Source organism: Hydrogenophaga sp., from assembly GCF_035481345.1.
Lineage (GTDB): Bacteria > Pseudomonadota > Gammaproteobacteria > Burkholderiales > Burkholderiaceae_C > Hydrogenophaga.
The window spans coordinates 1-56,419 of record NZ_DATIGV010000083.1; the positions used below are offsets into that span (position 1 = coordinate 1).

Below are 56,419 nucleotides of genomic sequence, written 5' to 3' on the forward strand. Positions count from 1 at the left end.
AGCACGAACAGCGAGTGCGCCAGCATGCGGATGGGCGCCTGCAGCACGGCCAGCACGGTCTCGGCCACGGCGCTGAGCATCAGCGTGCCGGTGCCACCGAACTGGCGCTGCTCGCGCTTGAGGAAGACGGCGATCAGACCCAGGATGCGCGGCATGAAGAGCAGACACAGCGTCCAGACCCACAGGCCGCGCAGCTCGGCAGGCAGGGCGTGCCAGCTCGGCAGCAGGGTGCTGTCGGCCACCCACAGGGCGGTGCCGATGGTGAGGAAGCCCAGCCACAGCGGCGCCGACAGGTAGGACATGGCGCCGATGGCGAACATGCTGCGGTGCACGCGGTGGATGCCGGGCTCGGCCATCAGGCGCGCGTTCTGCAGGTTGCCCTGGCACCAGCGGCGGTCGCGCTGCAGCTCGCTCAGCAGGTCGGGCGGTTGCTGCTCGTAGCTGCCCTGCAGGTCGGACACCAGCCACACGTGGTAGCCGGCGCGGCGCATCAGCGCGGCCTCGACGAAGTCGTGCGACAGGATGCCGCCGGACATGCCGCCCGTGCCCTTGATGGGCGCCAGCGCGCAGTGCTTCATGAAGGGCTCGAGCCGGATGATGGCGTTGTGGCCCCAGTAGTGCGATTCGCCAAGCTGCCAGAACTGCATGCCCAGCGTGAACAAGCGGCCGGTGACGCGCGAGGCGAACTGCTGCGAGCGCGCATGCAGCGTGGCGTGGCCCACGGCCTGGGTGGCGGTCTGGATGATGCCGGCGCGCGGGTGCGCTTCCATCAGCTTGACCATGTCGGCCAGGCAGCGGCCGCTCATGACGCTGTCGGCGTCGAGCACGACCATGTAGCGGTAGTCCTTGCCCCAGCGGCGGCAGAAGTCCGCCACGTTGCCGGCCTTGCGGTGGGTGCGGCGCGTGCGCAGGCGGTAGTACACCTCGATGGCGGGCAGGCCGCTGGTGGCGAGTTCGCTGCGCAGGTTCTCCCACGCGGCGCGCTCGGCGCGCTGGATCTGCGGGTCGTAGCTGTCGGACAGCACGAAGACGTCGAAGACCTTCGATTCGCCGGTGGCGGCGAGCGACTCGCAGGTGGCGCGCAGGCCGGCGAAGACGGTGGCGACGTCTTCGTTGCAGATGGGCATGATGATGGCGGTGCGCGCCTCGGGGTTCATCACGTGGTCGCGCACCTCGGCGGCGCGCAGCGTGTGCCGGTCGCCAAAGAGCGAGACCCAGAAGCCCATGAGCGCGGTGACGAAGCCGGTGAGCACCCAGGCCGAGAGCACCACGAACAGCGTGAGCTGCGCGACGCGCAGCAGGCCGTTGCCGCCTTCGGGTTGCAGTTGCCAGAACATCAGGCCGGCCATCAGCGTCCAGGCCAAGGTGAGCCCGACGAAGATCGCGCGGCGCCAGTTGGCCGCGTTCTGCCAGGGCTCCAGCGGCTCGCCCGCCGGCGCGGTGCGCTGGCCCTGGTTCTGGCCGTACGGGGGCAGCAGGCCGCTGGCTGTGCTGAGCAGGGCGGTGCCGATGCTGTTCCAGAAGCCGCGCCAGGGGCGCGGCGTCATGGAGCCACGGTTGATGGGGGGCGCAGTCACCGCGTTCGGGTGACGCTCTTCCCGCAGGAGGCTGCGGGGCTTCATTCGGGCAGCAGAAGTTGCGTCCATGTTTCGCTCACGGTGTGTTGCTGGTGTTGGAGGAAGGCGCGCAGTTCGACCGGTTGGGTGGGGTCGATGCGCTCGACGCGAAGGCTCAGGCGCCAGGTGCGCGTGGCCGGGTTGGGGTAGGCAACGGCTTCGAGCACGCGGCCGTTGGCGTTGGTGCTGATCTTGGGCTCGACGGTGGCGCCGGCGGGCAGGGCGTCCAGCGCGGGGCCGGCGAAGTCGAGCACGAACTTGGGCTGGGCGGCCTGTTCGGCGGCGTTGAGCTTGGTGTAGCCGTAGCCGCGGCGGCTCTGCGTCACCCAGCTCGAGGGCGGGCGCTGCTGCTCGTCACCCTGCCAGGCCAGGTCGTAGCGCAGTTCCATCGGCTGGCCGGGCACCAGCGGCTGCGCCGGCACCCAGTAGGCGACGATGTTGTCGTGCGTCTCGTCGGGCGTGGGCAACTGCACCAGTTCCACACGGCCGGCGCCCCAGTTGCCCACCGGTTGCACCCAGGCGCTGGGGCGGCGCTCGTAGCGGGCCTCGACGTCTTCGTAGCTGGCGAAGCGCCGGTCGCGCTGCATGAGGCCGAAGCCGCGCGGGTTGGTGGTGCTGAAGGAGCTCACGGCGATGGCCTTGGGCCGCTGCAGCGGGCGCCACATCCATTCGCCTTCGCCGGTGACGAGCATCAGGCCATCGGAGTCGTGCACTTCGGGGCGGAAGTCGCCGGGCAGGGGCTGGTTCTCACCCGACAGGAACATGCTGGTGAGCGGTGCGATGCCCAGCGTGGCCACCGGCCCGGTGCCATCGCGCGCGAACAGGCGCAGGCGCACGCTCATGGTGGTGGTGAAGCCGGGGCGGATGACGAACTCGTAAGCGCCCGTGACGCGCTGCGATTCGAGCAGGGCCATGACCGTGAGCTCGCGCGCGTCGGCGGCGGGGCGGCGCAGCCAGAACTCGCTGAAGCGGGGGAATTCCTCGCCCTTGCCGCCCACCGTGTCGATGGACAGGCCGCGCGCCGACAGCCCGTAGCCCTGTTGCGCGCCCAGGGCGCGGAAGTAGCTGGCGCCGAGGAAGACGGCGAGTTCGTCCTTGTAGGCGATGTTGTTGAGCGGGTAGTGCAGGCGAAAGCCCGCGTGGCCGAGGTCGCCCCAGCCGCTGGTGTCGAAGGTGTTCTTGCCGAAGTGGAAGTCCTCGGCGCGGTAGGGCAGGGTGCGCACCTGGCCATCGGGCGCGACCTCGTGGATGCGCACGGGCTGTGTCTGGTACAGGCCCAGGTGGAAGTACTGCGCCTCGAACGGCAGGTTCAGGTTGCGCCAGGTGGAGCGCTCGGTGCGAAAGCGGATGTCGCGCAGCTGGTCGTAGGTGATGTTGGCCAGGGCGGGTGGCAGCTTGTCGCCGCTTTCGCGCCAGGGTTCGGCGGCACGGGTCTGGGCGAGGTGGGCGAGCTGCTCCCAGCTCAGGGCCCGGGCCGGCGAGGACACCAGCGCCAGCGCGGCCAGCAGGCCGCTCACGCGCCAGGCCGTCGCACGCAGGGGGAGGGGAAAAACCAAGGGCATGCCCCCTCAAGGGCAAGCCCCGTGCCAAATTGGAAAAGTGCTTTCAGATCAACGGCTTGGCGCCGCCGAGATCGGCATTTTGGCCAGACAGGCCCTTGAAATGCGGGTAAACCCTCGAATTTGTCGTCGATCGGCGACGGATGGTGGGGTGGTCGGAAAAAATCCCAACAAAATCAATGATCTTCGGCTGTCAGGTATCGGCGACAGCCTCATCCCCGCCGCTGTCGGGGGCGCCGGCCCCGTCGCTCTTGAACAGCCCCGGGGTGAGCGCGTGCTTCTGCAGCAGGCGATAGAACTCCGTGCGGTTGCGCTGGGCCAGGCGCGCGGCGTCGGCCACGTTGCCGTCGGTCATCTTGAGCAAGTCCACCAGGTAGTCGCGTTCGAAGCGCTGGCGCGCCTCGGTGAAGCTGAGCACCTCCACCGAGGGCGTGCGCAGCGCCCGCTGCACCAGGGCCAGGGGCACCAGCGGCGTGGTGGACAGGGCGCAGACCTGCTCGACCACGTTGTAGAGCTGGCGCACGTTGCCGGGCCAGGTGGCCATGGTCAGGGCCTTGAGCGCCTCGGGCGCGAAGCCCGAGCTGCGCTTGCCGTACTTGGCGGCCAGCTTGGCGAGGAAGTGGTTGGCCAGCAGGGGGATGTCCTCGCGCCGCTCGGCCAGGGTGGGCAGGGTGAGCGTGACGACGTTGAGGCGGTAGTACAGGTCCTCGCGGAACTGGCCTTCGGCCATGGCGGCCTCCAGGTCGCGGTGCGTGGCGGAGATGATGCGCACGTCCACCGGCACCGACTGGCTGGAGCCCAGCGGGCGCACCGCGCGCTCCTGCAGCACGCGCAGCAGCTTGACCTGCAGCGCGGGCGGCATGTCGCCGATCTCGTCGAGCAGCAGCGTGCCGCCGTCGGCGGCCTGGAACAGGCCCTTGTGGTTGCTCACGGCGTCGGTGAAGGCGCCTTTCATGTGGCCGAACAACTCGGATTCGAGCAGGGCCTCGGGGATGGCGCCGCAGTTGACGGCCACGAAGGGCTTGCCGGCGCGTGCGCTGGCCTTGTGGATGGCGTGCGCCAGCATCTCCTTGCCGGTGCCCGAGTCACCTCGCAGCAGCACGCTGGCGTCGCTCTGCGCGACCATGCGCGCCTCGGCCAGCAGGTCGTCCATGCGGTTGGAGCGGCTCACGATGTCGCGGCGCCAGGCCTCGTCGGCGCGCCGCGAGGGCCCGGCCGGCGTGCTCAGCGCCAGGGCCTGGGCGATCTTGTCGAGCAGTTCCTTGGCTTCGTAGGGCTTGGTGAGGTAGCCGAACACGCCGCGCGCGGTGGCGTCCACCGCGTCGGGGATGGTGCCGTGCGCGGTGAGCAGGATCACCGGCAGCGAGGGGTGGCGCGCGCGCACGTCGGCGAACAGGGCCAGGCCATCGCGCCCGGGCAGGCGCACGTCCGACAGCACGAGCTGAGGGCGCTCGATCTCGAGCTGGGCCAGCGCCGCCTCGGCTGAGCCCACGGCCGTGACCTGGTAGCCGGCCGAGCCCAGGCGCATGGACAGCAGGCGCAGCATGTCCGGATCGTCGTCGACGACGAGGATGCGGGCGCGGTGGTGCGGGTGTTCGCTCATGCCGGGCCCCGGGTCAGGGTGCGCGCGGCGCTGGCGCTGCGGGCGCCGGCGCGCGGTTGTTGATGCTGCGCTCGATGGCGCGCATGGCCTCCAGGCGCTCGTTGAGCTGGTCGATGCGGCGCTGGTGGTCGCGCAGTTGCGCGGCCTGCTTGTCCATCGCCTCCTCCAGCTTGCGCTGTTCCATGAAGCGCTGGACCAGCAGGCGGGCCAGGGGCTTGAGCGGCGCGGCTTCGGGCGCGGGGTTGTTGGCCACGCGCTGGGCCAGGCCGAGCGCGCGGGCGGTCTCCACGGGCTGGTTCAGGTGCATCAGCGCGAGCGAGAGCTGCAGTTGCCGCTCGGGCGCGCTGCCTGGGTCGCCCAGGGCGGCGATCTCCAGGCCCAGTTCGGCGGGCGTGAGGCTGCGGACACGGTCGGCGTAGCGCAGCAGTCGCGCGGCGGCCTCGCCCTCCGGCGCGCTGGCCGGCGCGGCTTGCACCAGGGAGGACGCCGCCACGGCGGTGGTGGGGGGCGCAGTCACGGGCGCCGGGGCGTGTGCCTGGGTCGGCTGGGGCGCGGCAGTGCTCACAGGGGGCTGGGGCGCGCTCACGGGTGTGGCGGGCGGCAGGGGCGTGGTGGCGCAGGCGCTCAGGGCGCAGGTGGCCAGCCAGAGCCCGACCCGTGCGCGGGTGTGGCCGAAGGGGGCGGGCGCTGGGGTGCGCGCGGGGTCATGTGGCATGGGGCAACTCGATGCGAAAGTGGGCGCCCGGGGTGCCGGCGAGCAACTCGACGCGGCCGCCGTGGGCGACGATGTATTCATGGACGATGGACAGGCCGATGCCGGTGCCGCGCACCGCGCCCTCGGGCTGGCGTTCGCCCCGGTAGAAGGGTTCGAAGATGCGGTCGCGGTCGGCCGGGGCCACGCCGGGCCCCTGGTCGACGATGTCGATGCTGACGCGACCGGGCAGGCTCAGCAGCACCAGGCGGATGGTGCCACCTTGCGGTGAAAAACGGATGGCGTTGAGCAGCAGATTGCCGATCGCCGAGGCCATTTTTTCGCGGTCGATCTGCAGCCAGACCGGCTCGCCTTCCACGCGCACCTGCAAGCCGTGCGCCAGCCAGTGCAGGCGTTGCGCCTCCACCAGGTCGTCGAGCAGGCCGCGCAGGTCGGTGCGCTCGCGCTTGAGCTGGCGTGCCTCGAAAGCCACGGCGTTGAAGCGCAGCAACGCCTCGATCTGCGTCTGCAGCGCCTGGGTGTTGTGCTGCAGGATGTTGACCACCTCGGCCTGGTCGGGGTTGAGCGGGCCGGCGATGCCGTCGCCCAAGACCGAGACACCCTCGCGCAGCGAGGCCAGGGGTGTCTTCAACTCGTGCGAGATGTGGCGCAGGAAGCGTGCCTTGTCGGCGTCGAGCTCCATCAGGCGCAGGCGCAGCCAGTCGAGCTGCTGGCCCACGCGGCGCACGTCGCGCGGGCCGACGATGTCGATCGGCTGGTCGAGCTGGTTCTCGCCCAGCGAGACGATGGCGCGCTCCAGCCGCTTGAACGGCTTGGCCAGCCAGACGCCGAAGCCCAAGGCCATGCCGGCGGCCAGCAGGATGGCCCCGGTCACCGTGCGGGTGAGCTGGTCCTGGTTGCGCTGGAAGCGCGCCTGCAGCGCGGCGTTGCGCCCGGCGATGATGGACTGCACCTTCTGCGCGATGGAGGCGCTGTGGCCGTCCAGTTCACGAAAGGCCCTTGCCACGTCGCGCTCGCGGTCCAGCGCGGTCTCGGGCGGTCCGTCGAGCAGGTCGGCCACCACCTGCATCCGCTCGCGCCAGTTCTGCGCGAACTCGGGCGGCAGTTCGTTGTCCTGCAGGCGCTGCAGGATGTTGCGCGCGTCGCTCGCGGCTTCGGTGAAGCGCTGGCGCAACTGGGTGTCGCGCAGCACCAGTGACTGGCGCGCCGCGCGCTCCATGGTGAGGCTGCGCTCGGACAGCGATTGGGCGGCGGTGGACAGGGCGATCGCCTGCTCCGCGCCTTCGCGGCTTTGTTGCAGGAGGGTCTCCAGCGAGAGCAGCGAGCGCACCGCCGCGCCACCGAGCAGCGCCCCGATGAGCAGGAAGGCGACCAGCAGCAGTTGCTGGAAGGACAGCGATGAGGGTCGCACGCGCTCCCTTGCCTCAGGCGGTTTCGCTCACCAGCACCTCACCGCGCAGGGAATGCGGCAACGCCTGTGTGATGCGCACGTCGAGCATCCGGCCGATCAGGCGCGCACCCTGCGGACCGCCGTCGAAGTTGACGATGCGGTTGCACTCGGTGCGGCCCATGAGTTCGGCGGCGCCGTTGGGCCCTGGCCGGCGCGCGGCGCCTTCCACCAGGATGCGTTGCACCGTGCCTTCGCGGCTGGCGCTGATGCGGCGCACATTGGCCTCGATGGTGGCCTGCAGGTGCTGCAAGCGCTTGAGCTTGACCTCGTGCGGTGTGTCGTCGGCCAGGTTGGCCGCGGGCGTGCCGGGGCGGGGGCTGAAGATGAAGGAGAAGCTGCTGTCGAAGCCCACGTCCTCGATGAGCTTCATCATCTTGTTGAAATCGTCCTCGGTTTCCCCGGGGAAGCCGACGATGAAGTCGCTGCTCATGGAAATGTCGGGCCGGATCGCGCGCAGCTTGCGGATCGTGCTCTTGTATTCCATGGCGGTGTAGCCGCGCTTCATGGCCATGAGGATGCGGTCGCTGCCATGCTGCACGGGCAGGTGCAGGTGGTTCACCAGCTTGGGCACGTTCGCGTAGGCCTCGATCAGGCGCGGCGTGAACTCGTTGGGGTGGCTGGTGGTGTAGCGGATGCGCTCGATGCCCGGGATGTCGGCGACGTACTCGATGAGCAGGGCGAAGTCGGCGATCTCGGCCGTGTCGCCCATGGCGCCGCGGTAGGCGTTGACGTTCTGGCCCAGCAGCGTCACCTCCTTCACGCCCTGGTCGGCCAGGCCGGCGATCTCCACCAGCACGTCGTCGAAGGGGCGGCTCACCTCTTCGCCGCGCGTGTAGGGCACCACGCAGTAGCTGCAGTACTTGGAGCAGCCCTCCATGATGGAGACGAAGGCGGAGGCGCCATCCACCTTGGCCGGCGGCAGGTGGTCGAACTTCTCGATTTCGGGGAAGCTGATGTCCACCTGAGGCTTCGCCTGGCGCTCGCGCTGCGCGAGCAGCTCGGGCAGGCGGTGCAGGGTCTGCGGGCCGAAGACCACGTCCACGAAGGGCGCGCGCTGGATGATGGCCTCGCCCTCCTGGCTGGCCACGCAGCCGCCCACGCCGATGAGCACGCCCTTCTGCTTGAGGTGCTTCACGCGGCCGAGGTCGGAGAACACCTTCTCCTGCGCCTTCTCGCGCACCGAGCAGGTGTTGAAGAGGATCAGGTCGGCCTGCTCGGGGTCGTCGGTGGGCTCATAGCCCTGGGCCGCGCCCAGCACGTCGGCCATCTTGTCCGAGTCGTACTCGTTCATCTGGCAACCGAAGGTCTTGATGAACACTTTCTTGTGTGGGCTCTGTTCGCTCATGGCATGGCTCCTGCGGGCGCGGTGCGCCCGATGCACCCCGGGGCGGGGCGCGCATTCACGGGGGGATCAGTTGGCTTTGGCGGGCAGGGTCGTCGGGGTGGCCGCGCCCTGCTGCGATTCGAACGTGAAGTTGCGCTCCACGCCCAGCGTGGGGCGGCGCTCCTTCTTCTCGGCCTCGGTGAGGACCCAGACCTGGGTGACCTGGCCCTGGCGGTCCATGAGGTAGTTGACCGTGAGCTCGCGGTTCACGAACGCGGCCGACTGCCGGATGCGGTTGTCTTCGTCGAGGATGCGCGCGCCCGGCGTGAAGCGGGTGACGCGGTCGTCCATCTCGAGGTAGGGCGGCTGCTTGACGGTCATGGTGCCGCGCAAGGCCTGCTTGGGAAACTGGCGAACGCCCGGCTGGGCGCTGGTGGCGGCCGGCAGCACCGTGGTGGTGGTCGAGGTGGACATCTGCGGTTGCGCCTGCGCGGCGCCCCCCAGGGCCAGTGCGATCACGAGGGGGATGAGACAGCGGTTCATGGTGTAGATCCAGAGGCTGAACGAAGGCGCGATTGTCTCACGCGCTCACTTCACCGCCAGCGGATCGGCTCCAGGCTCACGCTGCCGCGCTCGCCGCTCAGCGTGAGCACGCCTTCGAGCACCGTGGCCTGCAGTTGCATGCTGCGCTCGGCCAGCGCCGCCAGCGCGGGCGCGGCCTCGGCGGGCAGGCGCCAGACCTGCAGCTTGTCCAGCCGGGTGAGCTTGCCTTCGATGCCGCGCCACCAGACCTCGGCCGCGGGGCCGAAGGCGTAGACGCGCACCGCGTCGGCCTGGCCGCAGGCCTTGGCCATGGGCTTGTCCTCGGGCTGGCCCACCTCCACCCACAGGCGCTTGCGGCCGGTGAAGTCGGTGAGGTGCAGGTCGGGGTCGTCCGGGTCGGACAGGCCCGCGCCGAAGGCCAGGGTGCCGTCGCCCTTGCAGGTGTCGACCAGCTCGTGCGCGTTCAATGCCAGCGCCGCCAGGCGGACCATCATGCGCTCGTCGGTCTCGCTGGGGTGGCGGGCCAGGGTGAGGGCGTGGTCGGCGTAGTAGCCGTGGTCGATGTCGGCGACCTGCAGGTTCGCCTTGAAGACGGTGGACTTGAGGGCCATGGCGGATCGGGCGGCGGGAATGAAAAAGGCGGGTTCCGTTGCCGGAACCCGCCTCGCTGTCTGGTGGCGATAGGTGGACTTGAACCACCGACATCAGCATTATGAATGCTGCGCTCTAACCAACTGAGCTATATCGCCGAAGCCGCGCATTATAGCCCATGGGAAGCGCCGGTTTGAACCGGCCTCAGGCGTTCTTGAAGTCTGCCGGGCGCTTGGCCACGAAGGCCGCCATGCCTTCCTTCTGGTCCTGCGTGGCGAACAGGGCGTGGAACATGCGGCGCTCGAACATCACGCCATCGGACAGGCCGCTTTCGAAGGCGCGGTTGACCGATTCCTTGGCCGCCATCACGGCGAGCTGGGAGAAGCCGCAGATGATGAGCGCGGCGCCCAGGGCCTCGTCCATGAGCTTGTCCAGCGGCACCACGCGGCTCACCAGGCCGGCGCGCTCGGCCTCGACGGCGTCCATCATGCGGGCGGTGAGCGCCAGGTCCATGGCCTTGGACTTGCCCACGGCGCGCGGCAGGCGCTGCGTGCCACCGGCGCCGGGGATGATGCCCAGCTTGATCTCCGGCTGGCCGAACTTCGCGTTGTCGGCGGCGATGATGAAGTCGCACATCATGGCCAGCTCGCAGCCGCCGCCCAACGCGAAGCCGCTGACGGCCGCGATCACCGGCTTGCGCACCGAGCGGATGGTTTCCCAGTTGCGGGTGATGTAGTCGCCCTTGTAGACGTCGGCGAAGGTGTAGGTCGCCATGGCGCCGATGTCGGCGCCCGCGGCAAAGGCCTTCTCGCTGCCGGTGACGATCATGCAGCCGATGTGCTCGTCGGCGTCGAAGGCCTTGAGGGCGGCGCCCAGCTCGTCCATGAGCTGGTTGTTCAGCGCGTTGAGTTGCTTGGGGCGGTTGAGCGTGACGATGCCGACGCGGCCTTCGGTGCGCACGGTGATGCATTCGGGGGCGGTGCTCATGGATCTCCTCGGGGGTGGTGGTTTTGTCCAGCCGGCCACTATAGCCTCAGGGAAAATATTAGCCGACCGATCGGTTGGTTAATGGTAAATTGCCGCCCAGCCACCCAACGAGGAGACACGATGAGCGACACCACCGTGGTGTACGAGGAACGCGGGGCCGTGGCCCTGCTGACCCTGAACCGCCCCGAGGCGCTGAACAGCTTCACGCGCGCCATGCACCGCGACCTGTGGGCCGCGCTGGACCGCGCCGAGGCCAATGCCGCGATCCGTGCGCTGGTCATCACGGGCGCGGGCCGCGGCTTCTGCGCGGGCGCCGACCTGGCCGAGTTCGACTTCGAGCCCGGCCCGGACCTGGTGACGCGCGCCGACCCCGGCCCCGTGATCGAGCAGGCCTTCAACCCCACCGCGCGCCGGCTCATGGCGCTGCGCATGCCGACGATCGCGGCCGTCAACGGCGTGGCGGCGGGCGCGGGCGCCTCCATCGCCATGTGTTGCGACATCGCCATCGCCGCGCCGGGCGCCAGCTTCATCCAGGCCTTCAGCAAGATCGGCCTGATCCCCGACGCCGGCGGCAGTTGGCTGCTGGTGGAGCGCCTGGGCCTGGCGCGCGCCATGGCCCTGGCCATGACGGGCGACAAGCTGCCCGCCCAGCAGGCCAAGGACTGGGGCATGGTCTGGGACGTGTCCGAGGATTGCGTGGCCAGCGCACTGGCCCTGGCCGACAAGCTCGCTGCGATGCCCACGAAGGCCCTGGTGGCCACGCGCGGCCTGCTGCGCGAGGCCTCCACGCGCAGCTTCAGCCAGCAGCTCGACGCCGAGCGCGACACGCAGTCCGCCCTGGGCAAGACGCACGACTACATCGAGGGCGTGATGGCCTTTCGCGAGAAGCGCCCCGCGCGCTTCAAGGGGGGGTGATGACGCCCGAGCAACGCGCCGAGAAGGTGGGCACCACCATGTTCGCCGTCGACACCGCCAGCAAGGACACCATGGGCATGGAGCTGCTGGCCTGCGGCCCCGGCCGCGCCACCATGCGCATGGCGGTCAAGCCGCTGCACCTCAACGGCCACCAGATCTGCCACGGCGGCTTCATCTTCACGCTGGCCGACTCCACCTTCGCCTTCGCGTGCAACAGCCACAACCGCAACGCGGTGGCGGCCGGCTGCAGCATCGAGTTCCTGCGCCCCGCGCACGCGGGCGACGTGCTCACCTGCGAAGGCGTCGAGCAGACGCTGTCGGGCCGCCACGGCATCTACGACATGAAGGTCAGCAACCAGCGCGGCGAGGTGGTGGCGATGTTTCGCGGCAAGAGCGCGCAGATCCCCGGCCACGTGTTTCCCGAAGAGGCCCACGAATGAACGCCTTCCCCCTTGAGCCGATCGAAAAGGCCAGCGTCGACGAGTTGCGCGCGCTGCAACTCAAGCGCCTGCGCGCCACGCTGGCCCACGCCTACGCCAACTCGCCGGTCTACCGCGCCAAGTTCGACGCCGCGGGCGTGCACCCCGACGACTGCCGCTCGCTGGCGGACCTGGCGAAGTTTCCCTTCACCACCAAGGCCGACCTGCGCGACAACTACCCCTTCGGCATGTTCGCCGTGCCGCGCGAGCGCTGCGCGCGCATCCACGCCAGCAGCGGCACCACGGGCAAGCCCACGGTGGTGGGCTACACGCAGCGCGACATCGACACCTGGGCGCAAGTGGTGGCGCGCAGCATCCGCGCCAGCGGCGCGCGCCCCGGCGACCTGGTGCACGTGAGCTACGGCTATGGCCTCTTTACTGGCGGGCTGGGCGCGCACTACGGTGCCGAGAAGCTGGGCCTGACGGTGGTGCCCTTCGGGGGCGGCCAGACGGAGCGGCAGGTGCAACTCATGCAGGACTTCCGGCCCGACATCATCATGGTCACGCCGAGCTACATGCTGGCCATCGCCGACGAGTTCGAGCGCCAGGGCCTGGACCCGCGCGACAGCAGCCTGCGCATCGGCATCTTCGGCGCCGAGCCCTGGACCAACGACATGCGTCTGGCCATCGAGCGGCGCATGGGCATCGACGCGGTGGACATCTACGGCCTGAGCGAGGTCATGGGCCCCGGCGTGGCCAACGAGTGCGTGGAGACCAAGGACGGCCCGACCATCTGGGAAGACCATTTCTACCCCGAGATCATCGACCCCGAGACGGGCGAGGTGCTGCCCGATGGCGAGCTGGGTGAGTTGGTGTTCACCAGCCTGACGAAAGAGGCCTTGCCCATCATTCGCTACCGCACGCGCGACCTCACGCGGCTGCTGCCGGGCACGGCGCGCACCATGCGGCGCATGGAGAAGATCACCGGCCGCAGCGACGACATGATGATCGTGCGCGGCGTCAACGTGTTTCCCACGCAGATCGAGGAGCTGATCCTCAAGCGCGCCGCCCTGACCGCGCACTACCAGTGCGTGCTCACGCGCGAAGGCCCCATGGACTGCCTGACCGTGCGCGTGGAGACGCGCCCGGGCCTGTCGCCCGAGACCGAGGAGGCGCGCGGCGCCGCGCGTGAACTGCAGCACGACGTGAAGACCTTCGTGGGCACCAGCATCGAGGTGGTGCTGATCGCCGAGGGCGGCGTGGAGCGCAGCCAGGGCAAGGCCAAGCGGGTGATCGACCAGCGGCCGCGATGAACCGCACGGGCGGGGGCGGGTTTGTGGCGAATTGAGGTCAAACCCGCTGGTCACCCCCTGGGGGTATCGTTACATTCCCGGCGAAAGCCTGGGATGTGATGGACAAACAGCTCATCTTCTTCAAGACGGAGCAGGGCCGCGAGGCCCTGACCAGCCGCCCCGCCGGCCTGGGCCCGCGCCTGCGTTCCCTGTTGATCATGGTGGACGGCAAGCGCAGCGTGGCCGAGTTCGACAAGCTGCTGGGGACCGACGCGGCCCCCCTGCTGGAGCAACTGGCCGCGCAAGGCTGGGTGGAGGGCGAGGCGGCCGCCGCGGGCGCGGCCGTGCTCAACGGAGCCGTTGGCGCCCCCGTGGGGGTGCCGGTGCTCACCGATGCCGTGCCCGCAGTGCCGGCACTGCCCTTTGCCGACGCGCGCCGCCTGATGGTCCGCTTCGTCAACGACCAGCTGGGCCCCATGGGCGAGCCGCTGGCCATGCGCATCGAGGCGTGCAAGACGCCGGCCGATCTCCAGGCCATCCTGCCGCGCGTGCGCGACGGCCTGCTGAACTTCAAGAACGCCGCGACGGTCGCGCAGTTCGATCAGGACGTGGCCTCGCGCCTGCCCTGAGGCGGCACCGAGCCACACCGGCGCTCAGGCGCTCAGCCAGCTTCCCAGGCGCTGGGCGTCGTCCACGCCCAGGCGCAGGGCCTGCTGCTCGGCGGGCCAGCTCAGCGCCAGCCGCAGCAACTGCCGATCGCGCGAGACCAAGGCCGTGAGCTTCACGCGCGAGCCGCGCAGGGCATCGACCTCGTCCAGGCGGTGCACGCGCCAGGCCTCCGCCGGCGCGCCGCGCCGCGCGGGCGCGAACTCCACGCCCAGCCACTCGTCACCCGCTGCGAAGCCGGCGGCTTCGGCGGCGCCGCCCCGCAGCACGGTCTTGATGGTGAGCGCGCCGCCCGCTTCGCTCACGCGCAGGCCCAGGCGCTGGGCGAGCGGCGCGGCGTCGTGCTGCGGTTTGGCGCCCAGGGCCTTGAGCAGGCGCTCGGCGGGCAGGTCATCCGTGCCGTGCACCCAGGCGGCGAGTTCGCCGTCGTAGCTGCGGCCGCCCACGCGGCGCAGCGCGGCGCGCACGTCGCTCTCTCGCATGGGGCCGCCTTCGCAGCGGCGCCAGAGCTCGCGCATGAGTTCGTCCAGCGAGCCGCGGCCTTCGTCGCGCAGCGTGAGGTCCAGGCACAGCGCCACCAGCGCGCCCTTGGTGTAGTAGCTCACCGTGGCGTTGGGCGTGTTCTCGCCGATGCGGTAGTACTTCACCCAGGCGTCGAAGCTGGCCTGGGCCACGCTTTGCAGCAGGCGCCCCGGCGTCTGGTTCACCTGGTTGATGTTCTTGGCCACGAGCTGCAGGTAGGTGGCGTCGTCGATCAGGCCGGCGCGGCGCAGGAACAGGTCGTCGTAGTAGCTGGTGAAGCCTTCGAAGAACCACAGCAGCTCGGTGTAGTTCTCGCCGTCGTAGCCATAGCGCGCGAACTCCCTGGGCCGCAGGCGCTTGACGTTCCAGGTGTGGAAGTACTCGTGGCTGATGAGCCCCAGCAGCGTGGTGTAGCCATCGCTGGCCTTGAGCGCGCGGTCCTGGGCGCCGGTGCGCGGCAGGTCGTTGCGCTGGCAGATGAGGGCGGTGCTGTTGCGGTGCTCGAGGCCGCCGTAACCATCGCCACTGGCGTGCAGCATGAAGACGTAGCGCTCGAAGGGCGGGGCGCCATCGCCGTGCCAGAAGGCGATCTGGGCGTCGCAGATGCGGCGCGTGTCCTCGATCAGGCGCTCGGTGTCGACCCAGCCGCCCGCGCCCGTGAGCACGAAGCGGTGTGGCACGCCGCCGGCCACGAACTCGGCGCTGAAGAAGCGCCCGAGCGTGAAGGGGCAGTCGGCGAGTTCGTCGTAGTCGGCGGCGAGGTAGTCACCGAAGCCCGCGTCGTCCGCGCGCAGGGCACCCAGGCCGCTGGCGGCTTGCCAATCGTCGGGCGCCGCACCGCGTTCGAGCGTGAGCGCATGGGCCTGGTCTTCGAAGCCGATGGCGCGCAAGCAGGTGCTGGTGGCGTTGAAGAAGCCGCGCGTGGCGTCCAGGAAAGCGGTGCGCACCGAGGCGTCGAAGGCGTAGACCTGATAGCGCAGTTCCAGCGGCTGGTTCGCCGCGCTGTCGGCCTGCCAGCGGTGCTTGTCGAGTTGCCTGAGCGCCACCGCTTGGCCGCCCTGGCGCGCACTCAGGCCTTGCAGGTGCTGGGAAAACTCGCGCACCAGGTAGCTGCCGGGAATCCACACCGGCAGCGCGAAGCGCTGCCCCTCGGCGGGCCGGTCGACGGTGAGCGTGACCGCCAGCAGGTGGCTGTGCGGGTTCTCCACCGCGATGCGGTAGTGAACGGCGGCCTCTGTGCGCGGGGAACGGCGCCGTGTGGTCACAGGACAACCTTCGCGCAGCGCGCTGCGGTGCGAGCCCTTTCGGGCGGCCGTGCGGTGCTCATTTGGCCTTGGCGCTCTTGAGCAGGGTCTCGAGGCGCTCGGCGTCGATGGCGCCCGGGACGCGCGTGCCATCGACGAAGAAGATGGTGGGCGTGCCGTTGATGCGCAGATCGCGGCCGAGAGCCACGTTGCGCTCCACGGCGGCGGTGTCGCAGCTGGCGCTGGGGATGGCGGTGCCTCGCAGCATCCAGTCGAGGTAGGTCTTGCCCTTGTCCTTGGCGCACCAGAGCGACTGGGCCTTCTTCACGGAATCGGGGCCGAGGATGGGGTACATGAACACGTGGATGGTCACGTCCTCCACGTCGGCCAGGGTCTTCTCCAGCCGCTTGCAGTAGCCGCAGTTGGGGTCGCTGAAGACGGCGATCTGGCGCGTGCCCTTGCCGTGCACCACCTTGAACGAGTCTTTCAGCGGCAGGCTGGAGAAATCGACCGCGCTGAGTTTTTGCGTGCGCTGCTCGGTCAGATCGACGCGGTTGCGGGTGTCGAAGATCGAACCCTGCATCAGGTAGTTGCCCTCGCTGTCCGAGTAGAGGATCTCGGAGCGGTTGATGCGGATCTCCCAGACGCCGGGAAAGGGCGTCTTGCTCACCTCTTCGATGGGCGGCAGGTTGGGCAGGCGCTCGCTCAGGTTCTTGCGGATGGTGGCTTCGTTGGCCGAGGCGGCGAAGGCCAGGCACGCGAGCAGCGGCAGCCAGAGGGTCTTGAGCGGCAGATTCATGAAAGCCTCGTGGGAAACGGGTAGGGGGCGGGTCAGAGCGACAGGCCCATGGCCTGGCGCGCGAACCAGCGCTTGAGCGGGCCGCTGCGGTGAAAGCCGGCGAGTCCGCGGTTGCGCAGCAACTGCACGCGCGGGTCGCTCAGGCCGAACAGCGAGAACAGTCCGTCGGTGACGGCGGACATGGCCTGGACGTCGGCCGCGCGGGCGCGTTCGTAACGTCTGAGCAGTTTGGCGTCGCCGAGTTCGCGCCAGTATTCGCGGGCGTGCAACACGCGGGCCAGCTCGGCGGCATCGGCCAGGCCCAGGTTGAGGCCCTGGCCGGCCAGCGGGTGCACGGCGTGGGCGGCGTCGCCGGCCAGGGCCACCGCGCCCTGCGGCGTGTGGGTGAACCAGCGCTGCGCGCGCGACAGTTGCAGCGGCCAGGCCTGTGCAGGGGCCAGCGGCGTGAGGGCGCCCAGGGCCTGGGCGCAACGCGCCTGCACGGCCTCGGCGAAGACCGCGGGCTCGGCTTTGAGCCATTCGTCGGCTTGCTGCGCGGGCAGCGACCAGACCAGGGCGAGTTCGTGGCCGTCGGCACCGCCCATGGGCAGCAGGGCCAGCACCTCGCCGTGGGCGAACCACTGGCGCGCCACCCCGCCGTGCGGCTGTTCGGCGCGCAGCCGCGCGGCCAGGGCCTTGTGGGGATAGGCGTGGGTGTCGTAGTCGATGCCCAGGGCTTCCCGGGTGGCGCTGTGGCGGCCCTCGCACACCACGGTCAGGCGGGCGGGCGGGGCCTCGGTGACCCGTTCGACGCCGGCGGCGAAACCCACCGCGTCGGCCAGGCGCTGCTCCAGCGCGGGCACGTCCACGATCCAGGCCAGGGCCTCGGCGCCCAGCTCGCCCGCATCGAAGCCCAGTTGCCCGCCGTCGTCGCCCCAGACCTGCATGGCGCGCACGGGCGTCACGGCGCCGGGCACGGCGTCGGGCCAGGCGCGCAGGGACAGGAGCAGTTCGCGCGAGGCCTTGTTCAGGGCGTAGGCGCGCACGTCGTGGGCGCGCGGGGGAGAGTCGGGGGCCACCAGGGCCACGCGCAGGCGGTCTTGCGCGAGCAGCAGGGCCAGCGCCTGGCCCACCACGCCGGCGCCGCGGATGGCCACGTCGGCGCGTCGGGGGGAGGATGAACTGGACATGGGCGGGATTCTAGGAGCGCGGCACAATCCGGCGTTTCGCCGATACCCATACCCCGCATTCACCTCCGCATCCACCATGAGCGACACCGACGACGTGCAGGCCACCATCGAACAACTGTGGATCTACCCCGTCAAGTCCTGCGCGGGGGTGCGCCTGGAGGAGGCCGAGCTGACCGACACCGGCCTGCTCTACGACCGGGCCTGGATGGTGGTCGACGAACAAGGCGAATTCGTGACGCAGCGCGAGTTGCCGCGCATGGCGCTGATCCAGCCCAGCTTCAAGCTGGGGCAACTGGTGCTGCGCGCGCCGGGCATGCTGTCGCTGCACCTGGCGCTGGACGCGGCCGAGGACCCGGCCACCGTGCGCGTGTGGAACGACACCGTCGAGGCCTACGACATGGGCGACATCGCGGCCCAGTGGTTCAGCGACTTCCTCGGGCCGGACGCCCCCGAGCCGCTCAAGCGCCTGCGCCTGGCGCGCTTCGACCCCGAGGTGCGCCGCCCCAGCGACCCGAAGTGGACCGGTGGCCGCGAGGCCGGCACCCAGTTCGCCGACGGCTTCGCGGTGCTGCTGACCAGCGCGGCCTCGCTCGACGAACTCAACGCCCGCCTGGTGGGCGATGGCCACGCGCCGGTGGACCAGCGCCGCGTGCGCCCGAACATCGTGCTCGGCGGCCTGCAGTCGCACGACGAGGACCGCGTGGGCGCGCTGACCATCACCACCGACGACGGCCCGGCGGTGATCGAACCGGTGAAGCCCTGTTCGCGCTGCTCGATCCCCGACGTCGACCCGGATTCCGCGCTGCAGGGCCACGTGGTGGGCGACACCCTGCGCGGCTACCGCGCGGACGCGCGCGTGGGCGGCGCCATCACCTTCGGCGTGAATGCCATCGTGCTGGAGGGCGACGGCCGCACGCTGCGCGTGGGGCAGCGCGTCAGCGCGGACTGGCGCTTCGACTGATCGGACCCGACGCCTTGGTGCCGAACTGGGCGCGGAACTGCGCCGGCGTCAGGCCGGTGTGGGCGCGGAACTGCCGCGTGAAGTGCGGCTGGTCGGCGAAGCCGCTCAGGTAGCCCACCTCGGCGAGCGAGGCCGCGCCAGCGGCGAGCTGGTGCGCCGAATGGTTCAGGCGCGCCTGGGCGAGCAGGCCGCTGAAGTGCCCGCCCTGCCCGGCGAGCAGGCGCTGCAGGGTGCGTGAACTCAGTCCCATGGCCTGCGCCAGGCGCGCGAGCGTCCAGCCGCGCGCGGGGTCGGCCTGCAGCAGCGCGAGTGGGGCGCGCGCGTCGTCCACCGGCGGTGGGGCGCTGGTGCCGCTCCATTGCCATTCCCAGGTGTGCAGGCGCGACGGCCAACGCGTCGTGGCGCGCCAACCCTCGTCGAACAGCCAGGCCCGCGTGCCGAGCGGTCGCGCGCGCAGGCCCGACACGCCCAGCCGCTGTGTCAGCGCCAGCAGCAGGCCGGCGACCAGCAGGTCTTCCGCGTCGGTGGGCGGTGCCGCGCGACGCAGCGAGACGTGGCGCCAGCTCAGCGCCGCCGGCCCCGTGGCGCGCACCTCGACGCGGTGGCGCGAATGCACGAAGCGCTCCAGCCGCTGCCAACGTTCCAGCAGATCGAAGGGGTCGCGCGCTGGCGCGAAGACGGTGAGCAGGGGGTCGTCCGACAGATCGTGCACGGCTTCGCCCAAGCGCGCGATGACGCCGGGGCCATGCGCCTGCCACAGGGCTTGCAGGCGCGCGCGTTTGTCGGGCAGCGCCACGCGGCCCAGGTGGGTGGGCGCGGTGGGGGGCGGTGCCAGGCCCTGGCGGCGCAGGCCCTGGTGCACCACGCGCATCATCGCGGCCGGTGCGAAATCGTCCATGGCCTCAAGTCTGCGCCAGAACCGCCGGGTCGATGGGAAAGCGCGTGACCCGGTGTCCGGTGGCCGCGCGCACGGCGTTGGCGATCGCCGCCGCCGAGGCGACGATGACCGTCTCGCCCGCGCCGCCCGGCGCCTCGCCTTCGTCGATCAGCACCACCGCCAGAGGGGGCAGGTCGGTCATGCGCGGGATGGGCGCGCTGGCGAAGCTGTCGCTGCCCACGCCAGCGGCCGCGACCCCGAGCGCGTCGCTCAGGGCCATGCCCAGGCCCCACACCAGGTTGCCTTCGCACTGGGCGCGCACGGTGTCGGGGTCGATGAGGTGGCCGCCGTCGTGCGCGCAGCCCAGGCGCGTGACGCGCACCGTGCCGTCGAGCGCCACCTGCACGTCGGCCACCACGGCCGCGTGGCTGAGCTGCTTGTAGGTGCCGCAGGCCACGCCGCGACCGCTGCGCAGGCCGCTCGGCGCGGCGGGAGCGGCGGCCACGGCGGCGCGCAGCACGCGCGCCAGGCGCGCATCGGCGATGTGGGCGAGGCGGAATTCGACCGGGTCCTGGCCGGCGGCACGCGCGCACTCGTCGATGGCGGATTCGATGGCCAGGCCGTTCGGTCCCGCGCCCAGCCCGCGCCAGGGGCCGGTGAACACCGGCAGGCGGACCAGCGCGAAGCGCACGTCGGCATGGGGCACGCGGTAGGGCAGCGCGGCGCCGCGCGCCACGCCGGGGTCGCCGGCCACGGTGTCGGTGATGCGCTGCAGCCAGGCCGGTACGCCGGCGGAGGTGAACAGGATGTGGCTGCTGGCGAAATGGTGCTGCCAGTCGAGCAGGCGCCCCTCGCGCAGCCGCGCGCGCAGGCGGTGGCTGGAGGGCGGGCGATGGAAGCCCTGCCGGAACTCCTGGGCGCGGGTCCATTGCACTTTCACGGGTGCGCGCACCGATTCGCACAGCAACGCGGCCTCGAGCTCCACCGTGCAGATCGTCTTGCCGCCGAAGGCGCCACCGACGCGGCAGGGGTGCACGCGCACGCGCTCCGCGTCGCGGCCCAGGGCCTTGCTCACCACGTCGCGCTGGTACCAGGCGTCCTGCGAGCCGACCCAGAGATCGAGCGCGCCGTCGGCGCCCGGCGCGGCCACGGCCGCGCGCGGCTCGATGGCCGCGTGGGCCGCGAAGGGAATGTCGATGCGCAGATCGACGTCCCAGGCGGAGCCGTCGGCCACCTTGCCTCTGTCGAGCACCTCGTGCGGTGGCCGGCCGCGCGCGCGGTGCGCATCGATGTCGAGCAGGCGCGCGACGCTGTCACCGTCGTGGCCGCTGCGCTCGCTCTGCCAGCGCACGGCCAGGGCGGCCTCGATGCGATCGAGCGCACCCGGCGTGCGCGCCACGAGTCCCAGGCCGTGGGCCTGGGCCAGGCGCAGGCGCTCGTCGCGCACCAGGGCGACGAAGCCGGGCACGGCGCGCGCGGCGGCCTCGTTCCATTCCAATGGCCGCGATGGGTGTTCGGGCGAGGTCGGCGCACGCAGCACGCGGCCGAACAGCAGGCCGGCAGGCCGAACATCCGCCACGTACAGCGGGGCGCCGGTGACGATCTCGCGGCCGTGCACGAGCGGCAGGGGCGCGCGCTGTTCGGGACGGCGGCGGAACGCGCGCAGCGACGAGGCGGGCAGCGCTTGCGCGGCGAGCCGCCCGTGGGTGTCACCGCGCGCCAGGGCTTCGCGCAAGGTGGCGCAGGCCTGCGCCAGGGGCAGCGCGAAGTCGCGCACCGATTCGCTGCCCACCGTGGCGCGCACGCGGGCCGTGTCGCCGGTGGTGGGCAGGACGACCGTGATGGTCAGGGCGTCCACGCCCAACTCATCCGCCGCCACCTGGCGCAGCGCCGTTGCGATCTGCTGGCCCATCTCGGCGCGGGGCAGGCGCAGCGTGAAGCGCTCCTGTTCGTGGTGGATCCAGCCGAGCGCGTCCTCGTAGCCCGACACCGGCCGCTGGGGGAACACGGGCAGTGTGCAGCCCGGCAAGGCAAAGCCCACCGCAAGGCCCGCGCCCGCCTGGAGCATGGCGCGGCGCCTCATCGAACAGCCCCGGCCAGCGCGCGGGCGGCGCGGTGCACCGCCGCGCGCACGCGCTGCTGCGTGCCGCAGCGGCACAGATGCCCCGCCAGCGCGGCGTCGATCTGCTCGTCGCTGGGTATCGGGTGCGCGCGCAACAGGGCAGCCGCGGCGACGATCTGGCCGGCCTGGCAGTAGCCACATTGCGGCACGCGCTCGTCGAGCCAGGCCTGCTGGACGGGGTGCAGGCCCGGGCCGGCGCTGGCCAGGCCTTCCACGGTGGTGATGCGCCGGCCGGCGGCGGCGCTGGCCGGTAGCAGGCAGCTGCGCGCCGGTGCGCCGTCCACCAACACCGTGCAGGCACCGCAATGGCCTTGCCCACAGCCGTGTTTGGTGCCCACGAGGCCGAGGTGTTCGCGCAGCACCCAGAGCAGGCGTTCGTCGTGCCAGGCCGGTGCGATGGCCTGGGGGTGTCCGTTGATATCGAGTTCCATGGCGGGTCTCCGTACCGAGGTGCCGGCATGCTGCGCGCCGGCCGGCCGGTCGTCTTGAACGATCGCGCCACGCGGGGCGAAAACACCCCTGGGCTACACTGCCGGGTTCGTCAAAAGGTTTCTCCCATGAGCTTGAAATGCGGCATCGTGGGCCTGCCCAACGTGGGCAAGTCCACGCTCTTCAACGCCCTCACCAAGGCCGGCATCGCGGCCGAGAACTACCCGTTCTGCACCATCGAGCCCAACACGGGCGTGGTCGAGGTGCCTGATCCGCGCCTGGCGCAGCTCGCGAAGGTGGTCCAGCCGCAGCGCATCGTGCCGGCCATCGTCGAGTTCGTGGACATCGCGGGCCTGGTGGCCGGCGCCAGCAAGGGCGAAGGCCTGGGCAACCAGTTTCTCGCGCACATCCGCGAGACCGACGCCACCGTGAACGTGGTGCGTTGCTTCGAAGACCCGAACGTCATCCACGTGGCCGGCAAGGTCGACCCCATCGCCGACATCGAGGTGATTCAGACGGAGCTCTGCCTGGCCGACCTGTCCACGGTCGAGAAGAGCGTGCAGCGCGCGCAGAAGACCGCCCGCGCAGGTGACAAAGAAGCGCAGAAGCTGCTGCTGGTGCTGGAAAAATGCCAGGCCGCGTTGAACGAAGCCAAGCCCGTGCGCACGCTCGACCTGTCCAAGGAAGACCGTGCGCTGCTCAAGCCGCTGTTCCTCATCACCGCCAAGCCCGCCATGTTCGTGGCCAACGTGGCCGAGGATGGTTTCGAGAACAACCCGCTGCTGGATCGCCTCAAGGCCTACGCCGAGGCCCAGCACGCGCCGGTGGTGGCCATCTGCGCCAAGCTCGAGGCCGAGATGGCCGAGATGAGCGACGACGATCGCCAGATGTTCCTCGAAGAGATGGGGCTGGAGGAGCCTGGCCTGCACCGCCTCATTCGCGCGGCGTACGGCCTGCTGGGTCTGCAGACCTACTTCACCGCTGGCGAGAAGGAAGTTCGTGCCTGGACGATCCATGTGGGCGACACCGGTCCCCAGGCCGCCGGTGTGATCCACACCGACTTCGAAAAGGGCTACATCCGCGCCCAGACCATCGCCTTCGACGACTACATTGCTCACGGTGGTGAGCAGGGCGCCAAGGAGGCGGGCAAGATGCGCGCCGAGGGCAAGGACTACGTCGTCAAGGACGGCGACGTCATGAACTTCCTGTTCTCGGGTTGAGAGGCATCGCCTGCGCGGCGATGCACCAAAGACAAGGGCCCTGAAACGGGCCCTTGTCTTTTCGGGGAAGCGGCGTTCAGCGATCGTCCGCGCCGCCCTCGGGATCGGGCCCCGCCGGGCCTGGCGCATCGCGCAGGAAGGCCATGAGCCGGCTCAGTTCCGACTGCAGCTGTGGATCGGCCGCCGCCGCGTCGGCCAGGTGGCTGCTGCGCATCAGCGCCACCGTGGCGTCGCGCCGCGCTTGGCGGCGTGCCACATGGTCCAGCAGCCATTCGCGGCGCGCGCTGTCCCTGGGGTTGGCTGCAACGGATGGCGCCACACCGGGGCGGCGGAAGATCAGGTTGCCTCGGACAGGGCTGGTGTCTGGCGTGGGCTGGTCCGCCTCTGCATTGGCGGGCGCTGCGGTCGCGTCGTCGGAAGCGGGCGTGTTGGTGGACATGCGGGGGCCTCAATAGGAATGAGTGGGCGTGAGCATCGGCACGACTCAGGCGCGCGTCAACATGGCGCTCGGCACCTTGGGCGCGTCGCTGTTGGACGAATCCGCTCCCTCGATGTACATGGTCCACAGCAGGCGCAGGCCTTCCAGCCGCAGCAATTCGTTGGCCAGCACGATATGCCGGTTCGACTCGTCTTCCAGGAACACGTCGTTGATCAGCAGCAGGGTCTCGTCCTCGTCGTCCTTGGCCAGGCGCATGCTGCCCAGTTCGCCCCACAGCAGGTTGAAGGTGAGGGCGGCCGAATGCACCTTGGGCCGCGCCGCTTCGGAGGGCTCACCCAGCGCGGTGGTGAGCACCAGGCGCGTGGGGTGCTGCGCCCACTCCACCACGCACTCGCCGCCGGTTTCCAGGTGCACCAGCCAGGTGGCTTCGCGCAGTTCGACCACGGCCTCGACGGCCTCGCTGTGTTCGGCCGCGGCCACCAGGCAGGCGGCGGCGTCTTGGGGGGTGCGGAGTTCGGTCATGGGGCCTCGGCGGACGGTGGCTGGGGATGTGCCGGCTTGAGTACCGGGGCGGGGCGATTGGTTCGACTCGTTGTGAGGCTAGAACGATCGGCCGATGCTGGCGTCACGGGCGAGAGCGGTCCTGCGCTCGGGTGGGATGGCTTGAGTCAGGTATGCAATGACAAAGCGTGGCTGCCTCTTGTGAAGGCGCCACGCCGTGTGATGGACGGATCAGGGAGTGCCTGCCGTCCGGCTGCAGTTTTTGTCAGACGGTCTGCTGCCTCTTTTCCTCGTCTTTCAGCAGTTCGCTTCGGTATTCGATCAACGCATGGCGATCACCTTTGCCGACTTGGTCCAGCAGATTGGTTTTGTCCAGGTAGTAGTTCAACTTGTCCAGATCACTCAAGCGCTGATCGCTTTCCACTTCCGGAGGCTGCGGCAGGTTCCTCAGCAGCGTGGGGGCAAAACGGACGCGACCTCCATCCACGAGGGAATCCGAGACCTCGCTGTTTGTCGTGTCAATCGCGGCCTTCGTTTGGGAGGGGAGCACCATGCGCATCGCGTCGGTGATCTCGGCAATAAGGTCTTCATCGGTGTCGTTTTCCTGCACAGTTGTCGACGAAGGCGCTGGGGCGAGCAGCCTGTCGGCCTCGTCGAATGCGCCCTGCTCAACATCCTTGCGATACGCCTCGTCCAGGCCAGCGTCGAACTGGGGAGTACTCAACTCCATCTCGTCATAGGGATTGGGCTTGCCCGGATTCTGGATGGTCCATGCGGTCGTCCGGAGTTCGGGGCCGTTGACGAGGCCGCCGCTGGTCAGCGCGAGTAGGTCTTTCGCGGCCTGCTGTGCCAACGGGTTGTTTGAATTCAAGCCCTTGTCGGCTACAGACTGCACCACTTCCGATCGGCTTTGTCTTTTGCCGTGATAGACCAGCTTCTTTACCCAATTCGGCACATTTTTCGACAGGTAGGCACCAGTCTTGCCGTGATTGATGTGCAGCTTCTTCCCGTCTCCATGTTTGTGATGAAGCACCACCAGGGCGTCATAAAAGTTCTGCGCTTGGTACTCGTCCGTGGCGTGCGTGGCCTTTGCCTTGACCTCGGTATTGCTTTTGTGAACATTGATCTGCTGCCGCACATGGGCAATGGCGCGTTGAACAGGATTGGGCATATGACGGTCCTTCGATGAAGTCTGTGGATGGGCTGCTGGGCCTTGCTCGCGGCGTGGCCGTTACCTGTGGTCTGAGTGCCGAGTGGCGTCGTCCAGTTCAGCAGGCGACGCGTTGGCAATGGCCTAGTCCACCGTTTCCAATGGCCAGATTCCACGCGCGTATTGAGGACGCGGAACCGGTATGTGGTGAGCATCGGCAGAAGGTTCCGAGCCCATATGCAAGAACCTCAGTGCTTGGCCATCACCGCTCGATTTCCTGCCCATGCGCTCAGCCCGATGGCCAGGATGGCCAGCACCATCCCCGCCCAATGCAGATCCAGCATCAGTCCCTGCGCGATCATTACCCCACCCAGCGCCGCCCCCAGCGCCTGCCCCCCATACATGGCCGAGCTGTTCAAGGCCACCGTCGCCGGTGCCAGCGGCGGTGAGAGTTGCACCAGCCGCGCCTGCTGCGCTGAGTTGGCGGAGAAGCAACCCAGCGCCCAAGGCACCAACACCAGCGCCTGCAGCCAGACCGAGCCGCGTCCCAGGGGCCAGGCCAGCAGCGAGAGTGCGATCAGACACAGGGTGATCAGCACGGCGCGTGGTGCGCCCATGCGGTCAATGGAGCGGGAGATGAGCACATTGCCCAGCAAGCCGAACGAACCGAACCAAAGGAAGAGCAGCGACAGACCGCCGCCACCCAGGCCATGCGTCTGCGCGAAGTAGGGCGCGAAGTACGAAAACAGCGTGAACTGCGCGAAGGCCGACAGCAGCGTGACGCCCACGGCCATCATCAGCGGCGCCGAGCCCAGGGCCTGGCCCCAGGATTCGCGCGACAGCGCGGCCGGCCGCACGCCGTCGGGCATGGCGCGCCACACCCAGATGCTCACCACGAGCGCCATCACTGCGACCAGCCCGAAGGCCCAGCGCCAGCCCAGCACACCACTGATCCAGGCCGCCAGCGGCATACCCATCACCGACGCCACCGACCAGCCCAAGAACACGAAGGTGATGCCCCTGCCGCGTTGCTCCGGGGGTACCAGCAAGCCGATGCAGGCCGCCGCCTGCGGTGTGAACACGGCCGGCGAGACCACTGCCAGCACGCGCAAGGGCAGCAGCGCCGCGTAGTTCGGCGCCAGCGCACAGGCGGCGTGCAGCAGGCCATACCAGATCAGCGACCACGTGAGCAGGCGGCGCCGGTCCCAACCGGCGACCAGGCCGGCGAACAGTGGCGCGCCCAGGCCCATGAGGATGGCGGCCGCCGTGATCAACTGCCCCGCCTGCGGCACCGAGATCTCCAGCGACTGGCTGATGTCGTTGAGCGTGCCCGGCACCACCATCACGCCGGTGCCGATGACGAAGTTGCCGACCATCAGCGCCCACAGGCTGTGGGGCAGGGCGTCGCGGCTCACAGGGGAAGCCTTTCGGGAAAGAACCACAGCAGGGCGGCGGTCATGCAGAGGTAGCGCGCGAACTTGCCGATCGCCATGTAGGCCAGGCAAGGCCAGAAAGGGAAGCGCAGCCAGCCGGCCACCGCGCACAGCGGGTCGCCCACCACGGGCAGCCAGCTCAGCAGACAGGCCTTGGGTCCGAAGCGCTCAAGCCAGCGCAGGGCGCGCAGTTCGGTGCTGTCACCGCGCGCGCGGTCCACCAGCCGGTGGGTGCCCAGGCCCATGGCCCAGCTCACCGCGCCGCCCAGGGTGTTGCCCGCAGTGGCCACCAGCACGGCGGGCCAGAAGAGCTCGGGGTTGAGCTTGATGAGCCCGAACACTGCTGGCTCCGAGCCCATGGGCAGCAGCGTCGCCGAGACGAAGGCCACGACGAATACGGTCGTCAGACCGTACTCGGGCAGGGCAAGCAACTGGGCGAGGTGCTGAAACCAGGGGGGCATGGGCGCGGCGGGTGGGCCGCGCGGATTGTGTCATCGATGCCAAGGCCCGCGCGCTGGCGGATCCGTGGATGTCGCCGTCAGGTGGCGGCGGGTAAGGGTGGCAAGGGGGGCAGCGATCTGTTGATCCGGCCGCCGGCCATTTGAATGGGGCTCGCCGTCAGGCCGTACACGGCCACCAGCGCGTTGGCCCGCTCACCACGCTTGTTGTTGGGCGCAGGTTTGGCCGCCTGCTGGGGTGCCTGGCCCGTGGCTGCGACCGCATCGTCCGACCGGACCGTGGACACGCTCTCCGGGGCATGCGCCTTGGTCGTGGCTTTGTCGGCTTCGACGACCGCGAGCGCCATGGTCTTCAACTGCATCTGGGGGCTGCTAGGCAAGGCCAGCATGGCGGCGTAGGTCAGCAGTTTCTCGCCGTAGGTTTGCACCGCTTGCAGTTGGTCGGCAGGCAAGTTCCTTTCTCCGACGAACAGCTTGCCTACCGTGAGCAGGCGGTGGAAGGTATTGTCGGAGGTGTTGATGATTTCCGTGGCACACGCTAGAAGCACGTTCCGGGTGTTGCGCACGAGATCGAGTTGCTCCGCCGTCGGCTCCCCCCCCGCCGCCCTGGTGGCCTCGATTTTTTGCTGAGCTTGCGTCGCAGCGCCCCAGTGCGCCTCGAACTGGTCCGTGAGCATTTTCAGGCGGATAAGTGGCTGCACCAGCAATTGCCCGGGAAGATCGTCCGGGGACGTTGCCCGCAGTGTGATGTCCTCCTCCTGCTCCTGTAGGGCGGTCTTCAATGCGGTGGACAGCGCGCGAGCCTCGGGGGTGTCCGGGCTTATCAGCAGCAAAAGCGCGTTGCTGCACTGGAAAGCGTCCCGGACCGAGCGCAAGAGGGGGGCGAGCCGGCGTTCCCCTGCGGTCAATGCCTGCTCCGCTTGCTCCAGATCGGGATCGCGGCGGGTCTCCAGGCCGGAGGTCAGGACTTCCAATTTGCTTTGGGCCGCTCGTGCGGCAGCCTTCCGCCGCTTGGCTTCATTCGCCTCCCGGATGTATTTCTCCACCCGATCGGCCACGGGCAACTTGTTGTCTTCCTCGTTCGCCGCCAGGCGAGACCGTGTGATCTGCGCCTGCTGCTCCGCCGTTCGGCGCTGCGGCAACGTGGCCTTTGTCTTCTTGGCAAAAGCCTGCCAGTCCGGGTGTTCGTGCCCTGGGCGGGTCAGGCGCGTGATGTCCTCATCGTCGACTGCCTGCTTGGCGTAGTTGGCGCCCAACGCCAGCGTGGCGACCGTCGTCTTCAGGCCGCTGATATTGGCGGCGGTAGGGGCGGTCGGGCGCTTCTTGAAGTTGATCTCCTTGGCCAGTCGCACCACTTGGCTGGTGCTTTGCACGCGATCTAGGCGTTGGGTGCGCCGGGCGGGCGTACCACCTGTCACCGACGGCTTCTTCAAAGTCGGCTGGACTTTTCTCTGGTGCTGTTGGAACTTGACCGTTTTGCGGCTCGAGGAGTGTGAGCTGTCGGTTGTTTTGTGAGGCATGGGTCTCTGGTGGCGGATGAAACGGTGCAGCGGATGAAAAGATCGAATGGATCGAAGGTCGAACCGTCGAGGCCGCTCGTGGGAGCCGCTGCGATGTCTGGGTTGCAGGCGTGGGCATCGGGTTCCCCGACGCCACTCGGCTCGGTGGCCGAGAAAGTGGCGCGGATGCGCTCCGCTCGCTCGGTTTTCTGCTGAAAATTTGGGCAGATACAATCCGCCCTCCGCCGCCGGACTGCGCCCGGCATTCCCGTCCAAGAACCGTCACGCCAGTTCCTGCCACGCCATGCAGATCGGGGCCCATGTCCTGCCCAACGCCCTGTTCGTCGCGCCCATGGCCGGTGTGACGGACCGGCCCTTCCGCAAGCTGTGCAAGCGGCTGGGCGCGGGCTACGCGGTGAGCGAGATGGTGACCAGCCGGCGCGAGCTGTGGGACAGCCTCAAGACCTCGCGCCGCGCCAATCACGACGGCGAACCTGCGCCGATTTCGGTGCAGATCGCGGGCACCGATCCGCAGTCCATGGCCGATGCCGCGCGCTACAACATTGACCGCGGCGCGCAGATCATCGACATCAACATGGGCTGTCCGGCCAAGAAGGTGTGCAACAAGTGGGCGGGCAGCGCGCTCATGCAGGACGAGGCCCTCGCGATCGGCATCGTCGAGGCCGTGGTGCGGGCCTGTGAGCCGCACGGCGTACCGGTCACGCTCAAGATGCGCACCGGTTGGTGCGACGCGGTGCGCAACGCGCCCGTGCTGGCCCTGGCGGCGGAGAGCGCTGGCGTGCGGATGCTCACCGTGCATGGCCGCACGCGTGAGCAGGGTTACAAGGGCCAAGCCGAACACGATACCGTGGCGCACATCAAGAGCCGCGTGCGCATCCCCGTCGTGGCCAATGGCGACATCGATTCCCCCGAGGCCGCGCGCGAGGTTCTTCGGCGCACCGGGGCCGACGCGATCATGGTCGGCCGCGCCGCGCAAGGCCGACCCTGGATCTTTCGCGAGATCGCCCACTTCCTCGCCACTGGCGAGCACCTGCCGCCGCCCAGCCTGTCGCAGGTGAAGGCCTGGCTGCTGGAGCACCTGGACGACCATTACGACCTGTACGGCGAGAGCACGGGCGTGCGCAGCGCGCGCAAGCACCTGGGCTGGTACGTGCAGTCGCTGCCTTTGCCGCCCGGTGAGGCCGCGCGTTTTCGCGCGGGCGTCAACGCCACCCACACCATCGATGACCAACGCCGTGTCGTCAGCCAGACTTTCGATGCCTGGATCGATGCGGACTTCGGCGCCATCGCCGACTGGAAGCTGGCCGCATGAAAAAGACCAATACGCTGGACGAGTGCATCCGCGACAGCCTCGAGGCCTATTTCCGCGACCTCGACGGCACAGAGCCCGCCAACCTGCACGACATGCTGTTGAAGGCGGTGGAGCGCCCCCTGCTGGAGGTGGTGATGGCCCAGGCGCAATACAACCAGTCACGCGCGGCGCAATGGCTGGGCCTGAACCGCAACACCCTGCGCAAGAAGCTGCTCGACCACGGCCTTCTCGACTGAATTCCCAACCTTCCCCGTATCTCCATGCGCGCTCTCATTTCCGTTTCCGACAAGACCGGCATCGTCGACCTCGCCCGTTCACTGCACACGCTCGGCGTCACCCTGCTCTCCACCGGCGGCACCGCCAAGCTGCTGGCCGAGCAGGGCTTGCCCGTGACCGAGGTGGCCGAGGTCACCGGTTTTCCCGAAATGCTCGACGGCCGCGTGAAGACGCTGCACCCCAAGGTGCACGGCGGCCTGCTGGCGCGGCGCGACCTGCCCGAGCACATGGCCGCGCTGCGCAAGCACGGCATCGAGACCATCGACATCCTGGTGGTGAACCTCTATCCGTTCGAGGCCACGGTGGCCAAGGCAGGCTGCACGCTGGCGGACGCCATCGAGAACATCGACATCGGTGGCCCGGCCATGGTGCGCAGCGCCGCGAAGAACTGGAAGGATGTGGCGGTGCTCACCGACGCCGCGCAATACGATGGCGTGGTCGAGGAACTCAAGGCAAGCGGCAAGCTGGGCGACAAGACCCGCTTCGCCCTGTCGGTGGCGGCGTTCAACCGCATCAGCAACTACGACGGCGCGATCAGCGACTACCTCTCGTCCATCGAGTTCGACGAAGCCGCCGAGGTGCCGGCGCGCAACGCCTACGCGGCGCAGGCCAACGGACGCTTCATCAAGCTGCAGGACCTGCGCTACGGCGAGAACCCTCACCAGACGGCCGCGTTCTACCGCGACCTGTACCCCGCGCCCGGTTCGCTGGTCACCGCGAAGCAACTGCAGGGCAAGGAGCTCTCGTACAACAACATCGCCGACGCCGATGCCGCCTGGGAATGCGTCAAGAGCTTCGACGAACCAGCCTGCGTGATCGTCAAGCACGCCAACCCATGCGGTGTGGCCGTGGGCAGCGGCCCGCTGCAGGCTTACCAGAAGGCCTTCCAGACCGACCCGACCAGCGCCTTCGGCGGCATCATCGCGCTCAACCGCCCGCTCGACGGTGCCGCGGCCGAGGCGATCAGCAAGCAGTTTGTCGAGGTGCTCATGGCGCCGGGCTACTCAGCCGAGGCGTTGGCGGTGTTCAAGGCCAAGGCCAATGTCCGCGTGCTGCAAATCGATCTGCCGCCGGGTGGGCCCACTGCATGGGACAAGGGCCTGAACTTGTCGGACGTGAAGCGCGTGGGCTCGGGCCTGCTGATCCAGTCGGCCGACAACCACGTGCTCCAGCGCGAAGACTTGAAGGTGGTGACGAAGCTGCAGCCCACGCCGCAGCAGTTGGATGACCTGCTGTTCGCCTGGAAGGTGGCCAAGTTCGTCAAGTCCAACGCCATCGTCTTCTGCAAGGACGGCATGACCATGGGCGTGGGGGCGGGCCAGATGAGCCGCCTCGACTCGGCGCGCATCGCCAGCATCAAGGCGGGCCACGCCCAACTCTCTCTGCAGGGCACGGCGGTGGCCAGCGACGCCTTTTTCCCGTTCCGCGATGGCCTGGACGTGGTGGTCGACGCTGGCGCGAGCTGCGTGATCCAGCCCGGTGGGTCCATGCGCGACCAGGAGGTCATCGACGCCGCCAACGAGCGCCGTGTGGCAATGGTGTTCTCCGGGGTGCGGCATTTTCGGCACTGACCCCCGCAGCGGCCTGCGGGCCGCTTCCCCCCTTCCAGGGGGCGTCGCCTGCGGCCCAGCAAAGCCGGTTCCGCGGCGACTCTCGACAAGTCACGCCGCTCGAGAAAGCGTCTTGAACACCTCGCGCGCCGCCGCTACGGTGTCGGCGATGTCCTGCTCGCTGTGGGCCGCGCTCACGAAGCCGGCCTCATACAGCGCGGGCGCGATGTAGACGCCGCGATCGAGCAGGCCGTGGAACAGGGCGTTGAACGTCGCGCCATCGGTCTTCATGACGGTCTGGTAGTTCTGCGGCAACTCGTGCATCAGGAAGAAACCGAACATGCCACCCTCGGCGTCCACGCTGAAGGGTACGCCCGCATGGTCAGCCGCGGCCTTGAGGCCATCCACCAGTTGGCGCGTGCGCACCGACAAGGCTTCGAAGAACCCGGGCTTGCGAATCTCGGCCAGCGTGGCCAGGCCGCAAGCCGTGGCCACGGGGTTGCCCGACAGCGTGCCCGCCTGATAAACCGGTCCCAGCGGCGCGAGCTGCTCCATCACCGCGCGCTTGCCGCCGAAGGCCGCCAGTGGCATGCCGCCGCCAATGACCTTGCCCATCACGGTCATGTCCGGCTCGAAGCCGGGGATCAGCTTCGCGAAGACGCTCTGCGCGCCGCCCAAGGCCACGCGAAAGCCCGTCATGACCTCGTCGAAGACCAGCAGGGCGCCGTGCCGCGTGCACAACTCGCGGCAGCGCCTCATGAAAGGCACGCTGGCGCGCACGAGGTTCATGTTGCCAGCGATCGGCTCGATCATCAGGCAGGCGATGTCGGTACCGTGCTCGGCAAAAGCGGCTTCGAGTTGCTCGAGGTTGTTGTATTCGAGTACCAGGGTGTGCTGCACCACCTCGGGCGGCACGCCCGCGCTCGTCGGGTTGCCAAAGGTAGCCAGACCCGAGCCGGCTTTCACCAGCAGTGCATCGGCGTGGCCGTGGTAGCAGCCCTCGAACTTGATGATCTTGCGCCGGCCGGTGGCGCCACGCGCCAGGCGGATTGCGCTCATGCCGGCCTCGGTGCCCGAGCTCACGAGCCGCACCATCTCCAGGCTCGGGACCAGTTCGACGATGGCCTGCGCCAGTTCGACTTCGCGCTCGGTAGGGGCGCCGAATGAAAAGCCGTCGAGCACGGCCTTTTGCACAGCCTCGAGCACCGCTGGGTGGCCATGACCCAGGATCATCGGACCCCAGGAGCCGATGTAGTCGATGTGGCGCTGGCCGTTGGCGTCCCAGAAATAGGCGCCTTGTGCGCGCTGTACGAAGCGCGGTGTGCCGCCGACGGCGCGAAAGGCGCGCACCGGCGAATTGACGCCACCGGGAATCAGGGTCTTGGCGCGCTCGAACAGGTCCAGATTGCGATCGGGCATGAGGTCAGTGTCGGGTGGTGTCCAGGGGGAAGTCACCGGCGTCCAGTGCGCTGTCGGGCGCGGCCGGGTCGGCAGGCGATTCGTCATCGGGCGCGGGCTCGTCGTCGTGGGCCCAGAACAGGCGGTCGGGCACGGCGTGGCCCATGCCCGGCTGGAAGCCGGCGTCCAGGCACTGGTCCAGATAGGTCAGCGCTTCGGCGCAGGCGGTTTGCAGGTCGGCCCCGGTGGCAATGAGGGCGCACAGCGCAGCCGACAGCGTGTCGCCGGCACCGGCGAAAGTGGCCTCGAAACGCTCATAGCGGGCGGTGGCCAGCACGGTTTCGGGTGAGGCCAGGTGGCTCTCGAGGTGCTGGTCTGCTGCATTGAAGCCGGTCACCAGGGTGTAGGGCACACCGTGCACCGCGGCAGCCCGTGCCACCTCGCGCGGGCCCGGTGGGCGATCACCCTCCCACTCCGGCAGCAGCCAGCGGCACAGGGTGCTGTGGTTGCCGACCAGCACCGTGGTCTGCGGCAACAGCAGTTCGGTGCAGGCGTCCAGGTAGTTTTCGATGTCGAGCTCATCCCACCAGGACAGGTCCGGCATGTAGGTGATCACCGGCACCTCGGTGTAGTCGCTGGTGATCTGGGCCACCGCGCTGAGGTTCTCGGGGGTGCCCACGAATCCGACCTTGATGGCCCTTACGGGCATATCCTCGAGCCCGCAGCGCGCCTGGTCGACCACGGCCTCTTCGTCCAGGCTGAAGTGGTCGCGGATCGCGGAGGTGTCGCGCACGTAGGCGCCGGTGACGACCGGCAATATGTAGGTCGACGCGCTGGCCATCGCGGTGAGGTCGGCGCTCAGGCCACCGGCCCCACTGGGATCGTTGGCGTTGAACGTCATCACGCAGGGCAGGGCGGACTCGCCTGGGGCCGTCGTGGCCTCGCGGTCGACGGATGAATCGGCGGGATCGGACATGATGAGGGAATTGTGCGGGCTGCGCCGGCTCGCTGGCACTGTGGTGCCAGGGCATCTAACGCCGGCCATTCGCCTGTGAAATCACGCCGCAGAGCGCTTGAACAGGCTGGATACAATCGTTGCATTCTACGATACAGACCACAAAAACCATGAGCGATAGCAAGACTTGGATGTGCTTGATCTGCGGCTGGATTTATGACGAAGCAGCAGGTGCACCCGAGCACGGCGTGCCTGCGGGCACCCCTTGGGCCGAGGTTCCAATGAATTGGACCTGCCCCGAGTGTGGAGCCCGCAAGGAAGATTTCGAGATGGTTCAAATCTGATCGGACGTCGGCCCGACGGCCTGTCGATCCGTTGTTCCGTGTCCGGGGCGGCTGAAGGCCGCGCCGGCCGCGATAGTGGTGAGGAGTCCGTCCATCGTGAGTGCATCGCCTGCCCTGAAGGTTCTCGTCGTCGACGACAGCAACACCATCCGGCGCAGCGCCGAGATCTTCCTCAAGCAGGGTGGCCACGAGGTGCTGCTGGCCGATGACGGCTTCGACGCCCTGGCCAAGATCAACGACTATCAGCCCGATCTGGTGTTTTGCGACATCCTGATGCCGCGGCTGGATGGCTATCAGACCTGCGCGATCATCAAGCGCAACGCCCGTTTCGCGGGCATTCCGGTTGTCATGCTTTCGTCCAAGGACGGCGTCTTCGACAAGGCGCGCGGCCGCATGGTCGGGTCCCAGGACTACCTCACCAAGCCATTCACCAAAGACCAACTGCTGCAAGCCGTGCAGCAGTTCGGTGCCAACCTCAACGGAGTTTCCTGATGCCCATCCACAAGATCCTCGTCGTCGACGATTCGAAGACCGAGCTCATGGTCCTGTCGGATCTGTTGACCAAAAATGGCTACACCGTGCGCACCGCCGAGAATGCGGACGAGGCCTTTCGTCGTCTTGGTGAGGAAAAGCCCGACCTCATTTTGATGGACGTGGTGATGCCCGGCCAGAATGGCTTTCAGTTGACGCGTGCCATCACGCGTGATCCGCAGTATTCGAGCATCCCCATCGTCATGTGCACCAGCAAGAACCTGGAGACGGATCGCGTATGGGGCATGCGCCAAGGCGCTCGCGATTACGTCACCAAGCCAGTCAACGGCGAAGAGCTGCTTTCAAAGATCCGCGCGCTGGCCTGACGCGCAACCCAAATCACCAACAGCATGGCCAAACGACAGTCGCTGAAAGAACTCCAGGAACGGCTGGCTCAGCGTCTCACGGCTGCGAAATCCGAGGCGCTGACTGCAACGTGGCTGGCCATTGAGGCGGGGGGCCGTCGTTACCTGCTTCCCCTGGTGCAGTCCGGCGAGATCTTTCCATGGTCAACCGTGCAGGCCGTGCCGTATACCAAGTCGTGGTACGTCGGTGTGGCCAATCTGCGCGGCGGCTTGCACGGCGTGGTCGATCTCGCGGACCTCGTTCAAGGATCGGTGCGTCGATCGGCGCGCCCGGCCGAGCGCATCACATCCGAATCCCGTCTGGTGAGTCTGCATGGCGCGCTGGGACTGAACGCCGTGCTGTGGATCGACCGCTTGTTGGGTCTGCGCAATCCCGGCGCATTCAACGCCATGGGTGAGCGCCCGGCCGAGGCGCCTGGCTATGTGACCCGTGTTCTTGTCGATGCGCAAGGGCAGGACTGGCAGGAGCTGGACCTGCAACTGCTCGTGAGTGAACCCGAATTCCTGGCCGTTGCGGCCTGACGAAGCCGATACCCGGCACCCGACGTTTTGTTCACCTGTTGTGAGTTGGAAGGTAAACCATGGCCACGCTTGATCGATTCCAAGGGCTGTTCTCCAAGAAGAACAAGGAGGCGGATGAGCCTGACCTGGCCGGTGTGACCGATCAGGAGATCGCCGAACTCGCCGCGGCCCGGCTGGCGCCTGACGCCCACTCGGGGGATATCGACGACAACTTGTTGATCACCGAGGACGATGGTGAGGTCGTCAAGGACGCGCTGGTGTCGTTGCCCATCCTCGGGCGTCGTCCGGCCGAACAGCACCAGCGTTCGCTGGCGGTGCTGCTGGCGTTCGCGCTGCTCGTGCTCGGTGCGATCACGTTCTTTGTGCTGAGCCAGGCGGAAAAGATCAGCCAGCAGGTGGCGGCCAGCGGTCAGGCCCTCATGCAGTCCCAGCGTCTGGCCAAGAGCGTGTCTCAGGCACTGGTCGGCAGCCCGACGGCCTTCCCCGAGGTGCGAGACAGTGCCAGCGTTCTGGCCACCAGCGTGCGCGGTCTCAAGCAGGGCGACAGCAACATGTCGATCGAACCGCTGGGCCCTGAATACGGCGGAGCGCTCGACGAGCTGCTGCCGCGCATCGACGCCGCTGAGCGCAACGCATCGGCCGTGCTGGGTCAGCAGGCCACGCTGACGCAGGTGGGCGCCGCCCTGCGCACGATCAACCGCCAGTCGTCCGACCTGCTGGAGATCGCCGAAACGATTTCCTCGCTCAAGCTGCAGCAGAACGCACCCGCGGCCGAAATTTCCGCTTCCGGTCAGTTGGTGATGCTGACGCAGCGCATCGGCAAGTCGGCCAACGAGTTTCTGACGCTGGAGGGTGTGAGCCCCGAGGCCGTGTTCCTGCTCGGCAAGGACCTGATCACCTTCAAGGAGGTCGCGGACGGCCTGCTCAAGGGCAGCGACGAACTTCGATTGGTGGCCGCTCGCGACCCGCAAGTGCGTGAACGACTGCAGGTGCTGCTGCAGCGCTACGAGGAAACCCGTGTCGAGGCCGGCGCCATTCTGGGCAACCTGCAAGGCCTCGTGGCCGCACGCGAGGCGCAGGCCGCCATCGTCGCGGACAGTGAGGCGCTGCGCATAGGCCTGGAGAAGCTGCAACAGGATCTGTCCGGTCGCTCCGGCCTGGGTGGTGGTCAACTGCTGGCCCTGGCGCTGTCCACGGTGTTCGCGCTGTTGTGCGCGGGTGGCCTGGCCTACGTGCAACTGCAGGACAGCCGGCAGCGCCAGATGATGGCCGAAGGCCAGCGGCTGGCGGCTGAAGCCCAGGAGCAGGAAGCCAAGCGCGTCAACGACGCCAACCAGGCGGCCATTCTTCGCCTGATGAACGAACTGCAGACGGTGGCCGAAGGCGACCTGACGCAGGAAGCCACCGTGACGGAAGACATCACCGGCGCCATCGCCGACTCGGTGAACTACACGGTGGAAGAACTGCGGTCGCTGGTGGGCAACGTGCAGGCCACGGCCACGCGGGTGGCGCAAACCACGTCGGCGGTGGAGAACACCTCAACCGAACTGCTCGCGGCGTCCACCGAGCAGCTGCGCGAGATTCGCGAAACCGGCCAGTCGGTGCTCGACATGGCGCAGCGCATCAACCAGGTGTCCAGCCAGGCGCAGGAATCGGCCCAGGTGGCCCGCGCCTCCCTGGAAGCCGCCGAGTCCGGTCTGCAGGCCGTGCAGGATGCCATTGGCGGTATGAACGCCATCCGCGACCAGATTCAGGAAACCTCCAAGCGGATCAAGCGGCTGGGTGAGTCGTCGCAGGAGATCGGTGAGATCACCGAGCTGATCTCGGACATTACCGAACAGACCAACGTGCTGGCGCTCAATGCCGCCATCCAGGCGGCCTCCGCGGGCGAAGCGGGCCGTGGCTTCTCCGTGGTGGCGGAAGAGGTGCAGCGACTGGCCGAACGCTCGGCCGACGCCACGCGCCAGATCGCTGCGCTCGTGAAAGCCATTCAGACCGACACGCAGGATGCGGTGGCCGCCATGGAGCGCTCCACCCAGGGTGTGGTCGCGGGAGCGAGGCTGTCCGACAACGCCGGCACCGCGCTGTCCGAAATCGACCGCGTGTCGCGTCGACTGGCGGATCTGATTGAGCAGATCTCGACCGCCGCGTCCCGCGAGGCCGAATCGGCCAACGAGGTGGCGGGCAGCATTCAGCACATTTTTGCGGTGACCGAGCAAACGGGCGAAGGCACGCGCACCACGGCACAACAGGTGCGCGAGCTGTCGGCCATGGCCGAGGAACTGCGTCAATCGGTGGCCCGATTCAAGATCGCCTGACACCGGCCACGTCGAACCCTTCAGGGATCCCCATGACCGAAGCGCCCGAAACCGCCCTCCAGGACTTGCCCAACACCGATCTCGGGCCACTGGCCTGGGTCTTCGAAGAGTTGCGCAAATCGCTCGACGCGGCCAACAAGGCCATTCGGCGATTCGTGCGCGAGAACGAGCAGTCGCGCCACGGCGATCTGGAGGCGGTCGATCCGGCGGCCTTGCGCATGGCGCGCCAGCAACTGCACCAGGCCGTGGGCGCGCTGGAAGTCGTTGGCTTGGGCGCGCCCGCGCAGGTGCTGCGTGGCATGGAGTCCGCGGTTCAGCGCTTCGTTCAGAAGCCCGAAATCTGTGATGAACAGGCGGCGGCTCGGGTCGAGCGGGCCAGCTTCGCGCTGATCGAGTACCTCGAAGCCGTCCTCAACCACAAGGCAGTGCAGCCGGTGGCCCTGTTCCATCAGTACCGCGAGGTGCTTGAGCTGGCGGGCGCGGAGCGTGTGCACCCTTCGGATCTGTGGGATTTCGATCACCGTGCGATCGATGTGCCGGCCCCCCCCAACGCCAAGGCGCTGGAGGTCACCCCGGCGGTCCGTTCGCTGTTCGACCGTCTGACGCTGCTGGTGGTCAAGACGCAAAGCGCCGCGGCCTGCCAGCAATTGGCCAAACTCTGCGGTGGCTTGTCCGCCGCTATGGAGGAGCCTCGCCAGCGCACTTTCTGGCGGGTGGCTGCCGCTTTCTTCGAGTCGGCGGCGGTGCAGGGCTTGCCCTTCGACGTCTACGTGAAGCGCGCGGCATCGCGGCTGCTCATGCAGTTCGGTCAGTTGGCGTCGCGAACGGGCCAGGTGTCTGAAACCCTGCTTCACGACCTGCTGTTCTTCTGCGCCCAGAGCCAAGTCCCTGCCGGCGTCGCCACCCAGCACCTGGAGGCTGTGCGCGAGGCCTATGGCTTGCACCGCTACCGCCCGGCCGACTACCACCAGGCCACCCTGGGTCGCTACGACCCCGCCGTGCTGGCGCAGGCCCGCAAGCGCATCCAGGCAGCCAAGGAGGCCTGGTCGCTGTTCTCGGGTGGCGACAATTCGCGGGCACGCCAGGTAGGCGACCAGTTCGGCCTGATCGGCGAATCGCTGCTCAAGCTGCACGCGCCCAGCGCGCCCTTGGCGTCGGCCCTTGTCAAGGCCACTGACCGCGCGGTGAACGAGCCGGGTGGTGTGCGGCCGGAACTGGCGATGGAGGTGGCCACGACCACCTTGTACCTGGAGGCCGCGTTCGAGGATTTCGACCCCAGCGAGCCCGAGCTCGCCGTGCGCACCCAGGAACTGGCGCAGCGCCTGACCAGCGTGATCGAAGGCAAGCCTGCCCGCCCGCTGGACGACTGGATGGAGCAGCTCTACCGGCGCATCAGCGACCGGCAGACGATGGGCAGCGTGGTCGATGAGCTGAAGGTGTCGCTGGGCGAGGTCGAGAAGTCGCTCGACCAGTTCTTCCGCCAGCCGCAGGAAAAAGCCGGCCTTCATGTGGCCGTCACCCAGTTGGCGCAGATGCGCGGCGTACTGTCCGTGCTGGGCCTGGACCATGCGGTGCAGGCCGTGACCCGCATGCGTGCCAGCGTTGAACAGATCCTCGATACCGAGGTGGACGAGGCCTTGGCGCGTGAAGCCGGCACCTTCCAGCAACTGGGCGACAACCTCAGCGCGCTGAGCTTCCTGGTCGACATGCTGAGCTATCAGCCGTCGCTGGCCAAGAAGCTCTTCGTCTTCGACGAGGACAAGGGCGGTCTGGTGCCGCTCATGGGCCGTGCCAGCGTGGGCCGCGACCGCTCGCAACCGGCTCGCGACGATGCCGAGGCGCTGCAGCAGGGCGTGCGGCGCGTGGTGGACAGCGTGTTCGGCGGCCTCGACGATCTCAGCGGCTTGAGCCAGCAACTGGACTCGCTCGCCGACCAGGCCGCGTTGGCGGAGCAGCCCGCCGTGGCCAAGGCGGCGCGCGAGGCCGCCGAAGCCGTGGTGCGCGATGACGCCATGGTCGGCGCGCAGGCCTTGGTCGGACTGACCGAGGCCGCCGTCGCTGAGGCACCCGCTGCCCCCGCGATCGATGTGCCCGCCGACGATGGCACCGACGAAGACGATCTGCTCGACATCTTCCTGGAGGAAGCGCGCGAGGTCGTGGCCAATGGCCGCGAAGCCGTGTCGCACCTGCGCGAGCAGCCCTCCGACCTCGACCACCTGACCACGCTGCGCCGCGCGTTTCATACGCTCAAAGGCAGCTCGCGCATGGTGGGTCTCAACGAATTCGGCGAGGCTGCCTGGGCGATGGAGCAGTTGCTCAACGCCGTGCTGGCCGAGCAACGACCCGCCAACGAACCGCTGCTCGGCCTGTCGGGTGAATCGCTGGACCAGTTTGAACGCTGGGTGCGGGACATCGCCGCGCAGCAGGCGGGAGCCTGGCGTTCTCAGCCCTTCCGCGCGAGCGCCGAGGCCTTGCGCGTTCAGGGTATGTGGTTGCCCTTGCAGGCGCCTGAAGTGGTGGTCGTCGAAGCGGTGGACGTTCCCCTGGAGGAGCCGGTCGAACCGGCGTCCACGGATGATGCCGCCGGACCATCCACCGGTCTGGGTGACCTGCCCATGCCCGAGCCTTTGACCGAAGACGCGCTGAGCGTACCGCTGCTGGCCGATATCGACCTCGATCTGCTGGCGGCAACGGCTCAGCCCGCGCCGGTGGAAGCCCGTGAAGTTTCGATCGATCAGCCCGTTGCGCAAGCCGATGCGCTGGCACCGTCGGCCACGCCCACGGTGCCGCCCGAGTTCGATCAACTGGAAGATTTTCCGCGCGAGGCGGTTGAATCCGGGTTCGCCGAGATCGAGGAGATCGAGCTCACGGCCCCGGCGCCGCTGCCCGTCGCCCAGCCCGCGCTGGTGGTCGACGTGCCCAGCGAGGAGCCGATGCGCGAAATCGGCCCTCTGCGCATTGGCCACAAGCTCTACAACGTCTTTCTCAACGAGGCTGACGAGTGGTCCCGTCGCCTGAACACCGGGCTGTCGGAGTGGGCGCTGGAAACCCATGCGCCGGTGCCGGAATCGGCGGAAGCCCTGGCACATTCCCTGGCCGGAAGTTCGGGCACGGTCGGTTTTGAGTCGCTGTCCAGCATTGCGCGCGCACTGGAGCATGCACTGGGCTCGGTGGCCGTGCGTCAGCGCGCGGGCCACGAGGCGTCGGCCGCCCTCGGTCAGTTGTTCGTGGACGCCGGCGAAGACGTTCGTCGTCTCCTGCACCAGTTCGCCGCCGGCTTCTTGAAGGAGGCCAATCCCGATCTGCTCGCGGCGCTCGTGCGGGTGGTGCACGATCCCCTGGCTTTCAGCGAGCCACCGGCCACCGCGCCGAGCAGCGCGCTCGACGACGTCTTCCTCACCGTCACCGACGACATCGAGCTGCTGCCCGCTGATGACGAGCCCGCATCGGCCGCTGCCGTCGATGTGTCGGTGCCCGTGGTTGAAGAGACCGTCGTGCCTGCGCCGCAGCCGCTTGCCGACCGCGAGCCTCCCGTCGCTCACGAGCCTGTGCGAGCCGAACCGTCGGGCGCGGTCCATCAGGACATCGACGACGACATCGACGCCGTCGACACCATCGACGTCGACCTGTTCCCCATCTTCGAGGAAGAGGCGCTGGAACTGCTGCCGCAGCTGGGATCCGCGCTGCGCCAATGGAGCGCCCGTCCGGAAGACGGTGCCGCGCGTGGTGAAGTGCTGCGCGCCTTGCACACGCTCAAGGGCAGTGCGCGCCTGGCGGGTGCCTTGCGCCTGGGTGAAATGGCCCACCGCATGGAGACGGCGGCCGAGCGTCTGGGCTCCGACGTTCAGCGCGCCAGCGATCTGGAGGTGTTGCAGAGCGCTTTCGACGCCATCGCGGCCCGCTTCGAGGCACTGAGGCACCCCGACGCGCAGACCGGCGCGGTGGTGCAGTCCGCGCCTGAGGCACAGTTGGTCGCCCCCCCGGAGGGCGTGGATGCCCCCCAGGAGCAGGCCAGCGAGAAGCCTGCAGCCACGACGAACGCCCTGGGTGCCCAGTTCGTCGCACCCATCGCGCCCGCCCAGCTCGCCGCGCGCAGTGCGGCAGCCGTGCGCGTGCGACCCGAGCTGCTGGACCGCCTGGTCAACCAGACCGGTGAGGTGATCATCTCGCGCTCGCGCATGGAGGCCGAGGTCGTCACGCTGCGCACCTCGCTCAAGGACCTCACGGGCAACCTCGATCGCCTGCGCCAGCAGCTGCGCGACATCGAACTGCAGGCCGAGACGCAGATGCAGTCGCGGCTCGCCCAGGCGCGCGACCACGTCCAGTCCTTCGACCCCCTGGAGTTCGACCGCTTCACGCGCGTGCAGGAACTCACCCGGATGATGGCCGAGTCGGTGAACGACGTGGCCACGCTGCAGCGCAACCTGCAGCGCGCCGTGGAAGCCACGGAAGACAACTTGGTGGCCCAGGCGCGCCAGACACGCGAACTGCAGCGCGACCTGCTGCGCACGCGCATGGTGGAGTTCGAGGGCATCTCTGAGCGCCTGTACCGCGTGGTGCGTCAGGCGTCCAAGGAAACCGGCAAGCAGGTCCGCCTCGACATCACGGGCGGCAACATCGAAATGGACCGGGGCGTGCTGGACCGCATGACCGGCACCTTCGAGCACCTGCTGCGCAACCACGTCGCGCACGGCATCGAAGCGCCGGAGGTGCGCGGGCAGCGCGGCAAACCGGCCGAAGGCCGCATCGACATCCAGTTGCACCAGGAGCGCAACGACGTGTCGCTGGTGTTCGCCGACGATGGCGGCGGCATCGACCTCGACCGCCTTCGCGAGAAGGCGCGCGAAGCCGGCCTGTTGGCGCCCGGCGCGGAACTGGACGATGAACAGGCGGCCCAGCTCATCTTCGAGGCGGGCATCAGCACCGCACGCGAGGTGTCGGAGCTCGCGGGTCGCGGCATCGGCATGGACGTGGTGCGCAGCGACGTGCTTGCCCTGGGTGGGCGCATCGAAACATCGACGCGCGCGGGGCAAGGCACCTCGTTCAAGCTGGTGCTGCCGCTGACCACCGCTGTCACGCAGGTGGTGATGCTGCGCGCTGGCGAGCTCATGTTTGGCGTGCCGTCCAACGTGGTCGAGGTGGTGCGCCGCGTGCCGCCGGCGGAGTTGCAGGCTGCGTACGCCAGTGGCCACATCCGCCACGGCGGCGAAGACGTGCCCTTCTTCTGGAGCGGGGCCCTCCTGCAGTCCTCGGCGCAGTCGCAAGAGCCGCAGAACCGAACGCTGCCCGTGGTGATCTTTCGCAGCGCGGCGCAGCGCGTGGCCCTGCACATCGACGAGGTGCTGGGCAACCAGGAAGTCGTGGTCAAGAACCTGGGCGCGCAGCTGTCGCGCCTGCCGGGCCTGGCGGGCATGTCGGTGCTGGCCTCGGGTGCAGTGGCCCTCATCTACAACCCGGTGGCCCTGGCCTCGGTCTATGGACCACAGGTGCCCGAGTGGGTGCAGAAGCAGTTGTCGCAGCAGCAACCCGTGGAAGCCACGTCCGCAGGCGGCGACGCCGGTGCCGACACCGCGCTGGCCAGCGTCCCGCTGGTGCTGGTGGTCGACGACTCCATCACCGTGCGCCGCGTCACCCAGCGCCTGCTGCAGCGCGAAGGCTATCGCGTGGTGTTGGCGGCCGATGGCCTGCAGGCCCTGGAGCGGCTGCAGGTGGAGCGCCCGGCGGTGGTGTTGTCCGACATCGAGATGCCGCGCATGGACGGCTTCGACCTCGTGCGCAACATCCGCGCCGACGCGCGCCTGGCCGACCTGCCGGTGATCATGATCACCTCGCGCATCGCTGAAAAACACCGCGAGCACGCGCGCGAGCTGGGCGTGGACCACTACCTCGGCAAGCCGTACTCCGAAGACGAACTGCTTGTGCTGGTGGCGCGCTATGCCCGGTCCACCGCGGACGCCTGACCCGCGGCGCGATGCTTCCCACCCGAACCCGGCCTCGTGCCGGGTTCTTCGTTTGTGCTGGCCTCAGCCCGCGCCTTTTTCCGGTGTCTCTTTCACCACCGCGTAGCGCGCGAGCGTTTTGTCCCGCGCCAGCGCGTGGTCCACCAGCGGAGCAGGGTAGTGGACGCCGATCTCCACGCCCGCCGCGGCCAGCTCCACTGGAGAGGCTTTCCAGGGCGCATGGATCGCATGGTCGGGCAGTTCGGCAAGCTGGGGCAGGTAGCGCCGGATGAAGCGGCCCTGCGGGTCGAAGCGCTCGCTCTGCGTAACGGGGTTGAAGATGCGGAACCAGGGCTGCGCGTCGCAGCCGCTGGAACTCGCCCATTGCCAGCCACCGTTGTTGGCCGCCAGATCGAAGTCGATCAGGTGCTCGGCGAAATAGCGCTCGCCCCATTGCCAATGGATGCCGAGGTCCTTCACCAGAAAGCTCGCCACCACCATGCGCAGGCGGTTGTGCATGTAGCCGGTCTGGTTGATCTGCGCCATGGCCGCGTCCACCAGGGGGTAGCCGGTGCGGCCCTCGCACCAGGCCTTGAACAGCGCGTCTGCGGCCTTGCCGTGTTCGTAGCGCACCGCGTCGTAGGCGGGCTTGAAGGCGCGCTGCGCCACGTGCGGGAAGTTGGCCAGGATCTGGTGGTAGAAGTCGCGCCAGATGAGTTCGGACAGCCAGGTGCTGGCGCCCGGGTTGCCCTGGACGTGCAGCTCATGGGCGATGGACGCCAGCGCCCGGATGGAAACGGTGCCGAAGCGCAGGTGCGCGCTGAGGTAACTGGGGCCTTTGATCGCCGGGTAATCGCGCGCCTCGTCGTAGCGGTCGATGCGCTGCAGGAAATCGTCGAAGAGCTGATGCGCGCCGTCTTCGCCCGGGGGCAAGGGCAGTTGCGCCAGGTTGGTGCGCTCGAAGCCGATCTCTTCCAGTGCCGGCACGGGGCGCGAGAGCCCCTCGGGCAGCGGCGCCAGCGCGCCCGCGTGCTTGGCGATCGGATAGGCCTTGAGGTGGAAGGGCGTGAGCGCCTTCAGCCAGGCGTTCTTGTAGGGCGTGAACACGCCGAAGGCCCGGTCGGCTTGCGTGAGCACCTCGCGGCGCTCGAAGATCACGTGGTCCTTGTGGGTGCGCAGCAGCACGCCCTGGTGCGCCAGCGCGCCCAGCACCTGGGCGTCGCGCGCCAGCGCGGCGGGCTCGTCGTCGTGGTTGGCGAACACGGCCTGTGCGCCCAGGCGCTGCGCCAGCGCGGGAATGGCGTGCAGGGCGTGGTCGTGCAGCACGATCAGCCCGGTGTCCGGGTGCCCGTGCTCGGCGCCCAGCTCGCGCAGCCGCGCGTCCAGCGCCACCAGCGACTCGCGAATGAACTCGACCCGGCGGTCGGCGCGCGGCAGCGGGTCCAGGATCTCGCGGTCGAACACGAAGACGCACCACAGCCGGCGGCAGTGGCGCAGCGCGTGGTGCAGCGCCGCGTTGTCGCTGGCGCGCAGGTCGCGTCGAAACCACATCAGGCCGGTGTCGAAATGGCTCACTGGACTACCTTCGTGCTGCGCACTGCGGGGCTAAGCGCCTTGGGAACGGCCCGGCGGCGCTGATGGGGCGATGGGAAACGGCGGCGACCGGCGAACCCGGGTCGGCGGGGGGCGGGACATAGAATCCGCGCATGGCCGCCGATTTTGCTCCGACCAACCTGACCCATCATTTCCTGATCGCGATGCCAGGGTTGACCGACGAGTTGTTCGGCCGCAGCGTGGTGTTCATGTGCGAACACAGCGAGCGCGGCGCCCTCGGTCTGGTCATCAACAAGCCCAGCGACATCCTGCTGCCCAAGCTGTTCGAGAAGGTCGAGCTGCCTCTGTCGCGCGAAGACCTGCTGGAGCTGCCCGTGTTCCAGGGCGGCCCGGTGCAGACGGAGCGCGGCTTCGTGCTGCACGAGGCCGTCAACCCCGAGCAGGACGGCGAGTCGGTGTACGCCTCCACGCTCTCCATTCCGGGTGGCTTGGAGATGACCACCTCGAAGGACGTGCTGGAGGCCATGGCGGCCGGCGCTGGCCCGCGCCGCGTGTTCGTCTCGCTGGGCTACGCCTCCTGGGGCCAGGGCCAGCTCGAATCCGAGATCGCCGAGAACGCCTGGCTCACGGTGCCGGCCGACATCGAAATCATTTTCGACGCCCCGGTGGCCGAGCGCTACGACCGCGCCATGGCCCTGCTGGGCCTGCAGCAACCCTGGATGCTCTCGCCCGATGCCGGCCATGCCTGAGACGCCCGAGGCCGCCGCCACGCTGCAGACCTTCCTGGCCTTCGACGTGGGCCAGCGCCGCACCGGTGTGGCCACCGGCAACCGGCTCACCCGAAGCGCCACGCCGCAGCCCACCATCGTCGCCACCGGCGACGCGCGCCTGGAACGCGCGGCCGAGCGCATCCGCGAATGGGCGCCCGACGCTCTGGTGGTGGGCGTGCCTTTTCACCCCGACGGCGCCGAACACGCCAACACGGCCATGGCGCGCAAGTTCGCGCGCCGCCTGCACGGCCGCCACGGCCTGCCCGTGTTCGAGGTGGACGAGCGCTACAGCACCACCGAGGCGCACGCGCACGGCGCCAAAGACGCCGACGCCGCGTCCGCCTGCATCATCCTGGAACAGTTCCTGAGGAGCCTGCCTTGACCCCCCCCGATGCCGAAGCGCTCTACGCGCAACTGCGCACGCGCGTGCAGGCCCTGCTCGACGCCGAGCCCGCTACCCGGCTCGTGGGCATCGCCACCGGCGGCGCCTGGATCGCCGAGCGCCTGCACGCCGACTTGAAACAAGCCGGCGCCTGCGGCGTGGTGTCCTCCGTCATGCACCGCGACGACTTCGCGCGCCGCGGCCTGGCCAGCAGCGTGCAAACGCAACTCCCCTTCGACGTGAACGGCGCGGACGTGCTGCTGATCGACGACGTGCTCTACACCGGCCGCACGCTGCGCGCCGTGCTCAACGAACTCTTCGACCACGGCCGCCCGCAGCGCGTGCGCCTGGCCGTGCTGGTCGATCGCGGCGGGCGCGAGCTGCCGATCGAGCCGCAGCTGTGCGTGGCGACAGTCGACGTGCCCGCCGGCCAATCGCTCGAACTCGCGCGGGACGACAGCGGCCGCCTGCGCTTCGTGCTGGAGGCCATCGCCCCATGACCCCTGCCCGCAACCCCCAGCTCAACAAGAACGGCGAGCTCATCCACCTGCTCTCCACCGAGGGCCTGTCGCGCGACATCCTCACGCACATCCTTGACACGGCCGCCAGCTTCACCAGTGTGAGCAACCGCGAGGTGAAGAAGGTGCCGCTGCTGCGCGGCAAGAGCGTCTTCAACCTGTTCTTCGAGAACAGCACGCGCACGCGCACCACCTTCGAGATCGCGGCCACGCGCCTCAGCGCCGACGTCATCAACCTCGACATCGCGCGCAGCTCCACCGCCAAGGGCGAGTCGCTGCTCGACACCATCGCCAACCTCAGCGCCATGGCGGCCGACATCTTCGTCGTGCGCCACAGCGAGTCGGGCGCGCCCTACCTGATCGCGCAGCACGTGGCGCCCCACGTGCACGTGGTCAACGCGGGCGACGGGCGCCACGCGCACCCCACGCAGGGCCTGCTCGACATGTACACGATCCGCCACTACAAGCAGGACTTCACCCAGCTGTCCGTGGCCATCGTGGGTGACGTGCTGCACTCGCGCGTGGCGCGCTCCGACATCCACGCGCTCACCACCCTGGGTTGCCCCGACGTGCGCGTGGTCGGCCCGCGCACCCTGGTGCCCAGCGATCTGTCGCAGATGGGCGTGCGCGTGTGCCACACGCTGGAAGAGGGCATCAAGGGCTGCGACGTGGTCATCACCCTGCGCCTGCAGAACGAGCGCATGAGCGGCGCGCTGCTGCCCTCCAGCCAGGAATACTTCAAGAGCTTCGGCCTCACGCCCGAGCGGCTGAAGTGGGCCAAACCCGACGCCATCGTCATGCACCCGGGCCCCATCAACCGCGGCGTGGAGATCGACTCCGCCGTGGTCGACGGCCCGCAGAGCGTGATCCTGCCGCAGGTCACCTTCGGCATCGCGGTGCGCATGGCGGTCATGGGCATCGTGGCGGGCAACGAAGCGTGAGCAGCGCCACCGCACCCGACGCCGCCACGCGCTTCTGGAGCCCGGCCCTGCGCGGCCTGAGCGCCTACACGCCCGGCGAGCAACCGCAGGGCGCGGGCTGGGTCAAGCTCAACACCAACGAGTGCCCCTACCCACCCTCGCCCCTGGCCTTGCAACGCATGGCCGAGGCGGTGGACGAGCGGCTGCGCCTCTACCCCGACCCGACGGCCCTGGCCTTGCGCCAGACCATCGCCGCGCAACACGGGCTGCGGCCCGACCAGGTCTTCGTGGGCAACGGCTCCGACGAGGTGCTGGCCCACGCCTTCATGGGCTTGCTGCGCCATGGCCAGCCCGTGCTGGTGCCCGACATCAGCTACTCCTTCTACCCGGTCTACTGCGCGCTCTACGGCGTGCCGTGCCAGCCGGTGCCGCTGGACGAGCACTTCCGCGTGCGGGTGGCCGACTACCTGCAGCCCAACAGCGGCATCGTGCTGCCCAACCCCAACGCCCCCACCGGCATCGCGCTGCCGCTCGGCGACATCCGCTGGCTGCTGGAGCGCAACACCGGCTCCGTGCTGGTGGTGGACGAGGCCTACGTCGATTTCGGTGCCGAGAGCGCCGCCTCGCTGGTCGATGAATTCCCGCACCTGCTGGTGGTGCAGACCCTGTCCAAGTCGCGCGGGCTGGCCGGCCTGCGCGTGGGCTTCGCGCTCGGCCACGCCGACCTGATCCAGGCGCTGACCACCGTCAAGGACAGCTTCAACTCCTACCCGCTGGACCGCGTCGCGCTGGCGGGCGCGCAGGCCGCACTGGAGGACGAAGCGCACACCGCCTCGCTCACCCGGCGCATCATCGACAGCCGCGAGTGGCTGGCGCGCGAGCTCGGCCAACTGGGCTTCGACTGCCTTCCGTCCCACGCCAACTTCCTGCTGGTGCGGCACCCGCGGCACAGCGCGCCCCAGTTGCAGCAAGACCTGCGCGACCGCAAGATCCTGGTGCGCCACTTCAGGCAGCCGCGCATCGCGGAATACCTGCGCATCACCGTCGGCTCGCAGCCCGAGTGCGAGGCCTTGGTGGCGGCGCTGCGCGAACTGATCGACCCCGTCCGCCACCGCGACCCCAAGGTGACACCCGCATGAAGATCCTCATCCAGAACGGCCGCGTGATCGACCCGGCCAGCGGCCGCGACGAGATGGCCGACGTCGCCATCGCGGCGGGCCGCATCATCGCCATCGGCCAGGTCGCCGCCGACTTCCACCCCACGCGCACGCTCGACGCCACCGGCTGCATCGTCGCGCCCGGCCTGGTGGACCTGTCCGTGCGCCTGAAGGAGCCCGGCCAGGAACACGCCGGCATGCTCGAGAGCGAAACCGCCGCGGCCGTGGCCGGTGGCGTCACCTCGCTGGTGTGCCCGCCCGACACCGAACCGGTGCTCGACGAGCCGGGCCTGGTGGACATGCTCAAGTTCCGTGCCGAGAAGCTGCACCGCTCGCGTGTGTTCCCGCTCGGCGCGCTCACCCGCGGCCTGGGTGGCGAGGTGCTGACCGAGATGGCCGAGCTCACCGAGGCCGGCTGCGTGGGCTTCGGCCAGGCAGAGGTCACGATCCAGAACACCCAGGTGCTGCTGCGCGCCCTGCAGTACGCGGCCACCTTCGGCTACACCGTGTGGCTGCGCCCGCAGGACCTGTGGCTGGGCAAGGGCGTGGCCGCCAGCGGCCCGCTGGCCACGCGCCTGGGCCTGTCCGGCGTGCCCGCGGCGGCCGAGACCATTGCCCTGCACACCCTGTTCGAACTCATGCGCGGCATCAAGGGCGGCGCACGCGTGCACCTGTGCCGCCTCAGCAGCGCGGCCGGCGTGGCCCTGGTGCGCGCGGCCAAGGCCGAAGGCCTGCCCGTCACCTGCGACGTGAGCGTGCACAACCTGCACCTGACCGACGTCGACATCGGCTTCTACGACAGCCGCTTCCGCCTGCAGCCGCCGCTGCGCCAGCAGCGCGACCGCGACGCCCTGCGCGCCGGCCTGGCCGACGGCACCATCGACGCGCTCGTCTCAGACCACAACCCCGTGGACAGCGACGCCAAGACCCTGCCGTTCGCCGAGGCCGAGCCCGGTGCCACGGCGGTGGAGCTGCTGCTGGGCCTGGCCTGCACCTGGGCGCAGCAGGAAGGCCTGGGCCTCATGCAGGCCCTGTCCGTGCTCACGCACGGGCCGCAGCAGGTGCTGGGCGCCAGCCTGGGCACGCTGCAGGCCAGCGTGGGCCAACTCGCCGTGGGCGGCGCGGCCGACGTGCTGGTTTTCCACCCCGACGCGCCCTGGAGCGTGGCGCCGTCCGCGCTGCGCAGCCAGGGGCGTCACACGCCGTTCGAGGGCCACGAGATGCCGGTGTCGGTGCGCGCCACGCTGGTGGCCGGGCAGATCGCGCACACGGCCGAGGGCGTGGCGGCGCTGGCGTGAACCCGCGCGCCGCCCCGGTTCGAGGGGGTCATCTGCGCGCGGCGTGGCGCGCCCTGCGCGCCGTGTGGCACGTGCTGCGCGGGCTGTGGATCATCCGCACCGAGTTCGGCCGCCTCACGCACGCGCAAAGCCAGCTCATCGTGCGCGAGTGGTCGCGCCGCCTGCTGGCCATCATGGGCATCGCGCTCGACGTGCAGGGCCAGGCGCCCGCGCACGGCCCCGTGCTGGTGGTGGCCAATCACCTCTCCTGGCTCGACATCGTCGTGATGAACGCCGCGCACCCGAGCCGCTTCGTCTCCAAGGCCGACGCGCAGCACTGGCCGCTGCTGGGCTCGCTCATCACCGGCGCGGGCACGCTCTACATCGAGCGCGAGAACCGGCGCGACGCGCTGCGCGTGGTGCACCGCATGGCCGAGCGCCTGCGCGCGGGCGAAATCGTCTCGGTGTTCCCGGAGGGCACCACCGGCGATGGCACGCAACTGCTGCCCTTCCATGCCAACCTGCTGCAGGCCGCCATCTCCGCCAGCGCGCCGGTGCAGCCAGTGGCCCTGCGCTACCTCGACAGCGACAGCGGCCAGCCGCACCCCGGCCCGGTCTTCGTGGGCGACGACACGCTGGTGGCCTCCGTGTGGCGCACGCTGCGCGCCAACACCGTGCGTGCAGTGGTGCGCTACGGCACCCCGCAGCGCGCGGGCGACCGCGACCGCCGCGCCTGGGCCGAGGCCTTGCGCGCCGAGGTGCAGGCCGAGCTCGACGCGGCCCGGTAAGCGCGAATACCGGCGAGTCAGTGCGCGTCGGCCGAGGCCGGCGCCGCCTCGGGCGTGGCCCGCAGCCGCCGGTACAGCAGCCCGCGCGACACCCCCAACTGCCGCGCGGCGCGCGCGATGTTGCCGCCGCAGGCCGCCAGCGTTTCCGAGATCACGCGGTCGCGGTGGTCGTCCAGGGTGGAGGAGGGCGCCGCGTCGGCACTGGGCGCGAGCGGTGCCGCGTCGCCCGCCTGGGCCGATGGCGCGCCCGTGGCCACCGCGCGGTTGAAGTCCACGCCGTCGGCGCTGCCGATGTGCGCGCGCACCCAGACCGTGAGCCCGTTGGGCAGGCGCAGCGCGCGCGGCTCGCGCGCCCGGTGCAGGGCCAGCAACTCATCGAAGGCCAGGCCAAAGACCTCGTCCACCGGCGGGTGCGTCAGCGCCTGGGTGCCGGTCAGGCGCTGCGCCACCGGGTTGAGCCAGGCGAGCTGGCCGTTCACGTCCACGCCGGCCAGGCCTTCCAGCGGCGTGCCCAGCACGCGCGGGCTGGCCTGGAACTGCAGCACCAGGTGCGCGGGCGATTGCAGGCGCAGCAAGCGGTTTTCGATGGTGCTGGCGTAGAGCGCCACCAGCCCTGCCGCGTCGAAGCCGAAGGGCGAGCCTTCGATGGACAGGTCCAGCACGCCGGCCAGGCGGCCGTGCACGTCGCGGATCGGCGCGGCCGCGCAGTGCAGGGTCTGCAGCATCTCGTGGAAGTGCTCCGCGCCGTGCACCGTGCAGGCACTGGCCACGCGCGCCACGATGCCGGGGGCGGTGGTGCCGATCTCGCCCTCGGCCAGGTTCACGCCCACGCGGCTGCCCGCGTCCAGCAGCGGCTGGGGTGCCGTGCCCAGCGGTGCGCTGGCGTGGATCACCACGCCCTGGCCGTCGGTGAGCAGCACGCGGCAGCTGGTGCCTACCAATGCCGCGGCCAGTTGCTGCAATTCCTCATTGCCGGCCATGAGCAACTGCTGGTTGCGCATCAGGCAGGCGTGCATGCGGCTGCGCGTGACGGGGTCGAAGCTCACGACCTGGCGCGTGTCGCGCCGCGTGGCGGTGCAGCGCATCCACGACTGGATGACGGCTTCGTTCACCAGGCCCGTGGGGCGCTCGCCTTCCTCGAAAAAGCGCTGGCGCGCCAGCGCCGTGCGCTGCTCGGCGGTCTGGAAGAACAGGGGGCGTGCGGGTTCGGCCATGGGCAAGCTCCGGGTGGGGCGAGGCAGTATCGACCGCGTGCGCAGACGCCGCGCTGCGGGAAATCCCTGCGCCACGGGCCACTCTGTTCCACCGTGGAACAAAACACTTGAGGGAAATCCCGGGGGTGCCGGGCGATGGCCGGCTGGGGAACATGAATGCCATGGCATCCGTGTTCCGGGGGGATGCGCGAGCGCAACCGACGACCCCACACGCCGGCCCGGAACGGCACAACAGGAGACAACATGAACACCCATTCGCTCGCCGCGCGTGCCGCCCCCGTGGCGTTCGGCTTGTCGCTCGGCCTGGCGCTGCTGCTGGCCGCCGCGCCGGTCGCGCTGGCCCAGCAGGCGCCGCCGGTCAAGGGATCGGCCGCGCACATCGGTGCGGTCACGAAGAAGGTCGATGGCGCCTTCGTGCGCAGCAACGCGCGCGCCACGCCCGACTGGCCCAGCCACGGCCTGGACTACGCCGAGACGCGCCACTCCAAGCTCGACCAGGTGAACGCCGGCAACGTGAAGGACCTGGGGCTGGTCTGGTCGTACAACCTGGAGTCCACGCGCGGCGTGGAAGCCACGCCGCTGGTGGTGGACGGGATCATGTACGTCACCGCCTCCTGGAGCATCGTGCACGCCATCGACGTGCGCACCGGCAAGCGCATCTGGACGTACGACCCGCAGGTGCCGCGCGAGGGCGGCTTCAAGGGCTGCTGCGACGTGGTCAACCGCGGCGTGGCCCTGCACGAAGGCCAGGTGTTCGTGGCGTCCTACGACGGGCGCCTGATCGCGCTGGACGCGGCCACCGGACAGAAGCGCTGGGAGAAGGACACCATCATCGACCGCAAGTTCAGCTACACCATCACCGGCGCGCCGCGCGTGGTCAAGGGCAAGGTCATCATCGGCAACGGTGGCGCCGAGTACGGCGTGCGCGGCTACGTGACCGCCTACGACGCCAAGACCGGCGAGCAGAAGTGGCGCTGGTTCACCGTGCCCGGCGACCCGTCCAAACCCTTCGAGGACGAGTCCATGGCCAAGGCGGCCAAGACCTGGGACCCGGCCGGCAAGTGGTGGGAGGCCGGTGGCGGCGGCACCGCGTGGGACGCCATGGCCTTCGACCCCGACCTGAACCTGCTCTACATCGGCACCGGCAACGGCTCGCCCTGGGCGCACAAGAAGCGCAGCCCGGCCGGCGGCGACAACCTGTACCTCGCGTCCATCGTCGCGCTCAACCCCGACACCGGCAAGTACGTGTGGCACTACCAGGAAACGCCCGGCGACAACTGGGACTACACCTCCACGCAGCCCATGATCCTGGCCGACCTGACGCTGGACGGCAAGAAGCGCAAGGTGGTGATGCACGCGCCCAAGAACGGCTTCTTCTTCATCATCGACCGCACCAACGGCAAGTTCATCTCGGCGAAGAACTTCGTCGACGTGAACTGGGCCAAGGGCTACGACAAGAACGGCCGTCCGATCGAGACCGACATCGCGCGCGTGGCCGATCGCCCGCGCGAGATCATCCCCAGCGCCTACGGCGCGCGCAACTGGCACTCCATGTCCTTCAACCCCAAGACCGGCCTGGTCTACATGCCGGTGCAGGGCGTGCCCATCTCGCTGGTGGACAACAAGGACTGGAAGTTCAACGCCGTGCGTCCCGGTGAGCCACACAGTGGCATGGGCTGGAACATGGCCATGTTCGCCAACGTGGAGCCACCCACCAGCAAACCCTTCGGCCGCCTGGTGGCCTGGGACCCGGTGAAGCAGGCGCCGCGCTGGACGGTGGAGCACGTCTCGCCCTGGAACGGCGGCACGCTCACCACCGCGGGCAACCTGGTGTTCCAGGGCACGGCCGACGGCCGCTTCGTGGCCTACAACGCCAGCAGCGGCGAGAAGCTGTGGGAGACGCCCACGGGCACCGGCGTGGTCGCTGCGCCCATGACCTACCTCGTCGACGGCAAGCAGTACGTGTCCATCGCGGTGGGCTGGGGCGGGGTCTACGGCATCGCGGCGCGCGCCACCGAGCGCCAGGGCCCGGGCACGGTCTACACCTTCGCCGTGGGCGGCAAGGCGCCCGCGCCGGAGTTCGTCGCCTACCGCCTGGGTCAGCTCATCGAGGGCGTGAAGTACGACCCGGCCCACGTGCCCGAAGGCACCGCGCTGTACGTGAGCAACTGCGTCTTCTGCCACGGCGTGCCGGGCGTGGACCGGGGCGGCAACATCCCCAACCTGGGCTACATGGATTCGAGCTTCATCGCGAACCTGGACAAGTTCGTCTTCAAGGGCCCGGCCATGGCGCGCGGCATGCCCGACTTCACGGGCAAGCTCAGCGCGGACGACGTGCAGAAGATCAAGGCCTTCATCCAGGGGACGGCGGACGCCATCCGACCGAAGAAGTAAGCACCCCCCGCCGCGCTTCGCGCGACCCCCCTCAAGGGGGGCGGCACCTGAGGCCCGGCAAAGCCGGTTCCTCGGTGCCACTGGGTTCGGGGTGGGCGCTCGGGGGCGGTCAGGCTGCCTTGGCGCGGCTCAGCATGAGTTCCGTATTCGTCTTGCGGTCCGCGTTGAGCTTTTGCACCGTGGGGCGTTCGCCCAGGCGCTTGAGGTAGTCGCGCACGGGCAGCTCGGCCAGGAAGTCGCGGCCGTAGATGATCTTGGTGGCGCTGCTCACCAGGGGCAGGTGCACCGCGCCCGCGCAGTCGGCCAGGGTGAATTCATCCCCCGCCAGGAAGGGCGAGAAGGTGGTGAGCTTCGCGAAGCCCGCGATGTTCTTCTCGAGCTGCGGCGCGATCTTCTCCTTCGCGCTGTCGCTGACCTTGCCGCCGAAGAAGGCCTCGGGGTAGAGGTTGCGCGCCACCAGCTCCAGGTGCAGCTCGAGGTAACGCACCAGCTCGCGGACCTTGGCGGCGGCGAAGGCGTCGGACGGCAGCAGGGGCGGGTGCGGGTAGGCGTCTTCCAGGTATTCCAGGATCACCGTCGATTCCGACAGCGCGCCCTGGTCCGTCTTGAGGTAAGGCACCTTGCCCAGGGGGCTGCAGGACTTGTCGGTCTCGCCGATCCAGGCGAGCTCTTCTTCAAAAGCAATGCCTTTTTCGAGAAGGGCGAGCCGCACCTTGTTGTAGTAGTTGCTGGCCGCGAAGCCGCAGAGCTTGAGCATGGGACTGTCTCCGGTGGTCGTTCGAAACGGGTGATCGTGGCGCCGGTGCCCGGCCCGCGCAAGGCCTCAGGCGTCACCGGCGAGACCCCCACCCGTAAAATCCCGCCCCATGTTCCTGCACCGCTGGCTGCGCCGTGGCACCGCGTGGATCGCCCTTCTGGCGGTCTGCTTCGGTGCGTTCGCGCCCGCGCTGTCGCAGGCCGCGCTGCAGGCCCACGGGCCCGGCGCGGGCCACTGGGTGCAGGTCTGCAGCGCCAGCGGCATCACCTGGGTGCGCGCCGATGCCGGCGACAGCGCCGATGGGCACGCGAGCGACACGGCCATGACCTGCCCCTGGGGCGTCATCGCCGGCGGGGCGGCCGGCCAGCCGCCAGCCCATGCGCTGGCCTTGCCCGACGCGGGCCCGCAGCCGCTGCCGCTGGCCCGGGCCCAGCGCGGCTGGGAGGCCCCTGCCACGGCCCACGCCCCCGCACGCGCGCCGCCCCGGGGCATCTGAATCACCGCGCTTCACGGCGTCGGCCCCCCGGCCGCTGCCGCGTTTTCCCCTTTGCAGATTCGGATTCCCCATGAAACACCTGTTCATCGCCGCCACCTTCGCCACCGCCGCCACCGCCTGGGCCCAAAGCCCGGTGCAGGTGCAGGACGCCTGGGCGCGCG

At 69.2% G+C, this 56,419-nt stretch carries 51 protein-coding genes and 1 tRNA gene (1 of these 52 cut by a window edge); 25 read left to right on the forward strand and 27 right to left on the reverse strand.

Annotation, left to right across the window (positions count from 1 at the left end):
• The 10 genes from mdoH to VLG41_RS08540 all read right to left on the reverse strand — a co-directional run.
• Nucleotides 1-1,622, reverse strand: a 1,622-nt coding sequence (gene mdoH, locus VLG41_RS08495) for a glucans biosynthesis glucosyltransferase MdoH (protein ID WP_325348962.1), incomplete at its 3' end; no start/stop codon positions are given.
• Nucleotides 1,619-3,178 carry a glucan biosynthesis protein G gene (locus VLG41_RS08500; RefSeq protein WP_325348963.1) on the reverse strand — a complete coding sequence of 520 codons (1,560 nt, stop codon included), beginning with the start codon at nt 3,176-3,178 and terminating at the stop codon, nt 1,619-1,621. The genes mdoH and VLG41_RS08500, both read right to left, overlap by 4 nt.
• 190 nt (nt 3,179-3,368) lie before the next feature.
• Nucleotides 3,369-4,778 (reverse strand): sigma 54-interacting transcriptional regulator, encoded by a 1,410-nt coding sequence (locus VLG41_RS08505; RefSeq protein ID WP_325348964.1) that lies wholly within the window; start codon nt 4,776-4,778, stop codon nt 3,369-3,371.
• 13 nt (nt 4,779-4,791) lie between these two features.
• On the reverse strand, nt 4,792-5,493 hold the full coding sequence (locus tag VLG41_RS08510; RefSeq protein WP_325348965.1) for a hypothetical protein: 702 nt from the start codon (nt 5,491-5,493) through the stop codon (nt 4,792-4,794).
• Nucleotides 5,483-6,901, reverse strand: coding sequence for a sensor histidine kinase (locus VLG41_RS08515; RefSeq protein ID WP_325348966.1), 1,419 nt, complete (start codon nt 6,899-6,901; stop codon nt 5,483-5,485). Before VLG41_RS08515 ends, VLG41_RS08510 begins: the two co-directional genes overlap by 11 nt.
• A 13-nt stretch (nt 6,902-6,914) precedes the next feature.
• Complete coding sequence (gene miaB / locus VLG41_RS08520; protein ID WP_325348967.1) at nt 6,915-8,285, reverse strand: tRNA (N6-isopentenyl adenosine(37)-C2)-methylthiotransferase MiaB; 1,371 nt, start codon at nt 8,283-8,285, stop codon at nt 6,915-6,917.
• A 66-nt stretch (nt 8,286-8,351) separates the two neighbouring features.
• Nucleotides 8,352-8,807: a hypothetical protein gene (locus tag VLG41_RS08525; RefSeq protein ID WP_325348968.1), complete on the reverse strand. Its 456-nt coding sequence runs from the start codon at nt 8,805-8,807 to the stop codon at nt 8,352-8,354.
• Between the two features lie 50 nt (nt 8,808-8,857).
• Nucleotides 8,858-9,418, reverse strand: coding sequence for a YaeQ family protein (locus tag VLG41_RS08530; RefSeq protein WP_325348969.1), 561 nt, complete (start codon nt 9,416-9,418; stop codon nt 8,858-8,860).
• A gap of 61 nt (nt 9,419-9,479) precedes the next feature.
• Nucleotides 9,480-9,556, reverse strand: a tRNA-Met gene (locus tag VLG41_RS08535).
• Nucleotides 9,557-9,602: 46 nt separating this feature from the next.
• Complete coding sequence (locus VLG41_RS08540; protein WP_325348970.1) at nt 9,603-10,385, reverse strand: enoyl-CoA hydratase; 783 nt, start codon at nt 10,383-10,385, stop codon at nt 9,603-9,605.
• Between the two features lie 120 nt (nt 10,386-10,505).
• On the opposite strand from VLG41_RS08540, the gene VLG41_RS08545 reads away from it, so the two are divergent.
• The 4 genes from VLG41_RS08545 to VLG41_RS08560 all read left to right on the forward strand — a co-directional run bounded on the left by VLG41_RS08545 (nt 10,506) and on the right by VLG41_RS08560 (nt 13,640).
• Nucleotides 10,506-11,300, forward strand: a complete 795-nt coding sequence (locus tag VLG41_RS08545; protein ID WP_325348971.1) for an enoyl-CoA hydratase-related protein — start codon at nt 10,506-10,508, stop codon at nt 11,298-11,300.
• A 38-nt stretch (nt 11,301-11,338) separates the two neighbouring features.
• Entirely contained in the window at nt 11,339-11,740 is a 402-nt protein-coding gene (paaI, locus tag VLG41_RS08550) for a hydroxyphenylacetyl-CoA thioesterase PaaI (RefSeq protein ID WP_414652473.1), read from the forward strand.
• A complete protein-coding gene (gene paaK, locus VLG41_RS08555; protein ID WP_325348973.1) occupies nt 11,737-13,032 on the forward strand; it encodes a phenylacetate--CoA ligase PaaK in 1,296 nt (431 codons plus the stop codon). The genes paaI and paaK overlap by 4 nt, the downstream gene beginning before the upstream one ends.
• A 98-nt stretch (nt 13,033-13,130) precedes the next feature.
• Nucleotides 13,131-13,640, forward strand: coding sequence for a hypothetical protein (locus VLG41_RS08560; protein WP_325348974.1), 510 nt, complete (start codon nt 13,131-13,133; stop codon nt 13,638-13,640).
• A 24-nt stretch (nt 13,641-13,664) separates the two neighbouring features.
• On the opposite strand, the gene VLG41_RS08565 is transcribed toward VLG41_RS08560, so the two are convergent.
• From VLG41_RS08565 to VLG41_RS08575, 3 genes are read right to left on the reverse strand one after another with little or no spacing between them, the layout of a single operon-like run.
• Nucleotides 13,665-15,464, reverse strand: a complete 1,800-nt coding sequence (locus VLG41_RS08565; protein WP_325348975.1) for a peptidase M61 — start codon at nt 15,462-15,464, stop codon at nt 13,665-13,667.
• 58 nt (nt 15,465-15,522) lie between these two features.
• Nucleotides 15,523-16,242 carry a DsbC family protein gene (locus tag VLG41_RS08570; RefSeq protein ID WP_325348976.1) on the reverse strand — a complete coding sequence of 240 codons (720 nt, stop codon included), beginning with the start codon at nt 16,240-16,242 and terminating at the stop codon, nt 15,523-15,525.
• A gap of 32 nt (nt 16,243-16,274) precedes the next feature.
• Nucleotides 16,275-17,411: an FAD-dependent monooxygenase gene (locus tag VLG41_RS08575; protein ID WP_325348977.1), complete on the reverse strand. Its 1,137-nt coding sequence runs from the start codon at nt 17,409-17,411 to the stop codon at nt 16,275-16,277.
• A gap of 76 nt (nt 17,412-17,487) precedes the next feature.
• Between VLG41_RS08575 and VLG41_RS08580 the strand changes: the two genes are divergently transcribed.
• The gene (locus VLG41_RS08580; protein ID WP_325348978.1) at nt 17,488-18,372 is read left to right on the forward strand and encodes an MOSC domain-containing protein; all 885 of its coding nucleotides are present in this window, start codon (nt 17,488-17,490) and stop codon (nt 18,370-18,372) included.
• Here the strand turns inward: VLG41_RS08580 and VLG41_RS08585 are convergent.
• The 3 genes from VLG41_RS08585 to VLG41_RS08595 are packed head-to-tail and all read right to left on the reverse strand — an operon-like array spanning nt 18,347 to nt 21,802.
• Nucleotides 18,347-19,270, reverse strand: a complete 924-nt coding sequence (locus VLG41_RS08585; protein ID WP_325348979.1) for an AraC family transcriptional regulator — start codon at nt 19,268-19,270, stop codon at nt 18,347-18,349. The two genes, VLG41_RS08580 and VLG41_RS08585, sit on opposite strands and share 26 nt — an antisense overlap.
• Before the next feature lie 4 nt (nt 19,271-19,274).
• Complete coding sequence (locus VLG41_RS08590; RefSeq protein WP_325348980.1) at nt 19,275-21,317, reverse strand: xanthine dehydrogenase family protein molybdopterin-binding subunit; 2,043 nt, start codon at nt 21,315-21,317, stop codon at nt 19,275-19,277.
• Between the two features lie 11 nt (nt 21,318-21,328).
• On the reverse strand, nt 21,329-21,802 hold the full coding sequence (locus VLG41_RS08595) for a (2Fe-2S)-binding protein (RefSeq protein WP_325348981.1): 474 nt from the start codon (nt 21,800-21,802) through the stop codon (nt 21,329-21,331).
• Nucleotides 21,803-21,928: 126 nt separating this feature from the next.
• On the opposite strand from VLG41_RS08595, the gene ychF reads away from it, so the two are divergent.
• Nucleotides 21,929-23,020, forward strand: coding sequence for a redox-regulated ATPase YchF (ychF, locus tag VLG41_RS08600; protein ID WP_325348982.1), 1,092 nt, complete (start codon nt 21,929-21,931; stop codon nt 23,018-23,020).
• A gap of 76 nt (nt 23,021-23,096) precedes the next feature.
• On the opposite strand, the gene VLG41_RS08605 is transcribed toward ychF, so the two are convergent.
• From VLG41_RS08605 to VLG41_RS08630, 6 genes are all read right to left on the reverse strand, one after another.
• Complete coding sequence (locus VLG41_RS08605) at nt 23,097-23,459, reverse strand: hypothetical protein (RefSeq protein WP_325348983.1); 363 nt, start codon at nt 23,457-23,459, stop codon at nt 23,097-23,099.
• 45 nt (nt 23,460-23,504) lie between these two features.
• Nucleotides 23,505-23,981 (reverse strand): type III secretion system chaperone, encoded by a 477-nt coding sequence (locus tag VLG41_RS08610; protein WP_325348984.1) that lies wholly within the window; start codon nt 23,979-23,981, stop codon nt 23,505-23,507.
• A 244-nt stretch (nt 23,982-24,225) separates the two neighbouring features.
• Complete coding sequence (locus tag VLG41_RS08615; protein WP_325348985.1) at nt 24,226-25,131, reverse strand: hypothetical protein; 906 nt, start codon at nt 25,129-25,131, stop codon at nt 24,226-24,228.
• Between the two features lie 227 nt (nt 25,132-25,358).
• Nucleotides 25,359-26,525, reverse strand: coding sequence for an MFS transporter (locus VLG41_RS08620; RefSeq protein WP_325348986.1), 1,167 nt, complete (start codon nt 26,523-26,525; stop codon nt 25,359-25,361).
• Nucleotides 26,522-27,004 carry a YqaA family protein gene (locus tag VLG41_RS08625; protein ID WP_325348987.1) on the reverse strand — a complete coding sequence of 161 codons (483 nt, stop codon included), beginning with the start codon at nt 27,002-27,004 and terminating at the stop codon, nt 26,522-26,524. Before VLG41_RS08625 ends, VLG41_RS08620 begins: the two co-directional genes overlap by 4 nt.
• Nucleotides 27,005-27,081: 77 nt before the next feature.
• The gene (locus VLG41_RS08630; protein WP_325348988.1) at nt 27,082-28,374 is read right to left on the reverse strand and encodes a hypothetical protein; all 1,293 of its coding nucleotides are present in this window, start codon (nt 28,372-28,374) and stop codon (nt 27,082-27,084) included.
• A 430-nt stretch (nt 28,375-28,804) separates the two neighbouring features.
• Between VLG41_RS08630 and dusB the strand changes: the two genes are divergently transcribed.
• From dusB to purH, 3 genes are read left to right on the forward strand one after another with little or no spacing between them, the layout of a single operon-like run.
• On the forward strand, nt 28,805-29,833 hold the full coding sequence (gene dusB / locus VLG41_RS08635) for a tRNA dihydrouridine synthase DusB (protein WP_325348989.1): 1,029 nt from the start codon (nt 28,805-28,807) through the stop codon (nt 29,831-29,833).
• On the forward strand, nt 29,830-30,069 hold the full coding sequence (locus VLG41_RS08640; protein ID WP_291020520.1) for a Fis family transcriptional regulator: 240 nt from the start codon (nt 29,830-29,832) through the stop codon (nt 30,067-30,069). The genes dusB and VLG41_RS08640 overlap by 4 nt, the downstream gene beginning before the upstream one ends.
• 18 nt (nt 30,070-30,087) lie before the next feature.
• Entirely contained in the window at nt 30,088-31,680 is a 1,593-nt protein-coding gene (gene purH / locus VLG41_RS08645; protein ID WP_325349057.1) for a bifunctional phosphoribosylaminoimidazolecarboxamide formyltransferase/IMP cyclohydrolase, read from the forward strand.
• Nucleotides 31,681-31,770: 90 nt separating this feature from the next.
• Here purH and hemL read toward each other — a convergent pair whose 3' ends face one another.
• Complete coding sequence (gene hemL / locus VLG41_RS08650; RefSeq protein ID WP_325348990.1) at nt 31,771-33,078, reverse strand: glutamate-1-semialdehyde 2,1-aminomutase; 1,308 nt, start codon at nt 33,076-33,078, stop codon at nt 31,771-31,773.
• A gap of 4 nt (nt 33,079-33,082) precedes the next feature.
• A complete protein-coding gene (thiD, locus tag VLG41_RS08655; protein ID WP_325348991.1) occupies nt 33,083-34,033 on the reverse strand; it encodes a bifunctional hydroxymethylpyrimidine kinase/phosphomethylpyrimidine kinase in 951 nt (316 codons plus the stop codon).
• Nucleotides 34,034-34,182: 149 nt separating this feature from the next.
• Between thiD and VLG41_RS08660 the strand changes: the two genes are divergently transcribed.
• The 6 genes from VLG41_RS08660 (at nt 34,183) to VLG41_RS08685 (ending at nt 44,052) form a co-directional block, all read left to right on the forward strand.
• The gene (locus VLG41_RS08660; RefSeq protein WP_081921962.1) at nt 34,183-34,356 is read left to right on the forward strand and encodes a rubredoxin; all 174 of its coding nucleotides are present in this window, start codon (nt 34,183-34,185) and stop codon (nt 34,354-34,356) included.
• A gap of 96 nt (nt 34,357-34,452) precedes the next feature.
• Entirely contained in the window at nt 34,453-34,848 is a 396-nt protein-coding gene (locus tag VLG41_RS08665) for a response regulator (protein ID WP_009517772.1), read from the forward strand.
• The gene (locus tag VLG41_RS08670) at nt 34,848-35,213 is read left to right on the forward strand and encodes a response regulator (RefSeq protein ID WP_009517771.1); all 366 of its coding nucleotides are present in this window, start codon (nt 34,848-34,850) and stop codon (nt 35,211-35,213) included. The genes VLG41_RS08665 and VLG41_RS08670 overlap by 1 nt, the downstream gene beginning before the upstream one ends.
• Before the next feature lie 24 nt (nt 35,214-35,237).
• Nucleotides 35,238-35,774, forward strand: a complete 537-nt coding sequence (locus tag VLG41_RS08675; RefSeq protein WP_325348992.1) for a chemotaxis protein CheW — start codon at nt 35,238-35,240, stop codon at nt 35,772-35,774.
• Between the two features lie 59 nt (nt 35,775-35,833).
• Nucleotides 35,834-38,092 (forward strand): methyl-accepting chemotaxis protein, encoded by a 2,259-nt coding sequence (locus VLG41_RS08680; protein ID WP_325348993.1) that lies wholly within the window; start codon nt 35,834-35,836, stop codon nt 38,090-38,092.
• A 32-nt stretch (nt 38,093-38,124) separates the two neighbouring features.
• Complete coding sequence (locus tag VLG41_RS08685) at nt 38,125-44,052, forward strand: Hpt domain-containing protein (protein ID WP_325348994.1); 5,928 nt, start codon at nt 38,125-38,127, stop codon at nt 44,050-44,052.
• Between the two features lie 63 nt (nt 44,053-44,115).
• Here the strand turns inward: VLG41_RS08685 and VLG41_RS08690 are convergent, their stop codons facing one another.
• Entirely contained in the window at nt 44,116-45,582 is a 1,467-nt protein-coding gene (locus tag VLG41_RS08690) for a deoxyribodipyrimidine photo-lyase (RefSeq protein WP_325349058.1), read from the reverse strand.
• 155 nt (nt 45,583-45,737) lie between these two features.
• On the opposite strand from VLG41_RS08690, the gene VLG41_RS08695 reads away from it, so the two are divergent.
• The 7 genes from VLG41_RS08695 to VLG41_RS08725 are packed head-to-tail and all read left to right on the forward strand — an operon-like array spanning nt 45,738 to nt 51,397.
• The gene (locus VLG41_RS08695; RefSeq protein WP_325348995.1) at nt 45,738-46,334 is read left to right on the forward strand and encodes a YqgE/AlgH family protein; all 597 of its coding nucleotides are present in this window, start codon (nt 45,738-45,740) and stop codon (nt 46,332-46,334) included.
• Nucleotides 46,318-46,737, forward strand: a complete 420-nt coding sequence (gene ruvX / locus VLG41_RS08700; RefSeq protein WP_325348996.1) for a Holliday junction resolvase RuvX — start codon at nt 46,318-46,320, stop codon at nt 46,735-46,737. The genes VLG41_RS08695 and ruvX overlap by 17 nt, the downstream gene beginning before the upstream one ends.
• A complete protein-coding gene (pyrR, locus tag VLG41_RS08705) occupies nt 46,734-47,237 on the forward strand; it encodes a bifunctional pyr operon transcriptional regulator/uracil phosphoribosyltransferase PyrR (protein ID WP_325348997.1) in 504 nt (167 codons plus the stop codon). The genes ruvX and pyrR overlap by 4 nt, the downstream gene beginning before the upstream one ends.
• Nucleotides 47,234-48,196 (forward strand): aspartate carbamoyltransferase catalytic subunit, encoded by a 963-nt coding sequence (locus tag VLG41_RS08710; RefSeq protein WP_325348998.1) that lies wholly within the window; start codon nt 47,234-47,236, stop codon nt 48,194-48,196. Before pyrR ends, VLG41_RS08710 begins: the two co-directional genes overlap by 4 nt.
• Nucleotides 48,193-49,314 (forward strand): histidinol-phosphate transaminase, encoded by a 1,122-nt coding sequence (hisC, locus tag VLG41_RS08715; RefSeq protein ID WP_325348999.1) that lies wholly within the window; start codon nt 48,193-48,195, stop codon nt 49,312-49,314. Before VLG41_RS08710 ends, hisC begins: the two co-directional genes overlap by 4 nt.
• On the forward strand, nt 49,311-50,630 hold the full coding sequence (locus tag VLG41_RS08720; RefSeq protein ID WP_325349000.1) for a dihydroorotase: 1,320 nt from the start codon (nt 49,311-49,313) through the stop codon (nt 50,628-50,630). The genes hisC and VLG41_RS08720 overlap by 4 nt, the downstream gene beginning before the upstream one ends.
• Nucleotides 50,627-51,397, forward strand: a complete 771-nt coding sequence (locus VLG41_RS08725; RefSeq protein ID WP_325349001.1) for a lysophospholipid acyltransferase family protein — start codon at nt 50,627-50,629, stop codon at nt 51,395-51,397. The genes VLG41_RS08720 and VLG41_RS08725 overlap by 4 nt, the downstream gene beginning before the upstream one ends.
• Nucleotides 51,398-51,414: 17 nt before the next feature.
• On the opposite strand, the gene VLG41_RS08730 is transcribed toward VLG41_RS08725, so the two are convergent.
• The gene (locus VLG41_RS08730) at nt 51,415-52,611 is read right to left on the reverse strand and encodes a helix-turn-helix domain-containing protein (RefSeq protein ID WP_325349002.1); all 1,197 of its coding nucleotides are present in this window, start codon (nt 52,609-52,611) and stop codon (nt 51,415-51,417) included.
• 243 nt (nt 52,612-52,854) lie between these two features.
• On the opposite strand from VLG41_RS08730, the gene VLG41_RS08735 reads away from it, so the two are divergent.
• Complete coding sequence (locus tag VLG41_RS08735; protein WP_325349003.1) at nt 52,855-55,005, forward strand: PQQ-dependent dehydrogenase, methanol/ethanol family; 2,151 nt, start codon at nt 52,855-52,857, stop codon at nt 55,003-55,005.
• 109 nt (nt 55,006-55,114) lie between these two features.
• Here the strand turns inward: VLG41_RS08735 and VLG41_RS08740 are convergent, their stop codons facing one another.
• Nucleotides 55,115-55,762, reverse strand: coding sequence for a glutathione S-transferase (locus VLG41_RS08740; RefSeq protein ID WP_325349004.1), 648 nt, complete (start codon nt 55,760-55,762; stop codon nt 55,115-55,117).
• A gap of 109 nt (nt 55,763-55,871) precedes the next feature.
• On the opposite strand from VLG41_RS08740, the gene VLG41_RS08745 reads away from it, so the two are divergent.
• Together VLG41_RS08745 and VLG41_RS08750 are read left to right on the forward strand one after the other, a co-directional pair.
• Nucleotides 55,872-56,258 (forward strand): DUF2946 domain-containing protein, encoded by a 387-nt coding sequence (locus VLG41_RS08745; protein WP_325349005.1) that lies wholly within the window; start codon nt 55,872-55,874, stop codon nt 56,256-56,258.
• A 70-nt stretch (nt 56,259-56,328) separates the two neighbouring features.
• Nucleotides 56,329-56,419, forward strand: the beginning of a protein-coding gene (locus tag VLG41_RS08750) for a copper chaperone PCu(A)C (RefSeq protein WP_325349006.1). It continues 389 nt past the right edge of the window; only the first 91 of its 480 coding nucleotides appear in the window; its start codon is at nt 56,329-56,331; the stop codon falls past the right edge of the window.

Coding starts and splice junctions, on each gene's coding strand:
- VLG41_RS08500 (WP_325348963.1), bottom strand. CDS start 3,178: ATGCCCTTGGTTTTTCCCCTCCCCCTGCGTGCGACGGCCTGGCGCGTG.
- VLG41_RS08505 (WP_325348964.1), bottom strand. CDS start 4,778: ATGAGCGAACACCCGCACCACCGCGCCCGCATCCTCGTCGTCGACGAC.
- VLG41_RS08510 (WP_325348965.1), bottom strand. CDS start 5,493: ATGCCACATGACCCCGCGCGCACCCCAGCGCCCGCCCCCTTCGGCCAC.
- miaB (WP_325348967.1), bottom strand. CDS start 8,285: ATGAGCGAACAGAGCCCACACAAGAAAGTGTTCATCAAGACCTTCGGT.
- VLG41_RS08525 (WP_325348968.1), bottom strand. CDS start 8,807: ATGAACCGCTGTCTCATCCCCCTCGTGATCGCACTGGCCCTGGGGGGC.
- VLG41_RS08530 (WP_325348969.1), bottom strand. CDS start 9,418: ATGGCCCTCAAGTCCACCGTCTTCAAGGCGAACCTGCAGGTCGCCGAC.
- VLG41_RS08540 (WP_325348970.1), bottom strand. CDS start 10,385: ATGAGCACCGCCCCCGAATGCATCACCGTGCGCACCGAAGGCCGCGTC.
- VLG41_RS08545 (WP_325348971.1), top strand. CDS start 10,506: ATGAGCGACACCACCGTGGTGTACGAGGAACGCGGGGCCGTGGCCCTG.
- paaI (WP_414652473.1), top strand. CDS start 11,339: ATGTTCGCCGTCGACACCGCCAGCAAGGACACCATGGGCATGGAGCTG.
- paaK (WP_325348973.1), top strand. CDS start 11,737: ATGAACGCCTTCCCCCTTGAGCCGATCGAAAAGGCCAGCGTCGACGAG.
- VLG41_RS08560 (WP_325348974.1), top strand. CDS start 13,131: ATGGACAAACAGCTCATCTTCTTCAAGACGGAGCAGGGCCGCGAGGCC.
- VLG41_RS08570 (WP_325348976.1), bottom strand. CDS start 16,242: ATGAATCTGCCGCTCAAGACCCTCTGGCTGCCGCTGCTCGCGTGCCTG.
- VLG41_RS08575 (WP_325348977.1), bottom strand. CDS start 17,411: ATGTCCAGTTCATCCTCCCCCCGACGCGCCGACGTGGCCATCCGCGGC.
- VLG41_RS08580 (WP_325348978.1), top strand. CDS start 17,488: ATGAGCGACACCGACGACGTGCAGGCCACCATCGAACAACTGTGGATC.
- VLG41_RS08585 (WP_325348979.1), bottom strand. CDS start 19,270: ATGGACGATTTCGCACCGGCCGCGATGATGCGCGTGGTGCACCAGGGC.
- VLG41_RS08590 (WP_325348980.1), bottom strand. CDS start 21,317: ATGCTCCAGGCGGGCGCGGGCCTTGCGGTGGGCTTTGCCTTGCCGGGC.
- VLG41_RS08595 (WP_325348981.1), bottom strand. CDS start 21,802: ATGGAACTCGATATCAACGGACACCCCCAGGCCATCGCACCGGCCTGG.
- ychF (WP_325348982.1), top strand. CDS start 21,929: ATGAGCTTGAAATGCGGCATCGTGGGCCTGCCCAACGTGGGCAAGTCC.
- VLG41_RS08605 (WP_325348983.1), bottom strand. CDS start 23,459: ATGTCCACCAACACGCCCGCTTCCGACGACGCGACCGCAGCGCCCGCC.
- VLG41_RS08610 (WP_325348984.1), bottom strand. CDS start 23,981: ATGACCGAACTCCGCACCCCCCAAGACGCCGCCGCCTGCCTGGTGGCC.
- VLG41_RS08615 (WP_325348985.1), bottom strand. CDS start 25,131: ATGCCCAATCCTGTTCAACGCGCCATTGCCCATGTGCGGCAGCAGATC.
- VLG41_RS08625 (WP_325348987.1), bottom strand. CDS start 27,004: ATGCCCCCCTGGTTTCAGCACCTCGCCCAGTTGCTTGCCCTGCCCGAG.
- dusB (WP_325348989.1), top strand. CDS start 28,805: ATGCAGATCGGGGCCCATGTCCTGCCCAACGCCCTGTTCGTCGCGCCC.
- VLG41_RS08640 (WP_291020520.1), top strand. CDS start 29,830: ATGAAAAAGACCAATACGCTGGACGAGTGCATCCGCGACAGCCTCGAG.
- hemL (WP_325348990.1), bottom strand. CDS start 33,078: ATGCCCGATCGCAATCTGGACCTGTTCGAGCGCGCCAAGACCCTGATT.
- thiD (WP_325348991.1), bottom strand. CDS start 34,033: ATGTCCGATCCCGCCGATTCATCCGTCGACCGCGAGGCCACGACGGCC.
- VLG41_RS08660 (WP_081921962.1), top strand. CDS start 34,183: ATGAGCGATAGCAAGACTTGGATGTGCTTGATCTGCGGCTGGATTTAT.
- VLG41_RS08670 (WP_009517771.1), top strand. CDS start 34,848: ATGCCCATCCACAAGATCCTCGTCGTCGACGATTCGAAGACCGAGCTC.
- VLG41_RS08675 (WP_325348992.1), top strand. CDS start 35,238: ATGGCCAAACGACAGTCGCTGAAAGAACTCCAGGAACGGCTGGCTCAG.
- VLG41_RS08680 (WP_325348993.1), top strand. CDS start 35,834: ATGGCCACGCTTGATCGATTCCAAGGGCTGTTCTCCAAGAAGAACAAG.
- VLG41_RS08685 (WP_325348994.1), top strand. CDS start 38,125: ATGACCGAAGCGCCCGAAACCGCCCTCCAGGACTTGCCCAACACCGAT.
- VLG41_RS08690 (WP_325349058.1), bottom strand. CDS start 45,582: ATGTGGTTTCGACGCGACCTGCGCGCCAGCGACAACGCGGCGCTGCAC.
- VLG41_RS08695 (WP_325348995.1), top strand. CDS start 45,738: ATGGCCGCCGATTTTGCTCCGACCAACCTGACCCATCATTTCCTGATC.
- ruvX (WP_325348996.1), top strand. CDS start 46,318: ATGCCGGCCATGCCTGAGACGCCCGAGGCCGCCGCCACGCTGCAGACC.
- VLG41_RS08710 (WP_325348998.1), top strand. CDS start 47,234: ATGACCCCTGCCCGCAACCCCCAGCTCAACAAGAACGGCGAGCTCATC.
- VLG41_RS08720 (WP_325349000.1), top strand. CDS start 49,311: ATGAAGATCCTCATCCAGAACGGCCGCGTGATCGACCCGGCCAGCGGC.
- VLG41_RS08730 (WP_325349002.1), bottom strand. CDS start 52,611: ATGGCCGAACCCGCACGCCCCCTGTTCTTCCAGACCGCCGAGCAGCGC.
- VLG41_RS08735 (WP_325349003.1), top strand. CDS start 52,855: ATGAACACCCATTCGCTCGCCGCGCGTGCCGCCCCCGTGGCGTTCGGC.
- VLG41_RS08740 (WP_325349004.1), bottom strand. CDS start 55,762: ATGCTCAAGCTCTGCGGCTTCGCGGCCAGCAACTACTACAACAAGGTG.
- VLG41_RS08745 (WP_325349005.1), top strand. CDS start 55,872: ATGTTCCTGCACCGCTGGCTGCGCCGTGGCACCGCGTGGATCGCCCTT.